Consider the following 56,466-nt stretch of genomic DNA (forward strand, 5'->3'; position numbering starts at 1 on the left):
CCGGATACGCGGCGGCGCCATGCGCGCGTGCCGCGTCGATGGCCTGCAATTGCGCCGTCAGGCCCGCCATGTCGTTGGGCGCATGCTCCATGTCGACGACCAGCCAGTCGAAGCCGCAATGCGCAATCGCCTCGGCCACGGCCGGGCTCGCCAGGGTCAGCCAGCACCCCTCGGAAGGCTCCAGGGCCAACAGCTTCTTGCGTATCGGATTCGGATCTTTCATGTCTGCTCCATAGTGTTCAAACGGGGAGCATTCATGACGTCGACGCCCCCTCCAGCAATCGAACAAAGATACCGGAGCGGAATCGCGAATATTTCCGAATTTTCAACGCGAATGTGTAATATTTTGGATTGAAATTAGCGAAACCTTCAATTTCTTGGAAAAATCGTGCAAAGCAAGAATTTCGATCCCACGGACCTGCAGATCCTGGCCGCCTTGCAGGTCGACGGACGGCTTTCCAGCGCCGATCTGGCCGAGCGCGTTTCGCTCACCCCCTCCCCCTGCTGGCGGCGCGTCAAGCGCCTGGAAGACGAGGGCGTGATCCGCGGCTACCGGGCCGAGGTCGACGTCAAGAAGCTCGGCTTCGGCGTAACCGCGTTCGTCTGGATTTCGCTGGACATGAAGGGCGCCGAACACGTCAAGGCGTTCGAGGACGCCATCAAGGACGTGCCGGAGGTGCTGACCTGCCATTGCGTGTCGGGCCGCTACGACCATCAGCTGACGGTCATCGCCCGCGACCTGGACGCGTTCGGCGACCTGGCGCGCTACGTGCTTGGCGCCCTGCCCGGCGTGAAGGAGGTCTACACCTCTTTCGTGCTGAAGGAGGTCAAGGGGCTGGGGGATGCGATTTCATTGCCGGCCGACTGACGCGCGGCATCCACGGCGGCCAGCCATCAGGCCGCGTTGAACCGCGCAAGCCACGGCAGCGCCGCTTCCAGCCGCGCGGATTCCAGCTCCGGCTGCGCCGCGCCTTCAGGCAGCGTCAGTCCCACCCGGTTATGCCAATACGTGCGCAGGCCCACCTTGCTGGTGCCGAACATGTCGTAGCCCGAGCCCGCGACGAACGCAGCCTCGGACGGCTGCACCTGCAATCGGGCCAAGGCCAGCTCATAGGGGCGCGGGTCGGGCTTGTAGTAGCCCGCCTCCTCCGACGTCACCACCACGTCCCAGTCCACGCCCAGCAAACCGGCGGCGCGCTGCCCCAGACGGGCGGAACAGTTGGTGACCACGGCCAGGCGGCAATGCGGCCGCAAGGCCTGCAGCAATTCACGGGCGCCATCCCAGGCGGGCAGCTCGTCCCAGCCCGCCTCCAACGCGGCGGGTGCGGATGCCGGCAGGCCGACCGCGGACGCGGCCTCCTGCACCAGGCGCTCATAGGGTTGATAGGCGCCGCAACCATAGGTGCGGCGCAGGTACTCCGCGCGCCAGGCGCGTCCGGCGGCCTCGGAGCCGGCGGCGCGGTTCCATAGGGTCCAGGAATCGAGCAAGGCCGTCAGCAGGTCGAACAACACGGCCCGGGGATAGGCGGGTACTGCGGCGGGACTGGACATGCGCGGCTCTCTCGGGTGGGTACGGACCCACTATAAAGAGCAACGCAGCCGCTGTGGTTCAACCTGCGTTTACCCAGAATTAAGCCTGAACTTAATCGTGCTACCAGCGATACGCCACCCGCGCCATGATGGTCCGCTCCAGACCGTAATAGCAGTTTGTCACGCTGTCGCACGCCGCCACATAGCGCTTGTCGAACAGGTTGCTGGCGTTCAGCGAGAACTGGTAGCTCCCCATGTCGTAGCGCAGCGCCGCGTCCACCAGCGTGTAGGCAGGCACATGCACCGCGTCCGGAATGTCATTGGTCGACCCCATGTAGCGCACGCCCGCGCCGAACCACAGGCCGGCCAGCGGCCCCGTCGCCGACAGGCGGTAATCGGCCCACAGCGACGCCATGTGATCAGGAATGTAGGGCGGACGCTTGCCCAGGTTGACCGCCGTCCGCGCCGCCTTGGTCACCTTGACGTCGTTGTAGGTGTAGGACGCCAGCACGTTCAACTGCGGCGTGACTTCCCAGGTGCCTTCCAGCTCGATGCCGCGCGAACGGATTTCGCCGGTCTGCACGCTGAAGCCGGGATGGGCCAGGTCCGCGGTCGACACATTGGTCTGCCGCAGGTCGAAGAGCGAGACCTGCGCGAAGCTGCGGGCGCCCGCCGGCTGATACTTCAGGCCGATCTCATACTGCTTGCCGCGCGTGGGCTCGAATGGCGTGCCGCCGTAGCCCGCGCCCGCCACCGGCTCGAAAGACTCGGTATACGACGCGTAAGGCGCCAGGCCGTTGTCGGCCAGGTAAACCAGCCCGACCTTGCCGCTGAATTGTTCGTCGTTGCTGCGGGTCGTGGTTTCCACGCCGGTGCGCAGGATCGTCTCGCCCGTGGTGGAACGCGCCCAATCGTAGCGGCCGGCCAGTTGCAGCACCCATTTGTCGTAGAACTTGATCTGGTCCTGCGCATACAGGCCGAACTGCCGGCGCGCCTGATTGGTATCGTTGGACGCCTGCGGCGTCGCGCCGGGGAACGGCCGCCCATACACCGGGTCCCACACATTGATCGGATCCACCGCGGCCGTGCGCAAGCCGTAGAGCCGGTCAAAGCGCGATTCCTGATAATCCGCGCCCAGCAACAGCGTGTGCGCCACCGGCCCATGCGCAAGATTGAACTGCGCCTGGTTGTCCAGCGTGAACAGGTGGAAGCCCTCTTTGCTGACCAGCGAAATGCGGCGCAGGTCGGTGTAGGGTTCACGCGTCTGCACCCAGCCTCCGTTCGCCCCCAGGCTGCGGTAATCGACGTCCAGCGTGGAATAGCGCAGGTTCTGGCGCAGCGTCAGCTGGTCGTTGACCCGATGCTCGGCCAGGTAGCCGACCTGCGCCTTGCGCCGGTCGGTCTGGTCGAAGGTCGGGTCACCCGTGAAAAAGTCCACCGGAATATGGCCGTTGGCGACCGGCCAGAGCGTGCCCGCAGCGGGCAGGAAGTTGGCCGTATTGCCCGTGCGATCGTGCTGGTACTGCGCGAGCAGCGTGATCGAGGTCGCCGCGCTGGGCTTCCAGGTCAGCGACGGCGCCAGCAGGACGCGGTCGTCATCGACGTGGTTGGTCTGCGTGCCGCCCTCGCGCCCCACCGCCGTCAGGCGGTAAAGCCACTGGCCCGCATCGTCCAAGGGACCGGTGAAGTCGCCGGAGAGCTGCTTGCGGTCGAAGCTGCCGTACTGCACCGCCAGTTCGCCGCTGCGCGTATCCAGCGGACGCTTGCTGACCTGGTTGACCAGCCCGCCCGGCACGGTCTGCCCGTACAGCACGGACGAAGGACCGCGCAGGACTTCCAGACGTTCCAGCGTGTAGGGGTCGACCTCCCAGCCGCCGTAACCGCCCGAGTAGGCCAGCTTCAGGCCGTCCAGATACTGACCGTTGTTGGCGACGTTGAAGCCGCGCACATAGTAGGTGCCGCGGCGCGTGTCGTAGATGGGTTCGGTGCGCACCCCTGCGCTATAGCGCAAGGCCTCGTCCACGCGGCTGACGCCCTGCGCCGCCATCTGCGCCTGGGTGATGACGCTGATCGACTGCGGTGTCTCGATCAGCGGCGTGTCGGTCTTGGTGGCGGTCGCGCTGTTACGCGCGACATAGCCGTCGACCGGTCCCCAGGCCTGCTCGCCGCTGCCGTGCACCGTGATCGGCTCCAGCGTGCTGGCGGCAGCGCCGGACGCGCGCCGGATCGTATAGCCTGCCTCGCCGCGCGCAATCGCCTCCAGCCCGGTGCCTGCCAACAAGCCGGCGAACGCCTCCCTGGGCGCCACCGTGCCTGACAGGCCCGGGCTTTGCAGCCCGGCAGTCAACGCCGGATCGAACGACAGGATCAGGCCGGCCTGCTCGGCGTAGCGATTCAGCGCGGGAGCCAGAGGACCGGGCGGCACGTTGACCGTGCGGGCAACTGCCGCAACGGACGCAGTCGACGACTGCCCCCAGACGGGATGAACCGCGGCCAGCGCGGCCGCGGCGGACAGCGCGCGCAAGATGCGCACTGTGAACTCGGAATGACTCATGAGCGGACGACCCTCTCCAGATTGATGGCTACTCATGAGTCATGACGAAGCAAACCGCGACAGGGACAGCGGAATGCAGATTTTTTTCAACGACGCTGCACCAGCACCAGCCAGGGCGTGTATCGGCTGACCGTGATGGGGAGGCTAGCCGCCAGCGATGCCAGGGCCTGATCGGGCGCTTCCAGCGGGAATACGCCCGACACGCGCAGGCCATCCAGTGAACCCGCGTCGTACTGCAGGCGCCCCTTGCGGTAGCGGCTCAGCTCCGCCAGCACATCGGCCAGTGGCTGGTTATCCACCACCAGGCTGTGCCGTGTCCAGGCTAGCGCCTGTTCTGCGTCTACTGGTTCAACCTCGCCGACTTGGCCCGCGCCCATGCGCACGCGCTGCCCCGCCGCCAGATCGGCGCACACCGGCGCGGGAGCCTGAGCGCAGGCCCGCACGCGGGATTCCTGCACGACCACATCCGTATGGCCGTCGCCGCGCCGCACCGCATAACGCGTGCCCAGCGCCTGCGCCGTGCCGTCCGGCGTCTGCACCACGAAGGGCCGTCCCGCGTCCTCGTGCGCCACGTCGACGAGGATCTCTCCTTGCCGCAAGGTGATCAGCCGTTGCCGGGCATCGAAGCGCACGTCGATCGCCGAATCGCTGTTCAAGGTAATGCGGCTGTGGTCGTCCAGTTCGATGACGCGCCACTCGCCGACTCCGCTGCGGTGATCGGCCAGCAGCCAGGCCGGCGGCGCCATGCGCCACAGGCCGGCCCCACACACCAGCAATGCCAGCGCGGCCGCTCCCAGTGCGCGGCGGCCGGTACGCGGCTTGCGGTCGGCCTGCTCCAGGATGCGGCGGGCTGCCGCAGGCGAATCGAAGGCCGCGGCCCGGTCGAAACTTCCCCAAAGATCCTCAAGCCGGCGATAGACCCGTTCGTGCTCGGGATCCGCGGCCCGCCACCGCAGACAGGCTTCGCGGTCGGCGTCGCTCGCGCACTCATCGCGCAAGGTGGCCATCCATTGGGCCGCGTCCGTCACGACGCAAGGAATAGCGTCTGCCTTCACGCCGCCTCCATCACCAAGTAGCAATGGGCAAGCGCGCGCGCGACATACTGCTTCACCATGCTGGAAGAGACGCCCAGTTCGACCGCGATCTCGCCGTAGTTCCATCCCTCCAGCCGATGCAGCAGAAAGGCGCTACGCGGCTTGGCGGGCAAGGCATCGAGCATGCGCGCCAGTTCCGCCAGGATCTCGACGGTTTCCAACAACTGTTCGGGAGCGGGCGATGTCTCGCCGCCATGCAGGATGGCCCAACTTTCCAGGCAAACCGCCTCAAGCTTGCGCCGCCGTGCGTCGTCGATCACCAGCCGGGTGGCGGTCGTCGTGAGGTAGGCGCGCGGCGTCCTGATCGCCGCCAGATCGTCGCGGCCGATCAACCGCACAAAGGTGTCCTGCGCGAAATCAGCCGCGTCGCAGGACGAGCCCAGCTTGCGGCGCAGCCACCCGACCAGCCAGCCATGATGATCGCTGTACCAGGTCAACAAGGCCGCGTGGCGGGCGGTATCGGGAGCGGACATGGTGCGCGCGAGGAAATACTGGAATAAGAATGATTAGCAATCATATCAAAGTCCATGCCCCGCCATCGCGCTTTTTCCACCGCTGCGCGGATGCGTTTTCCCTACACCCGGCGATTCACGCAGCCTGCCCTGACATCAGCTTGACGCGGCAAAAACAAAAGGCCGTTGACGATGACGTCAACGGCCTTTGAAATTCTGGTGGGCTGTGAGTGGCTCGAACACTCGACCTACGGATTAAGAGTCCGCTGCTCTACCAACTGAGCTAACAGCCCTGCAACTTCACTCAGTCTCGTCCGCTTTGCTGCGCGTTGTTTAGTCCGCTGCCGCTGCGTTTCGTTATGTGTGTAGTGCGAAGAAGCAAGATTATATGCAGCTTTTTTGGTTTGTGCAAGTCAGGTGGAAAAAACTTTTTCCAGACCGGCCTCAAGCCGCAAATCCGCCGTCCACCGCCAGGCTCGCACCCGTGACGTAGCGCCCTTCCGGCCCGGCCAGGAACGCCACCATGCCGGCGATGTCACGCGCTTCGCCGTAGTGCGGCAAGGACAGCACCGCCACCAGATCCGCCGCATGCGCGCCGTCGGCGGGATTCATGTCGGTGTCGATCGGGCCGGGGTGCACTACGTTGGCGGTGATGCCACGTGCGCCCAGGTCGCGCGCCAGGCCCTGGGTCAGGCCGACCAGCGCGGACTTGCTGGCGGCATACAGCGCGACACCGGCGCGGCCCGCGCGGCCTGCCAGGCAGCTGCCGATGTTGATGATGCGTCCGCCGTCCGGCATGGACGCCTGTGCCGCCTGGATGGCGACGAAGGGCGCGCGCACGTTGACGTCCATGGTGCGCTCGTAGTCGTCGAGGCTGGTCTCGCCGATCGCGCCGGTCAAGAAGATGCCGGCGTTGTTGACCAGCACGTCGATAGGGCCCAGCTCGGCGATGGCCCGGTCGACCGCGCCGCGGACTGCGGACGCGTCTGCCGCATCTGCCTGGATGGCGAGCCCGCGGCGCCCGTCCACCGACAGTTCACGCGCCAGCGCCTGCGCACCGGCGGCCGAGGAGGCGCTCACGTAAGTGAACGCCACGTCGGCGCCATCGGCTGCAAGGCGGCGCACGATGGCGGCCCCGATACCCCGGCTGCCGCCGGTGACGAAGGCAATTTTTCCAGTCAGATTCGGCATTGCGATACCCATATTTGTAGTGATCAGTACAAATATATTCGCCGAGCCCTCCATCGCCCGTCAACTATTTTTTTATCAATCACCACAAAAATCCCTGCCGGGTAAAATCACGCCTATGGCAGAACGTGGGCGCCCCAGGAACTTCGACCGTGCCCAGGCCTTGCGCAAGGCCATGGACGTCTTCTGGTCGAAGGGATATGACGGAGCATCGCTGACCGACCTCACGGCGGCGATGGGCATCAATTCGCCCAGCCTCTATGGCGCATTCGGCTCAAAGGAAGGACTATTCCGCGAAGCGGTGGAGCTCTACCGCGAGACCGAGGGTGGCTCGGCCCGGCGTGCGCTGCAAGAAGCGCCCACGGCGCGCGAAGCCATCCAGTCCATGCTGCTGGCGTCCGCCGAACGCTTCACCGCTCCCGGCACGCCCTCGGGCTGCATGATCGTGCTGAGCGCGCCGGCAGGCTGCGTAAATCCGGCCGGCGTGGGCGACTTCCTGGGCGACAACCGCCGCGACATGCAAAGCCGCATCCTGGCCCGCCTCAATGCCGGCGCCTCGCATGGCGAACTGCCGGCCGGCGCCGACCTCAAGAGCCTGGCCGCCTTCTACACCACCGTGCTGCACGGCATGTCGATCCAGGCGCGCGACGGCGCCAGCCGCAAGACCTTGCAAGCCGTGGCCAGACAGGCAATGAGAGCCTGGGACGCGCTGACCGAAAGCATACCCAACGGATAACGTCATGTTCCGGATCAATCTGCGGCATCTCATCCTGTGGATCAGCTTGCTGTCGGTTGTGCTCGCGCTGATGGGCAGCCTGCATGCCAGCTACCTGGTGCAGCGCGACCTTCTGCTGCGCACCGCGCTGGAACTCAATCAGGCCTACGCGTCCAAGCTGGCTTCCGTGACCGACGTGTTCCTGACCGACCTCAGAAACTATCTGTCGTATAGCGCGGAAATGCTGGCCGACATGGAAGTGCACCCCGAACACATGGTGGCCGAGACGCAGCGGCAGGAACGGCAACTCGGCCAATTCAACTCCACGTTTGTCGTGTCGCCGCAAGGCAAGGTACTGGCGGCATCGACATCGGACCGCGCGTTGCTGGGCCAGCAGCTGAACAGCGAGGCCGTCAGGCGCGCGCAGGCAACCTTGCTCCCCACGGTCAGCCCTCCGTTCATGGACCTCAAGAACCGCTGGCTGATCCTGTACACCCACCCTATTTTCTCGGCCGACCACCGCTATCTGGGGTTTCTCGGCGGCACTCTCTATCTGCATGAGCACAACATGCTGGATCACCTGCTGAGCCAGCACTTCTACCGCGGCGACTCCTCTCTTTACGTCATCGATCGCAACGGCACCCTGATCTATCACCCCGACCGCGGCCGGTTGGGACAAAGCGTCTCCAAATCCGACGCGTTCGCCCCCGCCTTGCGGGGCGAAACCGGTGAAATGCGCTTCACCGACGACGACGGCCACGCCTTGCTGACGGGCTATGCGCCAGTGCCCGGCATGGGCTGGAGCATCATCGCGCAACGCCACGTCGACGCCACGTTGCAGCCCCTGGGCGATCTGCTTCTGACCACGGCTCTCCATACCCTGCCCCTGCTGCTGCTTTCCGTGGCTTCCATCTGGCTGCTGTCGCGCTGGATCGCCCGGCCGCTAGGCGAACTGGCCGGCATCGCCAAGCACATGCAGAACGCGGATTCGGCGGATCGCATCCGCGACGTGCGCTCCTGGTACTTTGAAGCCGCGCAACTCAAGCGCGCGCTGCTGGCGGGCCTGTCCTCGATCCATCACAAGATCCGCGACCTGCGCCGTGAAACCACCACGGATACCTTGACGGGCCTCTTGAACCGGCGAGGAATGGACGAGGCGCTGGCGCTGCTGCAAGCCGAGAAGCAACCGGTGGCCGCCGTGGTCATCGACATTGACCACTTCAAGCACATCAATGACCGCTACGGCCACGCGGTGGGAGACCGCGCACTGCAGTCCCTGGCCAAGCTGATGGGCGAAGGTTCGCGCAGCGGCGACACCGTGGCGCGCGCCGGCGGCGAAGAATTCGTCATGCTGCTGCCCGGCGCACCCCTGGAAGCCGCCATCGCGCTGGTCGAGCGGCTGCGCCAGCGCATTGCCACGGAGCCGGGCGCCGTCGCCACGCCCCTCACCATTTCGGCAGGCGTGGCGGCCTACCCCGCACATGGCGCGACGCTCGACGCCGTACTACAGCGCGCCGACCAGGCGCTCTACTACGCCAAGAACCATGGCCGCAACGCCGTCTGCGTCGCGGACGACGATGCCCAGGCCGGAGCGCGCCGGGCCTCCCCGGCCTGAGTCCTATTTGCCTTTGGGCTGAGCGGGCGGCGGGGCCTTGGGCGGCACGCGCATCTCCTTCAGCAAGGGACCGCAGGCATTGTCGTCGGTGGTGCTGGGCGCAACCAGCGCCAACAGCCCGGCGGCCGGCGTCAGCAGTACGCCCAGGGCCACCATGCCCGCGCCACGCGCCGCCAGCGGCAACACATGCACGCCCACGTCCGGCGATCCGAACGTACCCCGCACATACAAGGGAGAGCGCAGCGAGAAGATGCGGAAGCCCTTGCTGTCCGGGGTGATGTCCAGGTCCATCTTCTCGTTCTTGAAGTCAGCCGTGCCGGTAATGCTGATCAGCGCGTTCTCGGTGTCGAACACGAACACGCGCGGCGTCATGACGCCGTTCTTCATTTCCAGATCGGCCGCGCCGCAATTGATCTTCACCTCGTCGTCGCCGAACAGCTTGGAGACGACGTAGTTGCCCACGTTGAGCCCCGCGATCTCCATCAGGCTGCGGCTGATGACGCCATCGTTGACCAGCATTTTCACATCGCCCGTCGCCGTGCCCAGCAAGGCGGCCACCGAATTTCCCGCGCCGCTCACCGCCATGTCGCCATTCAGCTCGCCCAGCGTTTTCTGCATGGCAGCTGTGGCGGGAAACAGCTGCTTGAGCCGCAGGCGGCGCGCGCTGATGTCCACGCGCCCGGTCAGGGTCGAGCCGGAGCCGTCCAGCCGTATGGTGGAATTGATGTTGCCGCCGGCCATGCCGAAGCGCAGGGGGTCGAGCGTCAGCTTGCCGTCCTGCAGCACCAGGTGCACGGACAGGTCCGACAGCGGCAGCTTGCTGTCGTGCACGATGCGGCCGGCGTCCAGCGCAACGTCCGCATCCATGTCACGCCAGCGGTCGGTGCGGAATGCCTGCGTGGGCAGCACCTTGCCGCCCTTGGGCTTGGCCGGCGCGTCCTTGGCCTTGTCCGTTGCGGCGCCCGCCACCTTGCCCGACGGCACGCCGATCAGCGGCCCCAGGTCCTCCATGCGCAATTGTTTGGAGGAAAGCTTGCCGGTCAGCTTGGGCCGGGGCATACCCAATGCGAAGCTGATGTCGCCATGCAGATCGCTGTTGCCTACCTTGCCGTTGAAATCCTTGTAGTCGAACACCGCCCCGCCGGGATTGCGCAGCTTGGCCACCAGATGGCCGTCAGTGGAATACGGCGGCGTGTCCGGCAGGGTGACACCCGTCAGCGGATACAGCTGCGCCATGGACGCGCCCGACAGCTTCAAACGCAGATCCAGCGAGCCAAGATTGACCGGATCGGTCAAGGTCCCCGCGACTGACGCCCGGGTACCGCCGATGGTCACGCCCGCCTGCACAGGAAAAGGCTGGCTGGCGTCCTGCAGGGCAAGCATGCCGCCAACCTTGCCTTCGCCCTTGGTGGCCAGGCCCTTGAACTTGCCGTCCAGCTTCCAGCCGAATACGTAGTCGCGCGGCGACGTCGCGGCGCCACCCTCCGGTGCCGCGAAGGCCGTCCCGGCTACGTCCGCGAACGGCACTGGCTTGCCCAGCGGATCCACCATCACGGTCAGGTCCGCCTTGAGGACTTCGTCCACCAGCGCCGCGCGGCCCTTGTCAAAGCCGATCTCGTTGATGTCCAGCACCCAGGGCGAAGGCTCGCCGGTTTCTGGCAACGTAAATTCCCAGTTGGCGCGGCCGTCGGCCAGGCGCTGCAAATCGGCGGCGGGTTCGGTCAGCTGGATGCGGCGGATGACCACGCGCTGGCGCAACAGCGGCAGGAGCGCCAGGCTGAACTCGCCGCGCTTGAGGGTTGCGAACTGGGGGGCCTTGGCCCAGGGCACATTGGCCACCGAGATATCGTTGGCAATCACATGCGGCCATGGCACCCAGGCCCGCCAGCTGCCTTCATCGGGCTCGCGAGTCCATTTGACGCTGAGATCGCCGTTGATGGCGAAGGGGCGTCCGATCGCGGCGCTGGCCCGTTCGTTGATGAAGGGCTTGGCGCGGTTCCAGTCGAAGGTGGCGATCACCGCCACCAAAATCGCCACGAGGAGCGCCGCTCCCCCTACAATCCCGATCGCTATTTTTCCTGAGCGCGTCATGGTTATTATCCTTGGCATTGCGGCCGGCGCACCGCTACCGGCCCTCGTTACCTTTAAGGGTATCGCGGCCCGCAGGGCCAGCCAGGCTTTCCGGCCCCATAATGTGTGCGGATTTTTCCTCGCCCGGCTCTCCAGGCGGCGGCGCCCGGCGCGTGCCAGCCGGGGTTTGCGCAGCATGGCGCGTGCCCAGCCCTGGGACGGCCGGTTACAAACCGAAATGGCTTCCTACGGCGAAATGTGACCCAGACGTCGGCGCCTACCGAATTTTCGACGCCGGTCACGCTCAAATGCCTGAACGACAGACCCCGGCCCCTCTGACCGGGCAGCAGAACAACCTGGAGGCCCGATGCGGCATTCGACCTTGATTTTCGTGGTAGCGGCATTTGCGCTGCTGACGCTCAGCCGCCTGGCGCTGGCCGCCTGGCAGTCCAAGCGCGTGCGCAATGCCGGGGGGCTCCTCCCCCTGCTGCTCGGCGGGCTGCGCATCGACGCGCACCAGATCGCCGTGCTGGCGGCGCTGCCGGCCGTGCTGTCGCCCTTGTTCGGACACATCCCGCTGGCCGCCACGCTGGCCGGCTACTGGTATTTGGTCGCCTTCATCCTGCTGGCCTTCCTGGAAGTGGCCACCCCGCCCTTCATCCTGGAATACGACTCCCGCCCCAACCGCCTGTTCGTCGAATACCTGAAGCATCCGCGCGAAGTCTCCGGCATGCTCTGGCGCGGCTACAAGGGCGCACTGGTGGGCGGTCTGGCCGTCGTGGCCCTCATTGGTTGGGGCGCCTACGGCCTGTTCGGCCACGCCCTGCCCGACGCGCAACTGAGCTGGTGGCAGATGCCGCTAGCCAGTCTGGCGATCCTGGTCATCGTCATCCTGGCCATCCGCGGCACGCTGGGCCACCGCCCGATCAACCCGTCCTCGGTCGCCTATAGCTCGGACGGCATGCTCAACACGCTGGCGTTGAACTCGCTCTATAACGTGTTCTATGCCGTCTACAGCATGAAAAACGAAAAGTCCGCCTCCGCCGTGTACGGCGGCATGGACGACGACAAGATGCACGCGAGGGTGCTGGCCCAGGCAGGCCTGCCCAACCCGCCCGCCAACCCCGACTACCCCAGCCTGCACCGCCAGGTGGCCACCCGCAAAACGGCGCGGCCGCTGAACCTGGTGATCATCCTGGAAGAAAGCCTGGGCGCGCAGTATTGCGCCGGCCTGGGCGGAGCCGACCTGACGCCGGAACTGGACGCCCTGGCGCGCGAAGCCTGGACCTTCACCCGCGCCTATGCCACCGGCACCCGCTCGGTGCGCGGGCTGGAAGCGGTGGTCACGGGCTTTCTGCCCACTCCGGCGCAGGCGGTGCTGAAGCTGCCGCGCTCGCAGCGCGGCTTCTTCTCGCTGGCCGACCTGCTCGGACGCCATGGCTACCATTCGCGCTTCATCTACGGCGGCGAATCGCACTTCGACAACATGAAGGGCTTCTTCCTGGGCAACGGTTTCAAGCAGATCGTGGACCGGCCCGATTTCGTGGACCCGGCCTTCGTCGGCACCTGGGGCGCGTCGGACGAAGACATGTTCAACCAGCTTGACCGGCTGCTGCGCGAAGACGGCGACCAGCCCACCTTCACGCTGGCCTTCAGCGTGTCCAACCATTCGCCCTGGGAGTACCCGGCAGGCCGCATCCAGACCGACGGCAACCCGGCCACCGTGGAAAACACCGTGCGCTACGCCGACTGGGCGCTGGGCCGCTTCTTTGAACGCGCCAAAGCCTCGCCGTACTGGGAAAACACCGTGTTCCTGATAGCGGCGGACCACGATTCCCGCGTCTTCGGCGCCAGCCTGGTGCCCGTGCGCCACTTCCATATTCCGGCCGTGATCCTGGGCGCCGGCATCGAGCCGCGCCGCGACGACCGCCTGATCAGCCAGATCGACCTGGCGCCGACCCTGCTGTCGCTGATAGGCGTGGACACCGAGCACCCGATGATCGGCCACGACCTTACCCGCAGCACGCCAGGCCGGGCGATCATGCAGTACGACAACACCTACGGCTATCTGAAGGAAGACGATCTGCTGGTGATGGCGCCCAACAAGACGCCGCTGCAATATCGCTACACGGCGCCCGAGGAATACGCACCCGTGCCGCTGGATCCCGAGTTGGCGGCCGAGGCGCTGGCGCATGCGCTGTGGCCCAGCTGGGCCTATCGCGAAGGCCGCTACAGCCTGCCGGAACAGGCTGGCGCAGCCTCCGCCTCCGGCGACAAGCCGGCCCTGTGAGTTCCCTGCCCCGCGGCCGCTACGCCGGCCGCTTGAACGCTTTGCGGGCTTTCTCGCTGGCGGCGTGGCAATGGCAATCGGGGCTGTGGTCATTCACCATGCCCACCGACTGCATGAAGGCGTAGACGGTGGTGGGCCCGACAAACTTCCAGCCCAGTTTCTTCAGCGCCTTGGACAAGGCCTCGGATTGCGCCGAGGTCGAAGCGCCGCGGGTCGACGGCGCCCCCTTCGGGGCTTCGAAACGCCACAGGTAGGCGCCCAGCGAGCCTTCGCGCTCGATCATTTCCAACGCGCGGGCGGCATTGTTGATCACGGCTTCGATCTTGCCGCGATGACGCACGATGCCGGCGTCGTCCAGCAGCCTCAACACCTCTTTTTCGCCGAAGCGCGCCACCTTGGCGGGCTCGAAGTTGGCGAAGCCGCGGCGGAAGGCGTCGCGCTTGGACAGGATGGTGCGCCAGCTCAACCCCGACTGGAATCCTTCCAGGCAAAGCTGCTCGAACAGCGCCCGGTCGTCGCCCTCGGGGTAGCCCCATTCAGTGTCGTGGTAGGCCATGTACTCGGCGGACGTGTCCACCCAGCCGCAACGGATCAGACCGTCGGGGGATTCGATGTTGGCGTTCAAGGCAGGCTCCTGGGCGCTATCGGGGCTACCGATGCTACCGCAGCAACGTCCCCGATAAAAGTCCGCCCATGCGCAAAAAAAGCATGGCGGCCGCCGATCATATCCCGCTACTATTTGCAGCCCTGATCCCGCGCCGGCCCTGTCCGCGCGCATCCCGGCGCTGCACGGGGGGTCTGCATCATGCAGCCCGTTTTGCGAGCCAGCCGGGGCCCGGACAGGTTTTCAGCCTTCCGCGCGCCATGTCCCTGCTAGAGTCCTCTCTTATTTCCTTCGTCTCTCCCGCCGTCCTGGCAGGCGACGACCCGGCCGCCAACCCCTGTCTGGACTGCGGGGCGTGCTGTGCGCATTTCAGGGTGTCGTTCTATTGCGGCGAACTGGCAGGCGAGAACGGCGGCCATGTGCCGGTGGAACTGGTCACCCAGATGAGCCCGCTGCGCGCGTGCATGAAGGGCACGGAAACCGGCGGCGGCCGCTGCATCTCGCTGCGCGGCGAACTCGGCCAGCCCGGCATCCATTGCGCCATCTACGAAAACCGCCCCACGCCGTGCCGGGAATTCGACATCTGGATGCCGGACGGCTCGCCCAATCCGGATTGCCAGCGCCTGCGCCTGGCGCTGGGATTGGCCCCGGTGCCGCCCCGGCCGGACGCCGAGAACGACCCGCAAGGCCCGCTGCACCCCAACCAGCCCGCCGCGGCCTGAGTCGGGTTTCAGCCGGCGCAGGAATGGCCGGCCTGCGCCAGCATCGCCTGCCTGGAGCAGACATCGGCCGCGGGGGCCCGAACCCGCTTGCGCATTCGGACGATGTCGGGGTCCTTGCCCAGGAAGCCCAGCACATTGCGCATCACGCGTTCGCGCTCCTGGTCCACGCAGATCATGTGATAGCTGTCCTCCAGCATCACCACCGTCGACTGGGATATGCGCCGCTCCAGGAAGCGGGCTGAGCGCGGACTGGTCAGCTCGTCCTCTTCCGCATGCATGATCAAAGTCGGGCAGCGCATGCGCTCCAGCCCGCGCCGCACCATGCCGCGCAACCGGTCCACCTGGCGCACGCAAGCCAGCGGCACCCACTGGTAATGGAAACCGTCGCCGCGCGCGAACCCCGCCTTGATGAAGGCGCGCACCAGTTCGCTCTTGACTCCATATGGATCTTCCTCGCGCACGCGAATCCGCCGCCGCAGGCCCGGCAGGCGATACACCAGGTAGCGCACGGCCCGGTACCAGGGCGTGCTCCATCCATCCAGGAACACCGGCGCGGACAGCGACACCAACGCGCCGCGCGTGTGCGATTCGCGCTTGCATAGCTCCACCGCCAGCAGCGCCCCCAGGCACATGCCGATGACATGCAGTACCTCGTATTGCGCACAAAGTTCGCGATAGCGCTGCGTGACCACCGCCATCCAGTCCTCGACCGTCACATCAAGCAGGTCTTCCGGACAACCGGCATGGCCGGGCAAGGTCACGCCGTGGGGTTCGACCCCGGCGCGCGCCAGCACCTTGTGCATGGCGCCCATGTCGAATTCGGTGCCGCCCAAGCCGTGGATAAGCAGCGCGCCGACGCGTTGCTGGCTCACGGCGCACTCCCGGCCGGCGGCAACGCCAATAAAAACAAGTCATTCATGAAACACCCCTGAAGCATGGCGGGCAGGACGAAAAGGCCTGTCCGACCCTGGCGTCATACTAGGCAGGGGGTGTCCGGGAAGATCGGCAAAACTGTCGGAGAACCGTGAAAATCCGTAAAGCCCACGGCCGGGGGGCTGAACTACTCGCGTTCGGCCAGGTAGCGCGTAGGCGTCACGCCGAAAGCGGCGCGGAAGCTGCCGATGAAGGCGCTGGTGCTCTCGTAACCCACCGAGAGGCCGGCCTCGGTGACCGAGCCGCCGCGGCAAAGCAGCTCCAGGGCGCGCAACAGGCGCGCCTGCTGGCGCCATTGCCCCAGCGTGACGCCCGTTTCCTGGCGGAAGCGGCGCATCAGCGTGCGCGAGGACATGCTCAGGCGCTGCGCCCACTCATCGATGCCGGCGGTGTCGTCTGGCCGGTCCAGCAGCGTATTGGCCAGATCCTGCAAACGCGGATCGACAGGCATGGGCAACAGCACGGGTTCATGCTCGCGCTGCTTGAGCTCTTCCAGCAGCACGTCGAACAACTGTTCCTGGTAGGCGGGAGACAAGGTCGTGTTCGGCTGGACCGACGTGAAGCGGTCCATCAGGGCTTCGATCAGCCTGGACGCGGGCCAGGAGCGGCAGCGGTCCGGCAGGCGCCCGCAGGCGTCGCGGCGCACGTACAGGAAGGACCCGCGTGCCTCGCCGAACCAGCGCGCGCCGTGCTGCACGCCGGGCGGAATCCAGCCCAAACTGCCCGGCATCACCGTCCAAACCTGGGCGCCCGCCTGCACCAGCACCAGCCCCTCGTGCACGAGCACCAGCATGCCCTCGTCATGGACATGAGAGGGTACGGCAATGCCTTTGGATTCACGCCGTCCCTGGACGCTGAACGGCGTCAGCAATACGTCCGGCAGGGGAGGCGCAACGGCCACGTGAAGCATGGTTGGCAGGTTTGAGCTACAGGTTGACGGTTTCCGGTGAGCGGATCCAGTTGGAAATGTACATCATTCTCACCTGGATATCAGCCACGCAAGGAAAACCTCCCATGGACCACTCAAGACTGCGCCATGCCGGCATCAAGGCCACCTTCCCGCGCATGAAGATCCTGGATCTCTTCTATCAGCACGCCGGCCTGCACATGAGCCCGGCCGACATCTACCGCAACCTGCTCTCGGACAGCAGCAACATCGGACTGGCCACCGTTTATCGCGTCATCACGCAACTTGAAGGCGCCGGCCTGCTCAAACGAACTCAGCTCGACGCCCACACCACCGTGTACGAGCTCAACGACAAAGGACACCACGACCATCTGGTCTGCACCGATTGCGGACGGATCCTTGAGTCCAGCGACCCGGCCATGGGCCAGCTGGTCAGGAAGATCGCCAAGCGCAGCGGCTTCCTGCTGGACTCCTACAGCCTGGTGCTTTACGGCCACTGCGGCTGCGGCAAGAACGCCGCCGCCCTTCCTCACGGAGAATTCGAATGAACCACGAACAGTTTTTCTTCCACGATCTGTCCCAGTTTCCCATCGTCACGTCCAGGCATGGCGGCGCGCCCGACGGCTATTCCGCCAGCTGGATACGCGAAATGGAAATGCTGGTAAACAACCCCCAGAGCTTCGTCATGGTCGTGCCCGACATGCGGCAGGAAGCCGGCCAGGCCGACCGCAAGGCCATGATCGAATGGCAGACCGCCAACATGCCGCGCCTGAAGGCCCGCTGCCGGGCATTCATCGCCGTGGAGGGCGATGCCGAAGCGTTGGACAAGATCCGCAAGCGCGGCGAAAAGATGACCCGCGCCTTCGGCGTGCCATTCCTGGCCGTGGCCACCGTCGGCCAGGCGGCGCAATGCGCCCGCGAACTGCTGGGCCAGTCGGGCCCGGGGGGCTTTATCGTCGACTAGAAGGGCCCGTCGATTTAAGAGTTGGCCGCCAGCGCCGTTGTCCATTGATGTCAGGGCGCTGGTACCCGCCGGGTTGCGCGCCCCTTCAACCCCAGGACCGGCCGCCCAGCATGAATCGCGCACTCGCCTGCATTTTTTGCCAATCGACGCTTGCGCAAGGCGCCCCGCTGCTCGAACAGAACGGTGCAGCCATCTGCAAGGCCTGTGCCGACAGCTTCTCGGCCCGGTTCTCCGAACGCGCCTGGACCATGGCGGCCAGCCTGCAGGAACAGCTCGACGTGCTGCTGGACGAAAGCCGGCGCGCCCTGGCCCATAGCGAATTGATGGCGGAGCGCGCCCGCAGCTGCGGCCTGAACCTGCACGATCTGTCGGCCATGCCGGCGCGCACCCTGTCCTGAAATCCCCGCGGTCAGCGCCCTCCTCCTGCGATTTGCACACGTTGGTCGATGGCGCCGAACGGCGCATCGCCATCCGGTCCGCGCGCCAGGATGCGCACGCGATCGCCATGCCGCAGGTAGGGCGGCAGCCGCGCTTCCGGCACTCCGTCGAGCTGCGCGCGAACCCGCGCTTCGGTAATGCAGGCGCTGCCCGCGCCCGGATCCGCATTGCTGATGGTCCCCGCGCCGATGATGCTGCCTGCCGCCAGGCTGCGCGTCCTGGCAAGGTGCGCGATGATCTGTGCGAAGTTGAAGACGATCTCGCTATTGGCGTGAGGCTCGCCAAAGCGTTCGCCGTTGATCTCGATGCGCACGGGCAGGTCCAGCATGCAATCCTTCCAGGCGGCGCCCAGCGCGTCCGGCGTCACCGCGATGGGCGCAAAGCTGGTCGCCGGCTTGCTCTGGTAGAACCCAAAGCCCTTGGAGAGCTCACCCGGAATCAGCCCGCGCAGTGACACGTCGTTGAGCAGGACCACCAGCGCGATCAAATCGGCGGCCCGGGCGGCATCGGTGCCCATGGGCACATCCTTGGTGATCACGGCGACCTCGGCTTCCAGGTCGACCTGATGGGCCTCGTCGATCGCCACGATGGCGTCCTGCGGCCCGATCATCACGTCCGACCCGCCCTGGTACACCAGCGGCTCCTCTTCGTAGCGCGGCGGGATAGGCTCCCGGCGCCACTGGTAGATCAAGCGCGCATGATTGCGGTAGACGGAAGCATCCGCCCACTGATAGGCCCGTGGCAACGGGGCCATGCACTGGCTGGCGTCGAACGCGCCCGCTCCCGCCCACTCGGCGGCGTCGAGCTCCTGCGCGCGGCGGGCGAGCTGCGGCGCCAGCGCATCCCAATCATCCAGCAGGGTTTGCAGCGTAGCGGCGCAGCTCCCCGCGGATATCCATCGCAGGCCCGACGGGCTCACCAGCATCAGCTCGCCGTCACGCGCGCCGTTCCTGCGCGTCGCCACGCGCAATGGCAAGGCAGGCTTGGTCATGCCAGTCTCCCCGGCGCCGCCGCGGCGCCTCGCTTGTCCTCGGTCCAGCGGTCCAGCGCCGCGCGGGCCTCCCGCACATAGCCCTCGACGACTTCGGGCGCGGCCACTTCGACCGTCAGCTCCAGCCGCAGACCGTTGGGATCGAAGAAATAGATCGATTCGATGTAGCTGTCGTGGTCCGTAACGCCGACCACTTCCACGCCATGGGCCTCCAGCCGCGCCTTCATGGCAAGCAGATCGTCGCGCTGCGGCACCCGCAGGGCTATGTGATTGACCCACCCGGGCGTGTTCGGCGATGGCAGCGCCGCGGTCTGGTCACCCAGGTCGAAAAACGCGATGCAGGAGCCGTCCCGCATGCGGAAAAAAATATGCACATAGGGGCAGAATTCACCGGTGCTGGGCACGGAGTCCTTCTTGATGACATGCACCAGCGGCAAGCCCAACAGGTCTTCGTAGAAGCGTCGGGTCTCCTCGGCATCCCGGCAGCGCCAGGCGAAGTGATGCAGTCCCTGCACGGGACGAGCGGCGGTATGGTCCATGCGATTCCTCAATCGAGCGAGATCTTGTTGGCGCGGATGACTTCGCCCCAGCGCGCCGATTCGGCGCGCGCCAGAGTCCTGAATTCATCAGGCGTTCCGGGCAGCGGCTCGAAGCCGAACTCGGCAAAGCGTTTCACCACGGCGGGATTGGCCAGCGCCGCATTCAGCTCCTGGTTCAGGCGCGCGACCGCTGGCGCCGGCATGCCCTTGGGGCCGAGCATGCCCTGGAACGCGAACACCTCGGCGTCCGGCACGCCCAGTTCGGCCAGCGTCGGCACATCCGGCAGCAGCGGAGAACGGGCCTGCGAGCCGATGGCCAGCGGCCGCACCTTGCCGGCCTTGATGATGGACGCGCCCGAAGCCAGGTCCAGGAACATTACCGGCACCTGCCCGCCCATCACGTCCTGCATGGCGGGCGCAGCGCCGCGGTAAGGCACGTGGGTCAGACGGGCGCCGGTCCGGCTCTGGAACAGCTCCATGGCCAGATGATGCGGCGAGCCGTTGCCGACCGAAGCGTAGTCCACCTTGCCCGGCTCGGCCTGCACGCGCGCCATGAACGTCTTGAAGTCCGCAGCCGGAAACGCCGGATTCACCACCAGCACCAGCGGAAACTTGCCGATGGCCCCGATATAGGTGAAGTCCTTTTCCGGACTGAAGGCCAGCTTGCGGAAGAGGTGCTCGTTAAAGGCCAGCACGCCGTTGTCCGCCGACATGACGGTGTAGCCGTCGGGCTTGGCGTTGGCGACCTGCTCCGCGCCGATATTGGTCGCGGCCCCCGGCCGGTTGTCGATGATGATCTGCTGGCCCAGCGCGGCGCGCATGGACTCGGCCAGCGTGCGCGCGAGGTTGTCGGTGCCTCCGCCCGCGGGATACGGCACCACCCACTTGATCAGCTGGTCGGGGTATTTGCCCTGGGCGCGGGCCAGCGGCGTGGCTGCGGCCAGGGCCGAGGCCCCCAGCGCCGCGAGGAAATGGCGTCGGTTCAAGTCTGTCTCCTTTGGAATGGTCGTCGCCGGTCAGTCGGCTGAAAGCGAGGGATTGGGCAGGTCAAGCAAGGCGTGCTCAATGGCGTCCAGGCAACGCTGCTCGTCCTGGACCTGCTCGAACAACAGCAGGGCCAGGCGCGCCAGAAACAAGGACTCACGCCCGCGCCCGGCGGTCGCGATGGCGTTGCTGCAGCGGGCATAGATACGGTCCTGGACCGCGGCGTCGACAATCATTGAATGGCTCCTTGCGCCCCGCAGGCGCGTTCGATGGCGGACAGCACGGTATCCAGCGATGGCGAACGCCACCGGCCGCAGACATGGCCGTCGGGCCGCAACAGATAGGCCATGCCGGCCTGCGGCGACTCCGCGTGCGCCGCAGGCGCGGCACAACGGCAAGGCAGAAACCGCCACGCAGGCGAAGCCGTCAGCGCTTCCAGCGCCTCCTGTTCCGGCCAGCCGCCGAACGCCAACAAAGTGAAACGGCCAGGCGTCAGCAGATCGGTCAGGTGCCCGCCGCCCGCCGTCCCGCCATCCGCCAGCGGCGCGCCTGGCGCCCAATCGCCCCCGCCCTCGTCATCCGTCGACAAGGGCGATCCCGCATAGGCGATGGCTCGCGTCTGCCGCGGATTGACCAGGCGCGCGATGCCCGGATGCCGGCCCGCCAGCGACAGGCAGGCCTCGCGCATCAGATCGAAGCCGCGATGCGGCGGCGACATGAACTCGGTACTGCGCATGGCGTTCTCGGCATTGACGTGGAACGCCTGCCGCCGTTCGCTGCAATAGCTGTCCAGCAGAGCATCCGCGCCCTTGCCTTGCAGCACGGCCGCCAGCTTCCAGACCAGGTTGTCGGCATCGTCAAAACCTGAATTCAAGCCGCGCACGCCGAAAATCGGCATGGCATGCGCGGCGTTGCCAGCGAACAGGATGCGGCCATGCCGATAGGCATCCAGCGTCATCGCGCCGGCGCGGTACACCGAAGTCCACACCGGCGTCCAGGGCAGATGTCCTTCGCCGATGGCGTCCAGATGCGTCTGCACGAATGCCTGCACCTGATCCGGCTGCAAGGCTTGTGCGGCATCCGCGCCGGCCGCCAGTTGATAGTCCACCCGCCAGATGTTGTCCGGCTGGCGATGCATCAGGATGGTGGTCCCGCGCGCCCAGGGCGGGTCGAACCAGGCGCGGCGCTCCGCAGGATGGTCGCTGGCGAGCTCGATATCGACGATCGCGTAGCGGCCTTGATAGCCCGTACCCTTCAGCTCCAGACCCAGGCTGGAGCGTATGAAGCTCTGGCCACCATCGCAGGCCAGCAGCCAGTCGGCGCGCGTCTCGTAGCTGCCCAGCGGATTTTCGACCCGCACGCTCACGCCCCCGGCGTCGGGACGGCATTCGGCCACCTTGCTGGCCCAGCGAATATCCACCCGCCCCGGGAAGCGGCCATTGATGTCGTCGATGGCGTCCAGCAGGAACTGCTCGATGTAGTACTGCTGCAGATTGATCATCGGCGGGTACTTGTCGCCCGGCGTCGACGGCATGTCGAACACCAGCACCTCCTCGGTGCCGTAAAAGCTGCGGCCCCGGGTCCAGGCCAGGCCTTTTTCCATGAAGGCCGGCGCCACGCCCAGGCGGTCCAGGATTTCCAGGCTGCGGCGCGAAATACAGGCCGCGCGGCTGCCCTCGCAGACCGAGTCGTCGGCCTCGATCACCACGCTGTCCAGGCCCAGTCGGGCCAGACCCAGCGCGGCCGCCAGCCCCACCGGACCGCCGCCCGCAATCAGCACGCGATGATGCCGGGCCTCACCGCCTTCCGCGTTGAGCCGGGGCAGCGACGGCGGGTAGCGCCGGTACTCGAAGGGTCCGATTCTTTCCAAGGGCATGCGCAAGTCCTGAACGTGTCATCAAAAAAAGGCCGTATTGGCTTGCGTCATATTCTGCGGGGCCGGACTGGTTAATATGTCCTAATTAATCAGGACAGACTAACCCGCTATGAAATTGCTGCCGCTGCCGCCGCGGCCCCTTCCTCCCGGCCAGGCGCTGAGCATTGCACTGATGAATGCAATCGGCGCCGAAAACTTCGCCGCCGGGGTGCTGGACGCGCTGGGCACCACCTTGCCCGCCAGTCATTGCACGGTGTTTGCGCTGCGCAGCAGCGGGCGTGTGGAAGCCGTTTCGAGCGCCAGCGCCATCGGTGAAGTCGCAACGCTGACCGCCATCGAATACATGCGCCTGGGCTTCGACAAGCAGGACTCCAACATGATCTGGCTGTCCCGGCGCAAACCCGCCAAAGCGCGCCAACTCTGGATCGGGCATCAATTCGCCGAAGAGGTCGCCGATGCCCACTACCGCCGCGTCTGCTATGACGAGCCCGGCATACGCGAACGCATGTCGCTGCTGGCCGTGTTCCCTGACGGCTACCGGGTGGCGGTCAGTCTGCACCGGAACTTTTCGTATCCGGACTACGGTCCCAAGGACTTCGAGCGCATGTCGCAACACGCGTCGCTGATCGCGGCGGCAGTCATGCGCCATGTCCAGGTGACCCGGCGCGCGCCCGCGGACCAGCCGCTGCAGGTACAACTCTTGACCAAGCTATCGGGCCGCGAACGGCAACTGATCACGCATGTGCTCGACGGACTGACCACCAAGGAAGCAGCCCTGGAAATGGGCGTGTCCGAGACCACTGCCCTGACCTATCGCTACCGGGCCTTCCAGCATCTGGGCGTGCGCAACCATCGGGAGCTCATGGCGCTGCTGGGCGCGAGCCTTCCCAAGCGCGGCAGGCCGGCGCGCTGACCCAAATTCCGGGCGACAGCCGGCATCACGGCAGGGCCAGTCCCGCGGAGTCCATGAGACCGGATTTTTGCGCGCTGGACCGCCCTTCCTTGGAGGCAGCGAACATGGAGTCCCGTGTGGCGATCAGGCAATCGATGAAGCACTCGGCGGCCGGCGTGGGCGGCGACTCCTTTTTTGCCAGGATCGAAATGCGGGCAGAAGGCAACTCATGCGCCAACGGCATCATGCGCATGTTCGCCGGCAGGAGGTCATGCTCGAACAAAGGGCGTACGAAAATGCCCAGCGCATCGCTTTTTGCCATGATGGCCAACGCCACTGCCACCGAATGGCAGGAAATGGTGTCGCGCGGCAAAGACAGGCCGTGCGCGGCGAAAGCCAGCCTCAGCAGGTTTGTGGGGGCTTCCGGGTTGCCCGGCACGAGCCAGGGCGCGTCATGCAACTCAGCCAGGCTGCGCGCCTTGCGCAGCGGATGCCCCAGACGCGCGCCGACCGCGAGCGGCAGCGTGAACAGCGGACGATGCGCGAAACCGTCGATGATCTCGCCGTCGTACTCGGTTTGCACCAGAAAATCGTAGCGTCCGGACTCCAGCTGCTCATGGCTGTAAGGCGGCGCCACTTCATTGAACGAAACCGCCACGCGCGGCATGCGCGCGCGGAATGCAACCAGCGCGTCCGGCACGACGACCAGCGCCGCCGAACTCACGGCCAGGTTCAACGTACCGCCTTCACCATCGCGCATCTGACCGATTTCCTCACGCGCGCGGCGGGTCTCCTGCAGGATGACGATGGCCCGCTTGTACAGCGCCTCGCCGTAGGTAGTCAGCTCCACACCCTTGACGCTGCGGCGCACGAGATCGACCCCCACGGTCTGTTCGAGTTCGCGCAAGCTGCGGGTCGCGGCGGGCTGCGTCACGGAGAGCGCTCGCGCCGCGGCGCGGATGCTGCCGTGCTCGGCGATCAACGCGAAGGCGCGCAATTGGCGTAGGTTCATGCGTTCGGCTCCGGCGGACTTTTGCGGAATACAAAAGGACAGATCACTGCGCGCAACTTCGGTTTTTCATTCTATGGCAACCATATAGCAGCGGCGCACCGATGTGCTCGCGCGGAATTCACCGGCAGCCTGCGGCAGGAACGCCGCGACCGGCGCGGCCACCATTCATGCAAGCCACGATTCGCCCCCGGGGTATATGCGCAGGACTTTCCAGGTCACCCGCCCTATAAGGAAAAGTATTCATTAGAACGCAAATCCTGTCTTTTTCTTATTTCAAGGCGTCCTTATAGTGCCTCTCAAAGAAGGGGGGCCGAGACCCGGATGCACAGACCGCGCCCCCCCCGAGAGACACCAGGGAAAACCATGCCTGCCGATCGGCATGGCCGCCCCATGACGACACTGACGCGCCTGTGGCGTCACACCCGAATCTGAATCGCCATTCCATGTTGGCGACCAGATCAAAACACTGGGGGAAAGGGAGGCTGCTCTATATAAAAAAGTGTTCACCAAATCGAATTTTCTTTCTTTTTCTTATCCAAGGGCATCCGTATAGTGCCCTTCGAGAGGCGAGCCCAAGGCCCGGGACCACGGATCGGCGCACCTCTCACCAGACACCAGGGGAAACCATGTCTATCGCAATCGCAGCGACCGCGTCCAACGCGCTCCACACGCCGTCCATGCGCCGGCGCGTCATCGCTGGCACCACCATCGGCAACGCACTTGAATTCTTCGATTTCACCGTTTTCACCTTTCTGATGCTGGTGCTCGGCCCGCTGTTCTTCCCGGCCGCCTCGGGCTACGGCCAATTGCTCTTGACCACCGCCACCTTCGGCGTCGGATTCCTGATGCGCCCCGTGGGCGGCATGCTCATCGGTTCCTATGCCGACCGCCACGGCCGCCGTGCGGCCATGACGCTGACGCTGTGGATGATGGGCCTGGGCTGTGCCTTGATCGCCGTGGCCCCCACGTATGCGCAAATGGGCATGGTCGGCCCGGTCATGATGGTGCTGGCCCGACTGATCCAGGGCTTCGCCGCGGGCGGCGAGGTCGGCGCCTCCACCACCCTGCTGGTTGAACATGCGCCACGAGGCAAGCGCGCCTTCTATTCCAGTTGGCAGTTCGGCAGCCAGTCGCTGGGCGTAATGCTTGGCGCACTGGTCGTGACGCTGCTGACCATGGGGCTGACAACGGAACAGATGCAGGCCTGGGGCTGGCGCGTGCCATTCGTGATCGGCATCCTGACCGTGCCCGTGGGCGCCTACATCCGCCGGAACCTCGAAGAAACGCTGACCAGCTCGCCTCAAAACACCGGCAAACCGCAACGCGCGACCGCGCACCGCGCCACCACTCACCAACCTTTGCGCCGCGTCTTCGCTGACTACAAGGTCACCATACTCAAGGGCATCCTGTTGCTCATCGGCGGCATGGTCAGCACGCAGATCCTCAGCTTCTACATGCCAGCCTATGCCAACCGGGAATTGGGCTTGCCGGCGACGTCCACGCTGTCGGCAAGCGTCGTGTTCGGCGCTGTCGGCTTCCTGATTGCGCCATTTGTCGGCATGCTTGCGGACCGCTATGGCCGCAAGCGCGTGATCTTCTGGTCGCGTCTGGCGACCCTGATCGTCCTGCTGCCCTGCTTCCAGTGGCTGATGACCGCACCCAGTACCGAACGGCTGATGTTGCTCGTCGCCCTGTTTGCGGTACTGGTGGCGCTGCAGTCGGCGCCGGCATTCACGATGCTTCCCGAACTCTTCCCCAAGGCCGTACGCACGACGGGCATGTCGGTCGTGTACGGACTGGGCATCTCCGTGTTCGGCGGCTTCGCGCAGTTCTTCGTGACCTGGCTGCTGCACGTGACCGGCAACTCCATGGCGCCGGCGTGGTTCCTGATGGTGGCGATAGCTCTTTCAACAGTGGTGCTGTTCTGGATCGACGACCGCACCCACGACGACATCGACGCTCAGGAGGCCTGATGCAGCTCGGTTCCAGCTACTTCTCGCGCAGCTACGAAGAGGCTCGCCACCGTTTCGTGCTCGCGGCCAAACCACTGGCCACGCACTTTCACTCCTACGTCATCGAACCCGCGGGCCGCGCAGGCGAAGCGTTGGCAACCGATGTCGCGTTGATCGGTCCGCCGGACGCGGAACGGCTGTTGATCATGACCTCCGCCACGCATGGCGTGGAAGGCTTTTGCGGCTCGGGCTGCCAACTGGCCCTGCTGGACGACGCCGCCATGCTGGAACGCGCCCGCAGGGCCGGCGTGGCTTTGCTGCTCGTGCACGCAATCAACCCTTACGGGTTTTCCTGGCTGGCGCGTACGAACGAAGACAATGTCGACCTGAATCGCAATGACCAGATCTTCGACGGACGTCCCCTGCCGCAGAACCCTGGATATGCCGAAGTACACGATCTGCTGCTGCCCAAGGAATGGCCGCCCGCCCCGTCGAACATCGCGCGAATCGAAGCCTACATCGCCGAGCACGGCCGGGCGGCTTTTGCCCAGGTCGTGACCCGCGGGCAGTACACGCACGCCGACGGCCTGTTCTACGGCGGCAACCACACCACTGCGTCGCTACTGAATCTGCGCCATATCCTGCAACAGCACGGCAGTCGCAGCAAGCATATCGGCTGGATCGACGTACATACAGGATTGGGGCCTCGCGGTCACGGCGAAAAAATCTACGCGGGCCGCCGCGACGCTGCCGCGGTCGCCAGGGCCCGCCAATGGTGGGGCAGCGATATCGCGGTTCCCTACGAAGGCAGTTCCGCATCGGTGGACATTACCGGCCAGTTGGCGGGCCTGATCTACCAGACTTGTCCGAACGCCTTGCACACGCCGATGGCGCTGGAATTCGGCACCGTTCCCCTTGACGCCATGATCGAAGCGCTGCGCGGCCGCAACTGGTTGCTCGCTCATCCAGAGGCCGACGACGCCAAGCGCGACGCCATCCTGAACGCCACGCTGGATGCGTTCTACTGCAACGCCGCCGATTGGCACGGCATGATCCTGGGCCAAAGCCGCGTGGCCGTTCTGCAAGCCCTGTCCGGCTTACAGGAGGCCTGATGCGAACCAGCGCGAGCTACTTTTCCCGCAGCTACGCCCAGGCGCGCGAGCGTTTTGCGCAGGCGGCCAGGCCGCTCGCCGATTCGTTCCACTCCTATGGCATCGACCAGACCGGCAGCGAAGGCGAGGCATTGAGCACCGATGTCGCCTACATCGGCGACCCCGACGCCGATCGGATTCTCATCATGACATCCGCCGTGCTGGGAGTGGAAGGATTCTGCGGCTCCGGGTGCCAGCTCGCGCTGCTCGACGATACCGTCATGCTGGCCCGTGCACGAGAGGCCGGCGTGGCCTTGCTGCTGGTGCATGCGGTCAATCCTTACGGCTATTCCTGGATCGCCCGGACGGACGAGTACAACATCGACCTGAACCGCAACGGACTGCCCTTCGACGGACGACCGCTACCGGCAAACCCCGAATACGCAAGGCTGCACGACCTGCTGCTGCCCGAGGAATGGCCCCCCACGGAATCCAACCAGCAACTGATCGCCCAGTACATCGCCGAACACGGGCAGTCCACATTCGCGCAAGCGGTCTCGCGGGGCCAGTATTCGCACGCCAACGGCCTGTTCTATGGCGGTGACCGTCCGGCGGCATCGCTGCAAAACCTGCGCCGTATCCTGCACGAGCATGCGCGTACGCGTACCCATATCGGCTGGATCGACGTGCACACCGGTTGGGGACCGCGCGGCCACGGCGAAAAACTCTACGCCGGCCGCCACGACGACGCCGAAGTGGCGCGCGCACGCCAGTGGTGGGGAAGCGACATCACCGTTCCCTATCAAGGCAACTCGGTGTCGGTAGATATCTCCGGCCAGCTTGCCGATCTGATTTATCAGGCCTGTCCTTTGTCGCTGCCGACGTCGATGGCCATTGTTTTCGGGGCTGTCCGTTTCGACGCCATGGTGCATGCGTTGTGCGGCAGGAACTGGCTGCACGCGCACCCCGAAGCGCCGGACGAATTGCGGCGGACCATCCTGCAGACCACGCTGGACGCGTTCTATTGCAACGAGGCGAATTGGCACGGCATGGTGCTGGGACAAACCCGGGTTGCAGTGCTACAGGCGCTACGCGGCTTGCAGGTAGCTTGACGCAATGAGTCAAAGCGATTGCGCGGGGTGTACGCGCTCATGGTTTGAAAGGAATTGACTTCGTCTCAGGATACGGGGGGTGCATAACATGGATCGATTGGGCTTTACGGAAGAACAGATCAGGCATGCGTTGAGACAGGCGACGCTTGGCACGCCGATGTCTGACATCTGCAAGCGCATGGGCGTGAGCGTAGCGATTTTCCACGAGTGGAAGACGCATTACGACGGGCTTGCGTCCTCTGAACTGAAGTTGCTGAACAAGCTGGAAAGCGAGTGCAACCGGCTTGAACGCCTTATCGCCATCCTGGCGCTCAACAAAGTGATACTGCAGGACACGCTCGGAGCCAAGGAGTGAATCGCGCGCGACGCGGCAAGTCTGCCGCTACCCCTCCCGCCTGTTGAAATCTCTTCGTCCGCACCGTTCTTTTGAAATCCCTGAACCGCTACACGGTGGCCTATGTCATCGGCGTGCTCATCCCGGTCAGCGCGCTGATAGGCATTCAACTTACGCATAGCTGGCGGGCCCACGCGGCGGCGCGCGATGCCATGTCGAGCCTGGGCGTCGTCCAGGGCACGCTGGAGGCGATGGCTACCGTCCTGATGGAACGCGGTTCGATGAATGCGGCGCTGATTGAAGGCCAGCCGGTTTCCGAGGCCAGACAGCAAGAACTACAACTCGCGCGCAACGCCAGCGACAACAGAATTGCCGAGCTGCTGGAACTGCACCGAACCCGCAGCTGCGACAGTTGCAGGGATGTCCGAGCCACCATCCAGCACATCGCGCGGACCCTGGTCCAACACCGCGCCGCCGCAGATCGGCTCATCGCCAGGCCGCGTGCGCTGATCAGCGCGCAAGAGCTGAATGACGTGGTGGTCATCATGGCCGGGCTCATTCCCGCTCTCGAGGAAACCGCGCTCGACAACTCGGCCGTCGTGATCCGACATGAAGTCGAAAGCCCCGGCCTCATGACCATTGCCATGCTTGCTGCAGGCCTGCGCGAACAAGCCGGCCTGCTGGGATCCTCCTTCATGCCCGCACAGGTTCAGCGTCGCCCTCTCAGTGACTTGGAAACGCAACGCATCGAACAGCAGCTTGGACGCGTTTCGCAATTGCGTGCGTTGCTTGAAGTACAGCTTTCCACCCATGCGGACCTCGAGACGCGCGCTTATCCCCGAGTTCAGTTTGAGTACTTTGGCGCAGGCCTGGAGTACATCGAAACCTTGCGCCACACGCCGCCTTCAAGCGCTGACTCGCCCAGTCCGCAGGCGGGCACGCAGGAGCGTTATGTTCCGCTGATGCAATCCATCGTCGACTTCCGCGATGAAGTGCTGAGCGTATTGGAAAAGCTCCTGGAACGGCAACGCGTCAACGCGGTGACGGAACTGGTCACGACCACAGCGGTCGCCATCGTGCTGTTGCTGGCCGCCACCTGGGGATTCACCAAGTTCCGCTGGCGTCTGATACGACCATTCGTCGTGGCCACCGAAATCATCAACTCCATCAATGACAACGCCCCCGCGCCAATCTCCGGCGCCGGCTATCGGAAGGAAGTCCGCGGCCTGTTCGACGCCATTCAGAGATTGAAGGAGGACGCCATCGCCAAGTCCCGGACAGAGCATGAACGCGAGCGGCTCATCGCCGATCTGGCGACCTTGGCGGAGACAGACTTCCTCACGGGGCTGCTCAACCGTCGCGCATTTCACGTCCGCGCCGTAGCCTTGTGCGCAAGCCTGCATGAGCTGGAACAGATGCTGACTTTGATCGTCTTCGACATCGATCATTTCAAGCGGATCAACGATTCCTACGGCCACGCCGGCGGCGACAACGTGCTGGTGGCGGTGGCCCAGGCATGCCATCAGACATGGCGGCGCACCGACATCGTTGCGCGCATCGGCGGCGAAGAATTCGCGGTGCTATGCACGGTTCCCAGCATGGCGCAAGCAAGCGCAATGGCGCAGAGCATGCGCCGCCGCATCGAACGCCTGACGGTCCCTGCCGACGGCAGGACCATAACGTCGATCACCAGCAGCTTTGGCGTGGTCTGCGCGCGGGCAGATGAAATCAGCGATATCGACGCGTTGCTGAAGCAAGCGGACGCACTGCTCTATCGCGCCAAGGCCTCTGGCCGCAACTGCGTCATCACGCAGTCCGACAACCCGGCGCGATAAATCGATGGATGGCTTTCACCTGCGCCGCGCGGGCTTGCGCGGCGTGATCTACGGTCGCCTACAAAATAGGAAAAAGTGCTTGGCGGAACAAAATTTCTGTCTTTTGTCGCGCGCAGCGCGTCCGTATAGTCCGGACAGCGTGAACCGAATACAGAGATTCCATTTTTGAAAGCGAAACTGAAATGAAGCCATCAAAGCTGAAGATGCGTACTCGCCTTGCCATGGGTTTTGCGATGATCATGGTGGCGCTGCTGGTGTCCGGCGTTCTCGGCGCGTTTGGCATCCGGGCGTTGGAGCAGGATGTCTATCAGATCACCTCGATCAACAACGAACAGCGGCGCCTGGCAATCGACATGCGCTACCAAGTCCAGGAACAGGCCATCGCGATCCGCAACATTCTGCTCCTCACGGATCCGTCGGTGCTGAAGGCCGAATTACTGCGGGCAAATGAAGCGGAGAAACTCTACAACGAATCTCGAGACAAGCTGGGCGGCATGTTCTCCAGCCGCTCTGGCACCACCAACGAGGAAAGGCGTCTGTTCGCCGCCGCCGGCGTTGCACAACAAGACATGCGTTCGCAGTTCGTGCGTGTCATGGAAGAAGGATTGAACGGCGACCGCCAGAACGCGCAACATCTGCTGGAAGAGGAACTGCGGCCCAAGCAACGCGTGCTCCAGGAAACGCTTTCCACACTCGCGGCGCTCGAAACGCAGATCAACGACGCACGCGCGGCGGATACCCGAACGTTCGCGAACCAGTTGCAATGGGCTGTAGGAACGACCGTCATGATCGCGCTGCTACTTGGGGTGCTTGCTGGCTGTCTCACGGCGCGCAGCATCCTGCGCCAGCTGGGTGGCGATCCCGGCGATGCACAAGTCCTGGCGGTAAGCATCGCGGATGGCGATCTGACCAGCCGACTGCAGCTCGATTCCCGCTATGACCACAGCTTGATGCATGGTCTGGAATCCATGCGATCACGTCTATCCAGAATCGTCGATGCAATCAAATCGTCGGCTTCGTCGATTTCGACGGCTGCTGGTCAGATTGCCCAAGGCAATGCAGACCTGTCGCACCGTACCGAGGAGCAGGCCGCCTCTCTGGAAGAGACAGCCGCCAGCATCGAACAGCTGACGTCCACCGTGCGACTGAATCAAGACAACGCGGCAAGCGGAGACGAAGTAGCCATTGAAGGAGCCAAGGCAGCCGAGAAAGCTGGCAGCGTGGTGTCCGAGATGCTCGCAGCCATGACAGAGATTTCCGCCAACTCCGAAAAGGTCGCTCAGATCGTGTCGCTGATCGAGAGCATTGCATTTCAGACGAACATACTTGCGTTGAACGCTGCGGTGGAAGCCGCCAGGGCCGGGGATCAAGGCCGCGGCTTCGCCGTGGTCGCCGGCGAGGTCCGGGCGCTGGCTCAACGCAGCGCCACATCCGCAAGGGAAATCAAAGACCTGATCGAGACCTCCACTTCCGTGGTCCAGGCCGGACGGGATCTCGCCGCGCGGGCTGGCCGGGACATGGAGAACGTCGTGACCTCGGTGATGCGCATGAAGACAATAACAGGAGAGATCGCCACCGCGTCGCGCGAACAAGCCATCGGTATTGAACAGGTCAACGTCGCCATCGCCCAACTGGACTCCGTGACGCAGCAGAACGCGGCATTGGTCGAGGAATCCGCTGCCGCGGCGCATTCCATGGCGGAACAGGCGCGCGACCTGCTACATGCGGTCGAAGTGTTCAAGACGGCATCGTCCCAGCCCCCGCGGCATGTGCCGATGGCGGAGCCGACCCTCATCGCGTTTGCGGCCTCTACGTAAGAGAGCAACACGAATGGACCGGCTGCAACGCGCGCCGGTCCAGCAGCGGCTTCAACCCGGCCACAAGCCGAGTCCATAGCCAGGTCATGAACCACAATGATCAAGAAGCAAAAAAAAAACGCCGCTAGAAATAGCGGCGTTTTTCTTGAGTACAGCAATGCTTGGACAGCCATTGCTTTGTACGAGAATTGGGGTGGTGGGTTGTGCGAGACTCGAACTCGCGACCAACGGATTAAAAGTCCGCTGCTCTACCGACTGAGCTAACAACCCGACCGAAGCCAGAAATTATGGCCGATTTGGCGCCGTTTGTCAAAATTCGGTGCAAGGCTCCAGCCCAAAACTTCCACCGAGCAACAAAAACGGCCGCTCGCGGCGGCCGTTCCTGGAGCTGGCGGTGCTGGGCTTACCAGGCGGCCACCACCGCGCCCTTGTACTTGGTCTCGATGAACTGCTTCACGGCCGGGCTGTGATAGATGGCGATCAGCTTGGCGAACTCGGGACGGTCCTTGTCCTTTTCACGTACGACCAACACGTTGGCGTACGGCGAGTCGGGCGATTCCTGGGCGATGGCGTCCTTGGCGGGATTCAGGCCGGCTTCCAGCGCAAAGTTGGTATTCACGGCCGACGCATCGGTGTCATCCAGCGAGCGCGGCAACTGAGCAGCGTCGAGTTCGATGAAGCGCAGTTTCTTGGGGTTCTCGACCACGTCGATCGGGGTCGCCTTCAGGCCGACATCGGGACGCAGCTTGATCAAGCCGTTGGCCTGCAGCAACAGCAGGGCGCGGCCGCCATTGGTCGGATCGTTCGGCAGCGCAATGCGGGCGCCTTCCTTCAGCTCGGACAGCGACTTGATCTTCTTGCTGTAGATGCCGATGGGGAAAATCACCGTCTTGGCGATGCTGACCAGCTTGTAGCCGCGGTCGGCGTTGGCGTTGTCCAGATAGGGCTGGTGCTGGTAGCTGTTGGCGTCGAGGTCGCCCGAGGACAGCGCGACGTTGGGCTGCACGTAGTCGGTGAATTCGATGACCTGGATGTTCAGGCCCTGCTTGGCGGCTTCCTGCTTCACCACATCAAAGATCTGGGCGTGCGGGCCGGCGGTCACGCCGATCTTCAGCGGCTTGTCCTGGGCCAGCGCGGGCTGGGCGAAAACGGCGGCGCCGAGTGCGAACGCGGCCAGCGACTTCAAAACCTTGATGCTCATGTTGCAGTATCCCGAATGTCGGAAGTGAGGAGAAATGGATGCGGCGCCGGCAGGATCAGCGATGCGAGATGCGGCGCACGTAACGGTCGCCCAGGCTCTGGATCACCTGGACCAGGACGATCAGCACGATGACGACTGCGGCCATCACGTCGGACTGGAAGCGCTGGTAGCCGTAGCGGATGGCCAGGTCGCCCAGGCCGCCTCCGCCGATGGCGCCGGCCATGGCCGAATAACCGATCAGGCTGACGACAGTGACGACCGTGGCTGCGATGAGGCCGGGCAAGGATTCGGGCAGCAGCACCTTCATGATGATCTGCATGGGCGACGCGCCCATGGCGCGCGCCGCGGTAATCAGCCCCGGGTCGACTTCGCGCATGGCGTTTTCGGCGATGCGGGCCATGAACGGAATCGCGGCGACCGACAAGGGCACGATGGCGGCGGTGGTGCCGATGGAGGTCTGGGCCACCAGGCGCGTGAACGGGATGATCGCTACCATCAGGATGACGAACGGCACCGAACGCGTGGCGTTGATCACCGCGCCCAGCACATGGTTGACGGACTGGTTCTCGAGCATGTTGCCGCGGGCCGTCACCGTCAGGATCACGCCCAGCGGAATGCCGATCACCACCGCGATGGCGCTGGCCACGCCCACCATCAGCAGGGTGTCAAGCAGCGACGTAATAAGCAGGTCGATCAGTTGCGGACTCATGAGCTATTTCTTCAACGGTAATGTCACGGGCGGCCAGCGCGGCAATCGCGTCCTTGACCGATGCGGGCGCGCCTTGGGCCAGCACGAACATCGTGCCCACGGCCACGCCCTGGATGTCTTCCACGCGCGCCTGGATCAGGCCCACGTCCAGCGAATACTGCTTGTACAGGTCGGACAGGAAGGAGCCCGACGCGTCGGTGCCGGTCAGCGACAGGCGCAGCAGACGCACGGCCTGGCCCGGCTTGGCGGCGGCAAGCGCCTGGATGCGCTCCTTGACCGCGGCCAGCGTGGCGTCGGTCAGGTCGGACGCGGTGGCGGCCGACACCATGGCGCGGGTCACTTCGTGGCGCGGCTGCGCGAACACTTCGCGCGTGCTGCCCATTTCGACGACTTCGCCCTGCGACAGCACGGCGACGCGATCGCAGACCTCGCGCACGACTTCCATCTGGTGCGTGATCATGACCACGGTCACGCCGGTCTTGCGGTTGATGTCGCGCAGCAAGGCCAGGATGTTGTGGGTGGTTTCCGGATCCAGCGCGGACGTGGCTTCGTCGCTGAGCAGCACGTCCGGATTGTTGGCCAGGGCGCGGGCAATGCCGACGCGCTGCTTCTGGCCGCCGCTGATCTGGCTGGGATAGCGGTCGCGCAGATGCTCCAGGCCCACCAGCGCCAGCAGGCGCTCGACGCGGGCCGGAATCTCGGCCTTGGCCACGCCGGCAATTTCCAGCGGCAGCGCAACATTGCCGTACACCGTGCGGCGCGACAGCAGGTTGAACCCCTGGAACACCATGCCGATGCGGCGGCGTTGCTCGCGCAACTGCGCCTCGTTCAAGCCGGTCAGGGACTGGCCGCCGATGGCGATCGATCCTTCATTGGGCCGCTCCAGCAAGTTGATGCACTGGACCAGCGTGCTTTTGCCGGCCCCGCTGGGGCCGATGATGCCGAAGACCTCGCCCTGCTTGATATGCAGGTTGATGCCGCGCAGCGCCTGGAATTGTCCGTGCGGCGTGGCGTAGGTCTTGGAGAGGTTCTCGATCTGAATCATGGCAAGCGATTTTGTATCTTTTCTCTTCTACAGAGAACGACTGTTTCTTTCATTTTTTATAACTACAAGTAATATAAGAGCCCGTACCCGCGCCCGGTTGCGTCCCTAAGGAGCACACGCCATAACGCGGAAAGGGCAGTCAGGAAGGAAAGCCTTCCTGACTGCCCATTTTGTGCCGGACCGGCCGCAGCCGGCTTTTTCAGCGTGCGCGCGAGATGCGGACTTCCGCGCCGCGGCGCTTGACTTCCAGGCCCTCGGACGGAGAGATGCGCAGGCCTTCCAGCCCCTTGATGTAGCTGGAGCCTTGCATCTGCATCACGCGGATCTTGTTGCGCATGACGACCGGGTTATGCACCGGCATGCCGAACATCCAGACCTCGTCCAGGATGCGGGCCGAGTTGAACTCGCCGGTATGCTGCGCCGCCGGTCCAAGACAGAGCATGTGCCCTTCGCGGCCGAAAACCGGGAACTGGCCCAGTTCGCAATCGATGGTCCAGGTGGTGCCGCCTTCGTAGCGGTGCCCGGTGTTCAGGTCCCACCAGGCCTCGCCCTTGGGCAGGTACACGCGCACCTGCTTGCCGGGTTCGGTCACCGGCGCCACCAGCAGGGCCGGACCCAGCAGGTATTGCAGGTCCCAGTCATGCGCGTGCGGATCGTTCGGGAACGACATCGCCATCGAACGCTGCACCGGCAAGCCGGTGCGCGCCGAGTCCTCGATGGCGCCAAGCACGTAAGGCACCAGGCGGTAACGCCACTGCATCCAGGTCTTGGCATGCGCCAGGGTTTCTTCGCCGAAGTCCCATGGCATCAGGCCTTCCACGCCCTGGAAAGCGAAGTTCGACGAGAACACGCCGGCGGTCAGCCAGCGCAGGTACAGCTCGGGCGTCATGCCGGCGCGGTCGCGCGCGGCCGAGCCGATGCCATGCACCTGGACGGGCAAGCCGCTGGCGCCGATCGACAACGCGGTGCGCAGGGTGTGACGCAGCCCTTCCCAGGTGTTTTCAACCTGCGGCCCCACTTGCCACGGCAGACGCTGGGCGGCGGGGAACAGATCGGAGCTGGGCACCACGCCTTCCGGCGGCACCTTCAGGCCGGCGACCGCATCGAACAGCGCGCGGCGCACCAGCAGCGGATACATGCTGCGCAGCGCAGGACCGGTTTCGCCGTTGCGGGCCGTGACGCCGTCGGGGATGGCGATCTGGGCGTCGCACGCGGGCGCGTCCAGGCCGTCTTCGACCAATTGGCGATGGCGCTCCACCCACAGGTTGTAGATGTCGCGGTAGGTCAGGTCCAGCAGGCCGTACGGCTGTCCCGAGGTGGCGGCGGTGCCGTCGAACACCTGGGCCGAACCGTCGTCCTTGGCCAACAGCCAGCCGCGGTCTTCAAGTTCCTCGAACAGCGGGCTGGTCTTCAGCACGCCCGGGAAGCCGGAAGCGGCGACATGCACATGGTGCTTGTGGAACAGCGCCAGCATCTGCTTGGCGTCCGGGAAACGCTGGGCGTCCCATTCGAAAACCGTCTTGTCCGACTGGAAGCCCCAGGCCGCAGGCTGCGCCAGCGTCACGGCATCCACCGGAATCTGGTTTTCGCGCATGCGAGCGACCAAGGCCACGGTGTCCGTGGGCATTTCGCCCGGAGCCTGCTGCAGCCACGCGCCCATCGCCCACAGCGAAGGCTGGCCCGCGCGGCCGGTCAAGGCGGTGTACTGATTGAGGATCTCGCCCGGTTCGCCAGCGAACAGGAACATGTCCAGCACGACGTCGTCCACGGTCAGCACATAGGCGGAGTCCGCAGGCGCCACGCCCACCGAGTGTTCGACGCGGCGCATGGTGTTGACGTAGACCCCCCAGCCGCGCGGGCTCCATGCCAAAGGCAGGGCGCGGTGCTCGGGGTCGTCGGACACCACGGATTCTTCGCGGCGGTTCAGATCGCCCGGCGTTTCGCCCAGGCCATAGATGCGCTCGTCGGACTGCAGCGTGAAACCCGCCGTCCAGACGGCGTCGTCGGCCTGGTCCAGCGCGTTGTGCCCGAATGCGGGCGTATGCGCGGATACCTCGGACTCGAACACCCGTTCGTCGTTGCGGTAGATCGCGACGCGCACGGGGTTGGACAGGATTTCCAGGGAGACGTCACCCTGGGTGATCCGCCAGCCCTCCCCGTCGTCGCGCGGAGCGATAACGGCTTCGCCCACGGCCTCCTGGCGCGCGAGCAGCATTTCCGCCACGGCGCGAGCACGCGCGCCGGGCTTGTCATCGGTAAGGTGATTAGCCTCGCCGCAGCGCAGGCGAAAGACGCCAGGCGCATGCGCCTCGACTACCAGATGCAACCCATCGCCCGCGTCGAAATCGATGCGACTGGGGCGGGACGTCAGCAGCTCGACGTTTTCGAGCTGGGTAGTATGGGCAAAGTCGAACTTGGGCGGCACAGAGCATCCCCCGGCTTAAGCCAAAAACCATCAAAAGACGCTATTTTGACGGATTTGGGCTTTGAAATAAACTCGGTCCCTCATTTGGACTGCGATCTCATCCATAAAAGGGGTCTAAAGCCTTCGGCCAGCGCCCCCCAAGAGGAGCGGCCGTCGAGCCGCCAAAATGCCAGGTTCGCGGCCAACTCAGGCCAATTTGGCGCCAAATCCCGGCAATTCCTGCCATTCTACGCCACCCGGGACAAGCTCCCGGCGCCCCTTTCGGCTTTTTTTCATCGTGGCGAAATAAGTTGGGCCAGATCGGTTTCCAAAGGCGACGGCTCCCCAGCCAGACGCGCGGCGATCAGGTCTCCCATGAGCGCCGACCAAGACAGCCCCCGCGATGCATAGCCGATGGCCAACCACAGGCCCGGCGCGTGGGGTAGTTCTCCAACGGCGGGCAAGCGTCCGGGCAGCACGGCCCGCCATCCGGCCCAGCCCGGCAGACTGCCGGGCTCCAGGGATTCGAATTCGGGGAAGCCTCCGCCCAGCAGGCCCGCAGCCTTGTCCAGGGTGACACGCTGGCCCTCGGCGCCGATCCGCGCTTCGGCCGCGCCATGCACATAGGTGCTGCCGGCCACGCAGCCAGAGCCCACGTCGGGCAGCAGATAGCCCTCGCCGCCCACGATGCAGCGAGGACCGCCACGCAGCGTCTGCGCAGGCAGCAGCGTCACTTCTCCCGCAAGCGCGTGCATCTGGCCCACGCGCGGCAAGGGATCCAGCAAGCCGCTGTCTGCCAGCACGGCGCGCGCGCCGAACGCGTTGGCCAGAACGACGGTATCGGCTCGCGCCAGTTCAGCGCCCTCCGCATCGCGCACGCGCCAGCCGGCGCCGGCGCGTTCGACCCTGGCCGCCGTGCCGGGCAGCACCGTGACGCCCTCGGTCGCCAGCAGGGCCTCTATCAACAAGTCTGGCCGCAGCAGCATGCCCTGTCCGAAATACACGCCGCCGCGCGCCAGCGGCAGGCCGGCCAAGGCGCTGGCTTCGTCGCGGCTGACCTGGCGCACCCAGTGTTCGGGAAAGGCCAGGGTCTCCAGGGTGCCGGCCAAGGCCGCGGACCGGCCTTCGTCGCGCTCAAGCTGGACCGTGCCGCAGACCAGGGGCGCCGCGCCTGCCGGCAAACCCTGCCAGCGCGCCAGCGCGCGCAGGCTGCCGGCGCGCGACAGGCGCGCCCGCGCGTTGTCGTCTCGCGCCACCACCGGCGTCAAGGCCGCCGCGACATGCCCTGCGTGCGCCGCCGCGCCCTGCACCCGGCCCGCGTCGATCACGGTCACACGCCATCCGCGCGCGGCCAGCGCCTGGGCGATGCCGGCTCCCGCCAGCCCCGCTCCCACCACCACGGCGTAGCGGGACTCCGCGTGCGGGACGTCCGCGGCCGCACCTCCAGGGGCAATCGCAGTGGCCACGGTCATATGCCATTTGCCGCCGTAGCCGGGCGCGCGCCGCGCCTCGAAACCCGCCGTCCGCAAGACCTGGCGCAATTCGCCGGTGCAGGCCCAGGTGGCCAGCGTGGCGCCGGGCGCCGCAAGCTTGGCAAGGTCGCGCAGCAAGGGCAATTCCCACATCCGCGGATTGCGTTCAGGCGCGAAGCCGTCCAGGAAGAACGCGTCCACGCCGACGCGCAGACGGGACGCCAGGACCTGCGCATCGCCAAAGCCCAGCGTCAGCGTGACGGCGCCGCCCTCGAATTCGAGGCGATGCAGTCCGGGCAACAAGACCGGCCATGCTGCCGCCAGTTGTCGCCCCAGACCGGCCAAGGGCTCGGGCGCATAACGCGTCAAGAGAGCCGCCAAGTCCTCGCGTTCAAAGGGATGCCCTTCCAGCGACACCACGTGCAGCGCGGCGCTGCGCTGCGGATCGTCGCGCCATGCCTTCCAGAGAGCCAGGAAGTTCAGTCCCAGTCCGAAACCCGTTTCGCAGACGGTGAATGCGCGGCGTCCGCGCCAACGCTCAGGCAGGCCATTGCCCCGCAGGAACACGTGTTCCGCCTGTCCCAGCGCGCCCGACGGCGAATGGTAGACATCGCCATAAGCGGGGCTGTAGAGCCGGCCATCGGCGTCGAATTCAGCCTTGGCGGGGATCAGGGGGGCATAGGAGAAGGACATGGAAACGGCGGCGGCAGACGAAATAGAGAATGAAAATCAGCGCGGATTATCGGATGCGGCCGCGTTGGGCGGAAGCCACGCGGCATGGCGGTTTCGGGGCTTCACCACGGATTTGACGCATACATGGGCTTACACTGGTTTCATGGATACCTATGATCAGCCCCGCTCGCAGACCTCGCCCATCGACCTGTGCGCCGCGATCGACGCGGCAGTCACGGCAGCCCATGCCGGCGCGGCCATCCTGCAATCCTACGCGCATCACCGCGCCGATCTCGTGATCGACCGCAAGGCGCGCAACGATCTCGTATCCCAGGCGGACCGCGAGGCGGAGGCCGCCATTATCCAGGAGCTGCAAACGCGCACGCCCAAGTTCGGCATCGTCGCCGAAGAAACGGGCGGCAAGCCCCAAGGCAGCGCCACCTGGTATATCGACCCGCTGGACGGCACCACCAACTTCCTGCACGACATCCCGCATTACGCCGTGTCGATCGCGCTGATCGCACACGCAGGCACCGCCATATCGGCGTCCGACACGCTGGCCGAGGACACGCCCGTGGTCGGCGTGGTCTACGACCCCAGCCGCGAGGAACTCTTTACCGCGGTCCACGGCCTGGGCGCCTGGCTCAACGGACGGCGCATCAAGTGCTCGCGCACGGCGACCATCGAAGATGCGGTGCTGGCTACTGGCTTCCCGTTCCGCGACTTTTCATTCGCTGCGCAGTACATGCCCATGCTGCATGACGCCATCAACCGCGCGCGCGGCGTGCGCCGTATGGGTGCGGCGGCACTGGACCTGGCGTGGACCGCTTGCGGCCGCTACGACGGCTATTGGGAAATGGGCCTGGCGCCCTGGGACGTGGCCGCCGGCACGCTGATCCTGCGCGAAGCGGGCGGCGCATGTTCCGACATGCACCGCCAGGATCCCTGGCCCATCGGCGGGCGCGTCGTGGCCGGCAACAAGGCCATCGAACGCGCCCTGCACGAGATGATCGCGCCGCACCTCGACAAGAAGGACTGACGGCCCTACGCCGCCTTGCCTGCGGGTACGCCCGCCACTGCGTCGGGACGCAGTTCCCGGCGCAATATCTTGCCCACGTTGCTCTTGGGCAGCTCATCGCGGAACTCCACATAGCGCGGACGCTTGTAGCCCGTGAGCTTTTCCCGGCACCAATCCTGGATCTGCGCCTCGGTCAGCGTCGGATCCCGCCGCACCACGAACACCTTGACGGCTTCGCCCGAATGCTCGTCCGGCACCCCGATCGCCGCGCACTCCAGCACGCCGGGATGCTGGGCCACGGCCGCCTCGACTTCGTTCGGATAGACCTTGAAGCCCGACACCGCAATCATGTCCTTCTTGCGGTCGACGATGCGTGTATAGCCCTGCTCGTCCATGATGCCGATATCGCCCGTGCGGAAATAGCCGTCGGCGGTCATGGAGTGGCGGGTTTCCTCGGGCTTCTGCCAGTATCCCAGCATGACCTGCGGTCCGCGGATGCCCACCTCGCCGCGTTCGCCCAGCGGCACTTCGCGGCCTTCGTCATCGAGGATGGCCACGTCGGTGGATGGCAGCGGCAGGCCGATGGAACCCGAATACGCGGTGGCGTTGGTGGGATTCACGGTCGCCACCGGCGAGGTCTCCGACAGGCCATAGCCTTCGATCAGCGGCCTGCCGGTGATCTTCAGCCAGCGTTCGGCAACCTGCTGCTGGACCGCCATGCCCCCGCCCAAGGTCAGCCGCAAGCCGGAGAAATCCAGGCGCGCGAAGTCTTCGTTGTGGGCCAGCGCGTTAAACAGCGTATTGACGCCGGGGAACACATTGATCGGCACCTTGCGCCATGCGTTGATGAGCGAAGGCTGGTCGCGCGGATTGATGATGAGCACATTGCGCATGCCCGCATGCAGGCCGTACAGCCCGCAAACGGTCATCGCGAACACGTGGTAGAGCGGCAGCGCGCTGATGATGGTGAGCTGCTGGTCCGCGAGGTCGTGCACCACCGGCTGCGCCACCGCTTCCGTCTGCAGCACGTTGGCCACCAGGTTGCGATGGGACAGCATCGCGCCCTTGGGCACGCCGGTGGTGCCGCCGGTGTATTGCAGCACCGCCACGTCGTCCATCGACAGCGCGGGCGGCGCAAAGCGCTGGCGCGCGCCGTCGCGCAGCACATCCGGCAGCATGCGGGCGCCATCGATCTGCCACGCGGGCACGATCTTCTTGACATAGCGCGCGGCCAGGTTGACCAGCGGCGCCTTCAGGCCGCCGAGCAGATCGCCCGGACCGGTCACGACGATATGCTTGAGCTGCCCGCGATCCGTGACGCGCTGCAAGGTGTGCGCAAAATTCTCCAGGATGACGATGGCCGACGCGCCGCTGTCCAGCAATTGGCGCTGCAGCTCTTCGGCGGTGTAGAGCGGATTCACGTTCACCACCACCAGCCCCGCGCGCAGCGTGCCCAGCATGCTGACCAGATAGGCGGGCACGTTGGGCATCATCAGTGCCACGCGCTCGCCCTTGGACAGGCCGACGCTTTGCAGCCAGCTGGCGAACGCCTGCGCGTGCGCATCGAGTTGCGCATAAGTAATGTTGCTGCCCATCGCGGTGCACGCGATGCGCGAGGCGTACTGCTTGCAGGCCCGGTCCAGCAAGTCAGTCAGGGAGGCATAACCGTCTGTCGATATCTCCGCCGGAACCCCCTGCGGATAATGGGCAAGCCACGGACGCGTCATGGTATTTGTCTCCATTAAATTGGTTTTTGATTGATGATACCCTTGTTGCGTTCCCTTTTTTCGCCCGAGAGCCCCATGAAACTGCTCGAACCCATCGTCGCGTGGCATCACGACATTTCCAAGATCCGACGCGACATCCACGCGCATCCCGAACTGGCGTTCGAGGAGTTCCGCACCGCCGATGTGGTGGCGGCGAAGCTTGAAGAATGGGGCATCGAAATCGACCGCGGCCTGGGCGGCACCGGCGTGGTCGGCATCATCCGCGGCAATCTGCCGGGCGACCGCGCCGTCGGCCTGCGCGCCGACATGGACGCGCTGCCCATGCAAGAAGCCAATACCTTCGAGCATGCCAGCACTAACGCCGGCAAGATGCACGCCTGCGGCCACGACGGCCACACGGCCATGCTGCTGGCCGCTGCGCAATATCTGTCGCAGCACCGCGATTTCGCCGGCACGGTCTACGTGATCTTCCAGCCCGCGGAAGAAGGCGGCGGCGGCGCCAAGCGCATGATCGACGACGGCCTGTTCAAGCGCTTCCCCATGGAAGCGGTATTCGGCATGCACAACTGGCCCGGCATGAAAGCCGGCCAGTTCGGCCTGACCGCCGGCCCCATCATGGCTTCCAGCAACGAGTTCTCCATCATCGTGAAGGGCAAGGGCACCCACGCCGGCATGCCCAACCTGGGCATCGATCCCGTCATGGCGGCCGTGCAGCTGGCGCAATCGCTGCAGACCATCATCACGCGCAACCGCAATCCGCTGGACGCGGCAGTGCTCAGCATCACGCAGATCCACGCCGGCAGCGCCGACAACGTCGTGCCCAACCACGCCGAATTGCGCGGCACGGTGCGCACCTTCACGCTGGATGTGCTGGACCTGATCGAACGCCGTATGGAAGAGATCGCGCGCCACACCTGCGCAGCGATGGACTGCGAAGTGCAGTTCACGTTCCAGCGCAACTATCCGCCGACCATCAACCACGCCGAGGAAGCCGCGTTCTGCGCCGACGTGCTGCGCGACATCGTGGGCGAGGCCAACGTCAACGATCACGTGCAGCCCACCATGGGCGCGGAAGACTTCGCCTTCATGCTGCAGGAACTGCCGGGCTGTTATGTGTGGATCGGCAACGGCACCGGCGAACATCGCGACAGCGGCCACGGCCTGGGCCCCTGCATGCTGCACAACGGCAGCTACGACTTCAACGACGAACTGCTGCCGCTGGGCGGCACATACTGGGTCCAGCTGGCGCTCAAGCGCCTGGCCAAGGACTGACCCTCAAACGCCGTCCGCCGCCCCGACCGCCAGGCACATCGCCAGGAAGCGTTCGGCGGCGCGGGCGGCCGCGTCCGCGTGCGGCACCAGGATGCTCAGGGTCCGCGTCAGCGGCTTGGGCAACAGGCGCAAGGCCGCCAGCGCGCCATCCTCATGGCGCATCGACATGACGGACACGAAGCCCACGCCCAGCCCGGCACGCACTGCCTGCTTCACGCCCTCCACGCCGGCCAGCTCCAGCCCCACGGACGGCGCCAGGCCCGCATCCGCAAACGCACGCTCCACCAGCCGGCGCACGCCCGAACCGGGCTCGCGCATGACCAGCGCTGAAGCCGCCAGATCGCGCAGCGTGACCGCCCCCTTGCCGGCCAGCGCGTGGTCCGCACGCACCACCGCCACCACTTCGTCCTGCCGCCAGGCATGCACGGCCGTGTCGGCGGGCAGTCCTGCGGGCACGTCGCCCTCGATGAACGCCAGGTCCAGGGCCGGCAGGCGCTCGACGATTTCGCGCGTGTTGCCGTCCGACAGATGCAGGCTGACCGCCGGGAAGGCCAGGCGGAAATCCGCCACCAGGCTGGGCAGCAGGTAGCTGGCGGGGGTGGTGCTGGCGCCCAGGCGCAGATCGCCGGTTTCCAGCCCGCGCCAGGATTCGCGCACCGCCTGGGCCTGCCGGTACACCTGGCGCAGCTGGCGCGCCTGCTCGGCCAGGCGCTCGCCGGCTTCGGTCAGCGCGATACCGTGCCCGCTGCGGCGGTACAGGGGTTCGCCGAACCATTCCTGCAGCATCCGTAGCTGGCCGGAAACGGCAGGCTGGGACAGGTTCAGCAACTGCGCTGCGCGGCTGATATTGCCGGCGTCGGCCACGGCGGCGAAGGTAAGCAGCTGGTCAGGAGTCATGGTCGCTAAATTATCAGAATTCCTGATATTACATATCTGAAATAAAGATTTTTCAAATAGTAGGCGGGAAATTAATATTTCGTGAAGTTATTTAGATATGCCTCCGCCAAAAGGCCAGCCATGAGTACCTCTTCCAGCACCGCCGTTCCCCTGCCCGCCACCCCGGCTTCGCCCGCCGCCACTCCCGCCGCTACGCCGTGGCGGGACAAACTCAACGGCGTACTGTTCGTCGGCCTGATGGCCGCCGCGGTGATGCAGCTGGCGGACCTGCCCGCGATCCGCCAGTTGGGTTTCTCGCCGCTGGTCGTGGGCATCGTCTGCGGCATGCTCTACGGCAACTTCCTGCGCGGCACCATGCCCGCCGACTGGGGCGCGGGCGTGAACTTCACCGCGCGGCGCCTGCTGCGCATCGCCGTGGCCTTCTACGGCCTGAACATCAGCATCCAGCAGATCGCCGCCGTGGGCCTGCCCGGGCTGGCGGTTTCGGTGGCGGTCGTGGTGGGCACCCTGCTGCTGGGCACCGTGGTGGGCCAGCGCCTGCTGGGCCTGGACCGCGACACCGCCATGCTCACCGCCGCTGGCAGTGCCATCTGCGGCGCCGCCGCCGTGCTGGCCTTCGAGCCCACGCTGCGGGCCGCGCCGCACAAGAGCGCGGTGGCCGTGGCGACCGTAGTGCTGTTCGGCACCTTGTCCATGTTCCTGTACCCGGTGCTCTATCACGCGGGCTGGCTGAACCTCGACACCCAGGCCCTGGGCATCTATATCGGCGGCACCATCCATGAAGTGGCCCAGGTCGTCGGCGCAGCCAGCAATGTCGATCCCGCCACCACCGAAGTCGCCACCATCGTGAAGATGACCCGCGTGGCCCTGCTGGTGCCGGTCCTGCTGATCCTGGGCATGTATCTGCGCAGCGCGGCCTCGCATGCCGGCGGCCAGGGCAAAGGCGCCAAGCTGCCCATTCCCTGGTTCGCGGTGGGATTCCTGGTGCTGGCCATCATCAATTCGCTGAACATCATCCCCGCCGATGCCGTCGCCGCCATCCGCCGCCTGGACGTCTTCGCCCTGACCATGGCCATGACCGCCCTGGGCATCGAAACCCGCTTCGCCCAGATCCGCAAGGCCGGTCCCCGGGTGATGGCGCTGGGCCTGATCCTGTACCTCTGGCTGCTGGTCGGCGGCTACGGCATCGTCAAGCTGGCAGCCTGATCCCCGGCCCGCCGCGCCCAAGGCAGCGGCGGGCTTTGCGCATGCACGCCGCTGTCTCGTTTTTCCTGCATAATCGGCTGGTTCCCTAGCAGTGGAGTCGGCCGCATGACCTCCAGCACCAAAACCCCGTTTACGACTTTGCCCGCCGATCGCGACGCGGTATTGCGCGTCATGCCGATGCCGGCGGACGCGAATATCCACGGGGACGTCTTTGGCGGCTGGATCATGTCCCAGGTCGACATCGCCGGATCCATCCCCGCCGCGCGCCGCGCCGCCGGACGCGTGGCCACCGTGGCGGTCAATGCGTTCCAGTTCAAAGAACCGGTGTTCGTGGGCGACCTGCTCAGTTTCTACGCAGCCATCATCAAGACCGGCACGACGTCGGTCACGGTGTCCGTCGAGGTCTACGCGGAGCGCCAGCGGCTGGACGCCGAGATCGTCAAGGTCACCGAGGCCACGCTGACCTACGTCGCCACCGACGAAGCCCGCCGCCGCCGTCCCCTCCCCACTCTTTGAGCCGTAACGCATGACGCAGTCCGCCGCCGCGCAGAAACCGCCCGCGACGCCCCGCCGCCTCGACCCGGAAGACGCCCAACACGCCCTGGCGGAAGTGCAGGAACGCCTGCGCCGCCAGCAACTGGTTGCCGACCTGGTGCATCGCCAGGAGGAAGGCGACTCCAAGGCCTCGCTGGTCGAGGACCTGGTGCACCGCCAGCACGAGGCCGAACTCAAGACCCTGCTGGACGGATTGCATCCGGCCGACATCGCTTTCATCCTGGAGTCGCTGCCCAAGGACGAACGGCAAGCCATCTGGAAGCTGGTCAGCCCCGAGCACGACGCGGACGTGCTGCTGGAAGTCGAAGACTGGGTGCGGGAATCGCTGATCGAGGCGATGGACCGCCAGGACCTGGTTGCCGCCACCGGCAACATGGACGCCGACGAGCTGGCCGACCTGGCGCCCGACCTGCCGCCCGACGTGGTGGCCGAAGTCCAGAAGGGCCTGACCGAAGAGGAACGCGCACAGCTGCTGGAAGCCATGGGCTATCCGGAAGACAGCGTGGGCGCGATCATGGACTTCGAGATGGTCCGGGTGCGCGAGGACGTCACCCTGGAAGTGGTGCTGCGCTACCTGCGCCGGCTGCACGAACTGCCCGACCACACCGACCAGATCTTCGTGGTGGACCGCCAGGACAAGCTGCAGGGCATCCTGCCGCTGTCCAAGCTGCTGGTCAGCGAGCCCGAAACCGAAGTGCGCGCCGTCATGAACTCGGACTTCCTGACGCTCAACCCCCTGGACTCCGATGCTGACGCCGCCGGCGCCTTCGAACGCTACGACCTGGTCTCCGCGCCCGTCATGGACGACCAGGGCCGCCTGATCGGCCGCGTGACCATCGCCGACGTGGTGGACGTGATGCGCGAAGACTCGCAGGAGCAGGCGCTGTCGCGCGCCGGTCTGCAGGAAGAGGATATCTTCGCGCCGGTGTCCACCGCCCTGCGCAACCGCGCCCCCTGGCTGCTGTTCAACCTCTGTACCGCCGCCACGGCATCCTTCGTGGCCTCCCAGTTCGAAGGCACGGTCAGCCAGATCGTCATTCTGGCGTTCCTGATGTCCATCGTGGCCGGCATCGGCGGCAACTCTGGCAACCAGACCATGACTCTGATCATCCGGGCCCTGGCCATGGGGCGCATCACGGGCCGCAACCTGTGGCAGCTGGTCAAGCGCGAACTCTTCGTCACCCTGATGGTGGGCCTGTGCGGCAGCCTGGTGGCGGCCCTGTTCGCCTGGGTCATCTCGCACTCGGTGTCGATCGCGCTGGTGATGATGGCCGCCATGGTCTGCAACATGCTGGTCGGCGCGTCGGTCGGCGTGCTGGTGCCGATGGTGCGCGCCCGCTTCGGCAAGGATCCTGCGATGGGTTCTTCCGTGCTCCTGACCTTCGCCACCGATTCGCTGGGCTTCTTCATCTTTCTGGGCCTGGCCACGATTTTCCTGCTGTAGTTCGCATACAACAGCAGGAAAAATCCGCTTCCCTCTGGCGACGCCCGCTTGACAGCTAGCTGACAGGGTGAAAGACGACTGTTCCATTACAGTAATGGGATTGTCATCTCCCCCTTTTCAGCGCCCACAATGACCGCAAGATTCCGGGCGGCAATCCTTTGCCTGCTGCTCGCCACCTTCGCCGCCACCGCCCAAGCCTGTGACAGCATGCCCTCATGGGCCAAGTCCGCCTGCAACCGCCTGGACCAGATCTGGACCGAAGGCGGCAATGACCTGTACTTCACCGGTTATTCCTGGCACAACCGGGCCACCTACAGCAAAGAGAAGATCGACAGCTTCAACGAACTGGCCTGGGGCGGCGGCTACGGCCGCAGCATCTACGACGAAGATGGCGACTGGCAAGGCCTGTACGCCATGGCCTTCCTGGATTCGCACAGCAAGATCGAGCCCATCGCGGGCTACGGCTTCCTGAAGATCGGACGCGTCAGCGAAAACGTCCGTCTGGGCGCGGGCTACACCGTCTTCCTGACGGCGCGCCACGACATCATGAGCTATGTGCCGTTTCCCGGCATCCTGCCGCTGGTGAGCGCCAGCTATAAGGACACGATGCTCTACGCGACCTACATCCCGGGGTCAGCTGGCGCGGGCAACGTGTTGTTCATGTTCGGCCGCTGGCACTTCTGACGCACCCCAGGCCTCAGAAGACCTGCCCCAGCCTGCGCACCAGATCGCCCAGGCGCCAATCGTCGATGCCATGCGCGCGCAAGGCTCTCTCGGTTTCCACGACATAGTCCAGGCACGGCCCCGAATGCCCCACGGCATTGCGCACCGACGCCAGCAGACGGTCGTCGCTCAGGCCGGCCGCGTATTCCTGGCAGGCCCGGTTCAGCAGGAACACCAGCCCGCGCACCGGCGCGGCTTCGGTATGGCAGGTGAGCCAGCGCGGCGTGTAGGCGCCAGTGACCATTTCCCGGCGCCACAGCGCCTGGAACACCGCAGGCACGTCGCAGGCGGCAATCTGGAAGGCGACGCCGCGGCAGCAGCCGCCGCGGTCCAGGCCAAACACCAGGCCAGGATTGTCGGGCGAGCCGCGATGGTCGTGCGACCACAGGCACAGGGACCGGTGGTAGCCGCGCACAGTCGCCAGCCGCCGTTCGCGCCAGGTGAAACCGGGATGCCATATCAGGGAGCCGTAGGCGAACACCCACAGGTCGTCGACGCCGTTCCAGCCGCCCAGCAGGTCATCCACCGAAAGCGCGCGCCGCGAATTTTCCGTACCGGCGCAGCCGGCGGGTACTGCCAACGACATAGGGTCCTCTGATATCCCGATTTGTCCCATGATGGGAGTGGGGAATATCCTACGCCGTAGCCCGCGCAAAAGAATTGCGTGATGGGGGCCGGCCGGCAGGCCGAATGGAATTTGCATCCCCGCCGCCCCCTGCCATGGAAAAAAAATTGCGCGCGGCCGCCTACACCGCGTCCAGCGGCAATTCCGTGGTGCTTTTGATGACTTCCATCGAGAAGCTGGCGCTGACGTCCAGCAGGTCCACGGCGGCGATCAGACGCCGGTAGAAGCGGTCATAGGCCGCCATGTCCTCGACCACGACTTTGAGCAGGTAATCGACGTCGCCCGCCATGCGGTGGAACTCCACCACGTTGGGCAAGGCCATCACGGCATTGATCAGGCTCTGCGTCCATTTCTCGTTGTGCTGGCTGGTCTTGATGGAGACGAAGACCGTCAGGTTCAGGCCCAGCGCGCAGGGATCCAGCAAGATGGCGTTGCGGGCGATGACGCCGTCATCCTTCAGCTTCTGGATGCGGCGCCAGCAAGGGGTGACGGACAGATGCACCTGCTCGGCAATCTCGGCGACCGAACAGGTGGCGTCCTTCTGCAGCAAGGCCAGTATCTTGATGTCCGTCTGGTCCATGGGTTTCCTTGGCTGGATCGGCCCCAATGTTGCCTGTTCCGCCTGCCCGCGTCCAGCCTGCGCCCTCCCGGGGCGCCGGACTTCAGTAGGTCCCGGGGTAGCCGCCGCCGTCGATCAGGATGTTCTGGGCGGTCATGTAGCCGGCCTGCGCGGAACAGACATAGGCGCACAGGGCGCCCAGCTCCTCGGGCTGGCCATAGCGGCCAGCCGGGTTGGCGCGTCCGCGCTCGTCCCAGAGCTGTTCGAAGCTCTTCCCGCCGGATTGCTCCAGCATGCCTTGTATGTGCCTGACCTGCGCATCCGTGGCGAAGGCGCCAGGCAGCAGGTTGTTGATGGTGACGTTGTGGCGCACGGTCTGCCGCGCCAGACCGCTGACGAAGCCGATCAGGCCCGAACGCGCGCCGTTGGACAGGCCCAGCTCGGCGTGCGGCGCCTTCACGCTGCGCGAGACGATGTTCACGATGCGCCCGAAGCGCCGTTCGATCATCCCGTCCACGACCCGCCGGATCATGTCGATGGGCCCCAGCATCATGCTGTCCAGCGCGGCGATCCAGTCGTCGTGGCTCCAGTTGCGGAAATCGCCCGGCAGCGGGCCGTCCGCATTGTTGACCAGGATGTCCGGATGGGGACAGGCGGCCATGGCCGCATCCCGCCCCTGCGCCTGCGTCAGGTCGGCCGACACCCAGCCGACTCCTATCCCGGTCTCATGCGATATCTCGGCCGCGGCCTGCTCCAGCGTGGCCGGGTTACGTGCGGCGATCGTCACCGCCACGCCCTCGCGCGCCAGTTGCAAGGCGCAGGCCCGGCCCATGCCGCGGCTGCCGCCGAATACCAGTGCCGTCTTGCCGCTGATCCCCAGATCCATGCCTGACTCCCCTGTCATTGTGCTGCCCGGCGCAGCTTTGCGCCAACGCGGACCAGTATAGGAGCGCGCAGCTGCCGGGCGGAATGGAATTTTTTTCCAATCTGCGGCCCTGGCGCGCCGAATTTGGCAAAGGCATTCCAGCGCAAGCTCCTACCATGGAAGCTCTGCCCGGAGGCCTGCCATGTCTTCCATCCAACTCGCCGGCGGCGACCTGCAATCGCTCTGCGCATCGGTGCAGTCCGCCCAATTGAACGCCGCGCGCGCCCTGCTGCGCGACCTGGCCGCCAGCGTCGCCAACGCCGGCGACATGCTGCAGAACCTGCCCGCGGAACTCCGCGGTGGACGGGCCGAGTCCTACACCCGCCATATCGCCTACGCCGACCCGCATGGCGCCTTTACGATGGCCTACCTTATCTGGCGTCCGGGACAGTTCAGCCCGGTGCATGGCCACAAGACCTGGTGCACCTACCAGGTGCTACAGGGCGAACTCACCGAAACCCACTACCGCTGGGATCAGGAATCCGCCATCGCCCAGGCCTGCGGCACGGTGATCCGCCGCCCTGGCGACATCGTCACCGCGACGCAAGGCCTGCGCCAGATCCACCGTCTGGGCAATGCCGGCCCGGACATCGCCGTATCGCTGCACATCTACGGCGTGGCCCGGGACGACCTCTGCACCGGCGTCAACCACCTGGTCGACAGCGTCAACCCATCCACTGGCTGACCGGCGCGGCCGCGTCCTGCAAGGGCTGCGCCACCACGTCGATCAGCGCCGGGCCGTCATGCTCCATCGCAGCCTTGATGGCGGCATCCAGCTTGGACGGATCCTCGACTCGCCAGGCCTTCACGCCATAAGCCTCGGCGATGCGGGCATGGTCGGTGCGGTTGAAGTCCACGCTGTAGTAGCGCTTGTCGTAGCCCGCCTTCTGGCTGGCCTTGATCCAGCCATAGACGGAGTTCGAGAACACCACCATCAGCAGCGGCGCCTTGTGCCGCACGATGGTTTCCAGTTCGCCCACCGTGAAGCCGAAGCTGCCGTCGCCCATCACCGACACGCATTTGGACTGCGGCCGGCCCACCCAGGCGCCCAGGGCGGCCGACATGGAGAAGCCCAGCGCACCGTGGGCGCGGTTGGTGATGAAGTGCCGGCCGGGGCGCGACACGTCGTAATAGGCGGAAAAATACGGGCAAGGCGTGCCGGGGTCGGCGCAGACCACCGCGTCGTCGGGCAGCAGGCGGTTCAAGGACTGCACCACGCGCTCGGGGCGGATGGGCGCGTCCAGGCCGTGGGCCAGCGGCTCCAGCTGCGCGCGGCGCGCCTCCTTGGCGCGGCCGGCCAGCACCGCGCCGTCGGCGGCGTCGGACGGACGGTGCGCCAGGCGCGCAGCCACCTCCACGCCCAGGGCTTCCAGCGCCAGCTTGGCGTCGCCCACCATGCCGACCTCGGTCAGGTAATTGGCGCCGATCACCATGGGATCGATGTCGATGTGCAGGATGGGCACGTCGCGGTTGGGGAAGCGCCAGTGCTCGGTCGAGGTGGAGCCCGCGCGACAGCCGACGAACAGCACCACGTCGGCCGCGGCCACCACGTCGCGCGTCGCCATCACGCCGCCGTTGGAGCCGACCACGCCCGCATTCAGGGGATGGGTGTCGGCCAGGCTACCCTGCCCGCTCACGGTCACGCAGACCGCGGCCTTGAGCGATTCAGCCAGCTCCTGCAAGGCGCCGCTGGCGCCGGCGATGACCACGCCGCCGCCGCAGATGATCACCGGCGCCCGCGCGCTGACCAGCCGCTGCGCGGCGCGCGCGACGTCCAGGGGATCCGGCGCGTAGCGCATGGACGGGAAACGCCCGTGCTCGGGCTGGGCCCAGACATCGGACGCGTCCACCTGCTGCTTCATCACGTCGTACGGAAAGCACAGATGGGCCGCGCCAGGCTTGCCGGTGGTCATGGCGCGGAAGGCCGCGCGCACCATGCCGGGAATCTGGTCCGCGCGGTCGATGGTACGGTTCCACTTGGTCAGTGGACGGTACAAGGCTTCCTGGTCCAGCTCGGTCAGCGGGTACTTGCCGCGCGAGCCCACCGCCACGTCCGAGGTGATGCCAAGGACCGGAATGGACGATTCGTTGGCCTCCACCAGCCCGGGCAGCAGATAGGTCGCGCCGCCGCCGCTGGGGCCTTCGCACACGCCGACCTTGCCGGTCACGCGGGCATAGGCATCCGCCATGTAGCCGGCGCTGCGCTCGTCGCGCGTCAGGATGTGCTGCATGCCGTGGTCCAGACGGTACAGCGCGTCGTAGAACGGCAGGCTGGTGTCGCCGCACAGGCCGAATATGTGCTTGACGCCGTTGTGCTGCAGCATGCGCACCATGGCTTCGGCGCCGGTCATGTTTTCCATGTCATCTCCACTTGTGTTGCACGCGTCGCGGCCGGGCGCCTCAGCGCCAGGCCGCGAGCCGTTCAGTTGTCCAGATTGATGTTGCTGCTCTTGATGAAGGCGCTCCACCGGTCGTATTCCGACTTCACATAGGCATCCAGCGCCGGGCCGTCGGAGGCCACGATCTCAAAGCCCGCGTCGGTCACTTTCTTGCGGATTTCCGGGTCGGCCAGTACGGCCTTGAAGTCGGCCGTCAGCTTTTTGACGGTCGCTTCCGGCGTGCCCTTGGGCGCGAACATGCCGCTCCAGGAATAGGCGACAAAGCCGGGGAAGCCGGATTCCGCCACGGTCGGCACGTTGGGCAGATCCGGCAGGCGCTTGTCGCCCGCCACCGCCAGCGGCTTGATCTTGCCGGCCTGGATCTGGCCGCGCAGGGCCGCGAAGCTCAGCCAGGTCATGCTGGCCTGGCCTCCCACCACCGCCTGGATGGCCGGTCCGCCGCCGCCGTACGGCACGTGCAGCAACTCCACCTTCGACAGGCGCTTGAGCTCTTCGGGCGCCAGATGGTTCAGCGAACCCACGCCGGTGGATGCGTAGTTGAACTTGTTGGGCGGCTGCTTGGCGGCCGCGGCCAGGAACTCCTTTAGGTTGTCCCCCGGCACGCTGGGATTGGCGCCCAGCACCAGCGGGAAACGCACCGTCTGCGAAATGGCGACGAAGTCCTTGAACGTGTCGTAGGGCAGCTTGGGTTTCACGGCGGGGTTGATGCCGTGGTTGTCGAAGCTGACCAGCAGCGTGTTGCCGTCGGGTTCAGCGCGCGCCACAAAAGCCGTGGCGATCTGGCTGGCCGCCCCCGGCCGGTTCTCGACCACGACCGCGCGGCCGCCCAATTGCTGAGACAGGCGCGGCTGCAGGATGCGCGCCAGGATGTCGGTGCTGCCTCCGGGCGGATACGGCACAACCAGCACCAGCGGCCGTTCTTCGGCGGCGGCCGGCGCGGCAACGAAGGCTCCCGCCGTGGCGGACAGCATGCATAGCGCAGCCAGTCCGCGCTTTATCCCGTGATTCATAGCTTTTCCCCTGCTTGTATGGTGTTGGCCGGCGCTGCCGTGGCGGGTTCGGCCTGGTCCCGCATGTAAATCGTGGAAAAACCCGTACGTATGACGTCGGTGATCTGGTCCAGGCGGCGGCCGATATGCGCGCTCATCAGTGCCGGCAAAGCGTCGATGTCACGCCGCTCCAGCGCCTCGACGATGCGCAGATGCTCGCCCTGGGTATGACTGCGGCGCCCTTGCAGCATGTCGATCCAGCGCACGAAATGGATGCGGGCGTTGACGCTTTCCAGCGCGCGCACGAACTCCTCGTTGCGCGAATAGCGCGCCAGCGTCAGGTGAAAGGCCTCATCGAGTTCCAGCAGGCGGGTGGCGTCGCTGTCCTCGGGCACGTCGCGCGAACGCTCGACGAATTCCCGCAGGCTTGCCAGTTCCTGGTCGGTGGCGCGCTCGCAGGCCGCGCGCACGATGCCCGCCTCCAACACTGCGCGGTATTCGTAAAGGCTGTGGATCTGCTTGGCGTCGAGCAGGCGGGCGATGAAGCCCCGGTTGACCGAGCGGGTCAGGAAACCTTCGACCATCAGCTGGTTCAGCACCTCGCGCAGCGGCGTGCGGCTGACGTTCAGCCTGCGGGCCAGCTCGACCTCGTTGATGCGCTCACCTGGCTTGAATTCGAAGCGCACGGCCATCGCCTTGACCGCGCCATACAGCTCGGCCTGTGCTTCCTTGGTGCGCGCTGCAGGCCGGATTGCGACTGAGGGTTGCGTCATGCCGGATCACCTGGTCGGTTGGATCGTCGGGAATGAACTGCATACTAAAGTGCATACACTTTACCCAACAACCCCGGGTTTCCCCGGAAGCGGGCTCTTGCCAGCCGCGCTCACCATGCCTTTCGGGACAAAAAAAAGCCCGCAACGCGGACGTTGCGGGCGATTTTGTCCTTGTCAGCGGCATCTGCCGCCTGGCGCTTACAGGCCGGTATCCAGCGTGTAATGCGCGCCGTCCTTGTTTTCCAGAGTCAGCGTCGACAGCGTAGGCCCCGCCGCTGCGGCATCCTGGCTCACATGGATGCGCAGGTTGGCCAGCGGCACATCCCAGCCGCCGCTGGCGGCTTCGGCCTGCACGCCGGCCACCAGCGCCAGGCGCTCGGCAACCGCGCGGGCATCGGGCGCGCGGGCATCGATGCGCAGCAAGCTGCGCGCGCCGTTGGGGTGCGCCATGAGTTCGGGCGACCACACGCATTCGGGCGTCAGATGGCGACAGAAATACATGCGGATGCCGGGCAAGGGCTGCTCGGCGAAACGCACGGTGTGGAAACGGGCCTGGACTTCCTGGCCGTCCAGCATGGCGGGACGGCTCAGTTCCTGGACGGGATTGACGGCAAAACCTGCCGCCAGCAGGCGCTCGCGGGTGGCTTCGGCGTCATGGGTGCGGAACACCAGCGCCTCCAGCCCGAACGGGGAATCAGCGATTTCCTTGCGCGCGGGCGGCGCGCCGGGCGGCCAGCCCAGCAATTCGACGTACGTGCCTTCCAGCACGATCAGGCGGTTGCACGACCCCAGGTTGTGCACCGCCTTGTCGCTCAGATGAAAACCCTGGCGTTCGAAATGCGGGGCCAGCGCATCCAGCCGGTCGCGCACCATAACCACGGCATGGTCGAATTCTGTGCGGCCGACGGAATGCAGCATCATGACTCCTGGATCAGACGAGCTTGCCGTGGCACTGCTTGTACTTCTTGCCGCTGCCGCAAGGGCACGGGTCGTTGCGGCCGACCTTGGGCAAGGCATTGCGCACGGGCTGCGCACCGCTTTCCGGTTCAGACTGGGCCAGCGCTTCGTCGTAGTCGGAATGGTGGTATTGCACGTTCTGCACGTGCGGCTGCGCCGCTTCGGCTTCGGCCTGTTCGACCTGCTCCTGCGACTGCACGCGCACCGTCATCAGCACCCGGACCACGTCGTCGCGGATGCGATCCAGCATGCCCGAGAACAGCTCGAAGGCTTCGCGCTTGTATTCCTGCTTGGGGTTCTTCTGCGCATAACCGCGCAGATGGATGCCCTGGCGCAGGTAGTCCAGCGCCGACAGGTGTTCGCGCCAGTGCGTGTCGATCGCC

At 65.6% G+C, this 56,466-nt stretch carries 53 protein-coding genes and 2 tRNA genes (2 of these 55 only partly in view); 22 read left to right on the forward strand and 33 right to left on the reverse strand.

The features are described 5' to 3' along the window. Window positions 1-223, reverse strand: partial view of an HpcH/HpaI aldolase/citrate lyase family protein gene (locus tag IB257_RS18835; protein WP_175213803.1) — the beginning only. It extends 572 nt beyond the left edge of the window; the window shows 223 of its 795 coding nt (coding positions 1-223); it begins with the start codon at window positions 221-223; its stop codon lies beyond the left edge, outside the window. A gap of 165 nt (window positions 224-388) precedes the next feature. Here IB257_RS18835 and IB257_RS18840 point away from each other — a divergent pair, with 165 nt between their 5' ends. Beyond that, window positions 389-868, forward strand: a complete 480-nt coding sequence (locus tag IB257_RS18840; protein WP_054457549.1) for an Lrp/AsnC family transcriptional regulator — start codon at window positions 389-391, stop codon at window positions 866-868. A gap of 26 nt (window positions 869-894) precedes the next feature. On the opposite strand, the gene IB257_RS18845 is transcribed toward IB257_RS18840, so the two are convergent. The 6 genes from IB257_RS18845 to IB257_RS18870 all read right to left on the reverse strand — a co-directional run bounded on the left by IB257_RS18845 (window position 895) and on the right by IB257_RS18870 (window position 6,821). Continuing rightward, window positions 895-1,551, reverse strand: a complete 657-nt coding sequence (locus IB257_RS18845; protein WP_192492669.1) for an HAD family hydrolase — start codon at window positions 1,549-1,551, stop codon at window positions 895-897. A gap of 100 nt (window positions 1,552-1,651) precedes the next feature. Further along, window positions 1,652-4,084, reverse strand: a complete 2,433-nt coding sequence (locus IB257_RS18850; protein ID WP_192492670.1) for a TonB-dependent siderophore receptor — start codon at window positions 4,082-4,084, stop codon at window positions 1,652-1,654. Between the two features lie 86 nt (window positions 4,085-4,170). Then, a complete protein-coding gene (locus IB257_RS18855; RefSeq protein ID WP_192492671.1) occupies window positions 4,171-5,139 on the reverse strand; it encodes a FecR family protein in 969 nt (322 codons plus the stop codon). Further along, a complete protein-coding gene (locus IB257_RS18860; protein ID WP_054457552.1) occupies window positions 5,136-5,651 on the reverse strand; it encodes a sigma-70 family RNA polymerase sigma factor in 516 nt (171 codons plus the stop codon). The genes IB257_RS18855 and IB257_RS18860 overlap by 4 nt, the downstream gene beginning before the upstream one ends. 196 nt (window positions 5,652-5,847) lie before the next feature. Next, a tRNA-Lys gene (locus tag IB257_RS18865) sits at window positions 5,848-5,923 on the reverse strand. Window positions 5,924-6,074: 151 nt separating this feature from the next. Beyond that, a complete protein-coding gene (locus IB257_RS18870) occupies window positions 6,075-6,821 on the reverse strand; it encodes an SDR family oxidoreductase (RefSeq protein WP_192492672.1) in 747 nt (248 codons plus the stop codon). A gap of 115 nt (window positions 6,822-6,936) precedes the next feature. Between IB257_RS18870 and IB257_RS18875 the strand changes: the two genes are divergently transcribed. Further along, window positions 6,937-7,554: a TetR/AcrR family transcriptional regulator gene (locus tag IB257_RS18875; RefSeq protein ID WP_054457553.1), complete on the forward strand. Its 618-nt coding sequence runs from the start codon at window positions 6,937-6,939 to the stop codon at window positions 7,552-7,554. A 4-nt stretch (window positions 7,555-7,558) separates the two neighbouring features. Beyond that, a complete protein-coding gene (locus tag IB257_RS18880; RefSeq protein WP_175213798.1) occupies window positions 7,559-9,148 on the forward strand; it encodes a sensor domain-containing diguanylate cyclase in 1,590 nt (529 codons plus the stop codon). A gap of 3 nt (window positions 9,149-9,151) precedes the next feature. On the opposite strand, the gene IB257_RS18885 is transcribed toward IB257_RS18880, so the two are convergent. Next, on the reverse strand, window positions 9,152-11,239 hold the full coding sequence (locus IB257_RS18885) for an AsmA family protein (protein ID WP_192492673.1): 2,088 nt from the start codon (window positions 11,237-11,239) through the stop codon (window positions 9,152-9,154). A 346-nt stretch (window positions 11,240-11,585) separates the two neighbouring features. Between IB257_RS18885 and IB257_RS18890 the strand changes: the two genes are divergently transcribed. Then, a complete protein-coding gene (locus IB257_RS18890; RefSeq protein WP_192492674.1) occupies window positions 11,586-13,508 on the forward strand; it encodes an LTA synthase family protein in 1,923 nt (640 codons plus the stop codon). 19 nt (window positions 13,509-13,527) lie between these two features. Here the strand turns inward: IB257_RS18890 and IB257_RS18895 are convergent, their stop codons facing one another. Then, window positions 13,528-14,133, reverse strand: coding sequence for a DNA-3-methyladenine glycosylase I (locus tag IB257_RS18895; RefSeq protein WP_119451423.1), 606 nt, complete (start codon window positions 14,131-14,133; stop codon window positions 13,528-13,530). A 239-nt stretch (window positions 14,134-14,372) separates the two neighbouring features. Between IB257_RS18895 and IB257_RS18900 the strand changes: the two genes are divergently transcribed. Beyond that, entirely contained in the window at window positions 14,373-14,834 is a 462-nt protein-coding gene (locus IB257_RS18900) for a YkgJ family cysteine cluster protein (protein WP_059373686.1), read from the forward strand. 8 nt (window positions 14,835-14,842) lie between these two features. On the opposite strand, the gene IB257_RS18905 is transcribed toward IB257_RS18900, so the two are convergent. Beyond that, on the reverse strand, window positions 14,843-15,706 hold the full coding sequence (locus tag IB257_RS18905; RefSeq protein WP_119451422.1) for a carboxylesterase: 864 nt from the start codon (window positions 15,704-15,706) through the stop codon (window positions 14,843-14,845). A gap of 188 nt (window positions 15,707-15,894) precedes the next feature. Further along, window positions 15,895-16,677, reverse strand: a complete 783-nt coding sequence (locus IB257_RS18910) for an AraC family transcriptional regulator (RefSeq protein WP_119451421.1) — start codon at window positions 16,675-16,677, stop codon at window positions 15,895-15,897. A 104-nt stretch (window positions 16,678-16,781) separates the two neighbouring features. Between IB257_RS18910 and IB257_RS18915 the strand changes: the two genes are divergently transcribed. From IB257_RS18915 to IB257_RS18925, 3 genes are all read left to right on the forward strand, one after another. Continuing rightward, window positions 16,782-17,222: a Fur family transcriptional regulator gene (locus IB257_RS18915; protein WP_054457561.1), complete on the forward strand. Its 441-nt coding sequence runs from the start codon at window positions 16,782-16,784 to the stop codon at window positions 17,220-17,222. Continuing rightward, entirely contained in the window at window positions 17,219-17,638 is a 420-nt protein-coding gene (locus IB257_RS18920; RefSeq protein WP_192492675.1) for a hypothetical protein, read from the forward strand. Before IB257_RS18915 ends, IB257_RS18920 begins: the two co-directional genes overlap by 4 nt. Window positions 17,639-17,748: 110 nt before the next feature. After that, complete coding sequence (locus tag IB257_RS18925) at window positions 17,749-18,036, forward strand: hypothetical protein (RefSeq protein WP_054457563.1); 288 nt, start codon at window positions 17,749-17,751, stop codon at window positions 18,034-18,036. Between the two features lie 11 nt (window positions 18,037-18,047). On the opposite strand, the gene IB257_RS18930 is transcribed toward IB257_RS18925, so the two are convergent. The 5 genes from IB257_RS18930 to IB257_RS18950 are packed head-to-tail and all read right to left on the reverse strand — an operon-like array spanning window position 18,048 to window position 22,466. Then, entirely contained in the window at window positions 18,048-19,067 is a 1,020-nt protein-coding gene (locus tag IB257_RS18930; RefSeq protein WP_054457564.1) for a fumarylacetoacetate hydrolase family protein, read from the reverse strand. Beyond that, window positions 19,064-19,606 (reverse strand): VOC family protein, encoded by a 543-nt coding sequence (locus IB257_RS18935; RefSeq protein WP_054457565.1) that lies wholly within the window; start codon window positions 19,604-19,606, stop codon window positions 19,064-19,066. The genes IB257_RS18930 and IB257_RS18935 overlap by 4 nt, the downstream gene beginning before the upstream one ends. Before the next feature lie 8 nt (window positions 19,607-19,614). Further along, window positions 19,615-20,592, reverse strand: a complete 978-nt coding sequence (locus IB257_RS18940) for a tripartite tricarboxylate transporter substrate binding protein (RefSeq protein ID WP_054457566.1) — start codon at window positions 20,590-20,592, stop codon at window positions 19,615-19,617. Window positions 20,593-20,622: 30 nt separating this feature from the next. Beyond that, window positions 20,623-20,826 (reverse strand): hypothetical protein, encoded by a 204-nt coding sequence (locus IB257_RS18945; protein WP_054457567.1) that lies wholly within the window; start codon window positions 20,824-20,826, stop codon window positions 20,623-20,625. Beyond that, on the reverse strand, window positions 20,823-22,466 hold the full coding sequence (locus IB257_RS18950; RefSeq protein ID WP_192492676.1) for an FAD-dependent monooxygenase: 1,644 nt from the start codon (window positions 22,464-22,466) through the stop codon (window positions 20,823-20,825). The genes IB257_RS18945 and IB257_RS18950 overlap by 4 nt, the downstream gene beginning before the upstream one ends. A 172-nt stretch (window positions 22,467-22,638) precedes the next feature. Here IB257_RS18950 and IB257_RS18955 point away from each other — a divergent pair, with 172 nt between their 5' ends. Then, the gene (locus IB257_RS18955; protein ID WP_225589009.1) at window positions 22,639-23,379 is read left to right on the forward strand and encodes a helix-turn-helix transcriptional regulator; all 741 of its coding nucleotides are present in this window, start codon (window positions 22,639-22,641) and stop codon (window positions 23,377-23,379) included. Window positions 23,380-23,404: 25 nt separating this feature from the next. On the opposite strand, the gene IB257_RS18960 is transcribed toward IB257_RS18955, so the two are convergent. After that, on the reverse strand, window positions 23,405-24,370 hold the full coding sequence (locus IB257_RS18960; RefSeq protein ID WP_054457570.1) for a LysR substrate-binding domain-containing protein: 966 nt from the start codon (window positions 24,368-24,370) through the stop codon (window positions 23,405-23,407). 626 nt (window positions 24,371-24,996) lie between these two features. Here IB257_RS18960 and IB257_RS18965 point away from each other — a divergent pair. From IB257_RS18965 to IB257_RS18990, 6 genes are all read left to right on the forward strand, one after another. Next, entirely contained in the window at window positions 24,997-26,343 is a 1,347-nt protein-coding gene (locus IB257_RS18965; RefSeq protein WP_125472049.1) for an MFS transporter, read from the forward strand. Beyond that, entirely contained in the window at window positions 26,343-27,434 is a 1,092-nt protein-coding gene (locus tag IB257_RS18970) for a M14 family metallopeptidase (RefSeq protein ID WP_192492677.1), read from the forward strand. Before IB257_RS18965 ends, IB257_RS18970 begins: the two co-directional genes overlap by 1 nt. After that, window positions 27,434-28,525: a M14 family metallopeptidase gene (locus IB257_RS18975; protein ID WP_125472047.1), complete on the forward strand. Its 1,092-nt coding sequence runs from the start codon at window positions 27,434-27,436 to the stop codon at window positions 28,523-28,525. The genes IB257_RS18970 and IB257_RS18975 overlap by 1 nt, the downstream gene beginning before the upstream one ends. An 88-nt stretch (window positions 28,526-28,613) precedes the next feature. Then, the gene (locus tag IB257_RS18980; protein ID WP_175163501.1) at window positions 28,614-28,880 is read left to right on the forward strand and encodes a transposase; all 267 of its coding nucleotides are present in this window, start codon (window positions 28,614-28,616) and stop codon (window positions 28,878-28,880) included. A 71-nt stretch (window positions 28,881-28,951) separates the two neighbouring features. Next, window positions 28,952-30,694, forward strand: coding sequence for a diguanylate cyclase (locus IB257_RS18985; RefSeq protein WP_125472045.1), 1,743 nt, complete (start codon window positions 28,952-28,954; stop codon window positions 30,692-30,694). 182 nt (window positions 30,695-30,876) lie between these two features. Further along, a complete protein-coding gene (locus IB257_RS18990; protein ID WP_192353533.1) occupies window positions 30,877-32,511 on the forward strand; it encodes a methyl-accepting chemotaxis protein in 1,635 nt (544 codons plus the stop codon). A 194-nt stretch (window positions 32,512-32,705) separates the two neighbouring features. Here the strand turns inward: IB257_RS18990 and IB257_RS18995 are convergent. The 6 genes from IB257_RS18995 to mnmD all read right to left on the reverse strand — a co-directional run bounded on the left by IB257_RS18995 (window position 32,706) and on the right by mnmD (window position 40,035). Beyond that, window positions 32,706-32,781 (reverse strand) — tRNA-Lys (locus IB257_RS18995). A 133-nt stretch (window positions 32,782-32,914) separates the two neighbouring features. Continuing rightward, window positions 32,915-33,712 (reverse strand): MetQ/NlpA family ABC transporter substrate-binding protein, encoded by a 798-nt coding sequence (locus IB257_RS19000; RefSeq protein WP_054457577.1) that lies wholly within the window; start codon window positions 33,710-33,712, stop codon window positions 32,915-32,917. A gap of 55 nt (window positions 33,713-33,767) precedes the next feature. Next, window positions 33,768-34,421, reverse strand: a complete 654-nt coding sequence (locus IB257_RS19005) for a methionine ABC transporter permease (protein ID WP_042796433.1) — start codon at window positions 34,419-34,421, stop codon at window positions 33,768-33,770. Next, on the reverse strand, window positions 34,378-35,466 hold the full coding sequence (locus IB257_RS19010) for a methionine ABC transporter ATP-binding protein (RefSeq protein WP_054457578.1): 1,089 nt from the start codon (window positions 35,464-35,466) through the stop codon (window positions 34,378-34,380). Before IB257_RS19010 ends, IB257_RS19005 begins: the two co-directional genes overlap by 44 nt. A 199-nt stretch (window positions 35,467-35,665) precedes the next feature. Further along, window positions 35,666-37,891, reverse strand: coding sequence for a TIM-barrel domain-containing protein (locus IB257_RS19015; protein WP_054457579.1), 2,226 nt, complete (start codon window positions 37,889-37,891; stop codon window positions 35,666-35,668). Window positions 37,892-38,163: 272 nt separating this feature from the next. Further along, a complete protein-coding gene (gene mnmD / locus IB257_RS19020; RefSeq protein ID WP_192354712.1) occupies window positions 38,164-40,035 on the reverse strand; it encodes a tRNA (5-methylaminomethyl-2-thiouridine)(34)-methyltransferase MnmD in 1,872 nt (623 codons plus the stop codon). A 142-nt stretch (window positions 40,036-40,177) separates the two neighbouring features. On the opposite strand from mnmD, the gene IB257_RS19025 reads away from it, so the two are divergent. After that, the gene (locus IB257_RS19025) at window positions 40,178-41,053 is read left to right on the forward strand and encodes an inositol monophosphatase family protein (RefSeq protein ID WP_054457624.1); all 876 of its coding nucleotides are present in this window, start codon (window positions 40,178-40,180) and stop codon (window positions 41,051-41,053) included. Window positions 41,054-41,058: 5 nt separating this feature from the next. Here IB257_RS19025 and IB257_RS19030 read toward each other — a convergent pair whose 3' ends face one another. After that, window positions 41,059-42,759, reverse strand: a complete 1,701-nt coding sequence (locus IB257_RS19030) for an AMP-binding protein (protein WP_054457581.1) — start codon at window positions 42,757-42,759, stop codon at window positions 41,059-41,061. A 75-nt stretch (window positions 42,760-42,834) separates the two neighbouring features. On the opposite strand from IB257_RS19030, the gene IB257_RS19035 reads away from it, so the two are divergent. Beyond that, window positions 42,835-44,031, forward strand: coding sequence for a M20 aminoacylase family protein (locus IB257_RS19035; RefSeq protein WP_054457582.1), 1,197 nt, complete (start codon window positions 42,835-42,837; stop codon window positions 44,029-44,031). A gap of 3 nt (window positions 44,032-44,034) precedes the next feature. Here IB257_RS19035 and IB257_RS19040 read toward each other — a convergent pair whose 3' ends face one another. Further along, window positions 44,035-44,928, reverse strand: coding sequence for a LysR family transcriptional regulator (locus IB257_RS19040; protein WP_054457583.1), 894 nt, complete (start codon window positions 44,926-44,928; stop codon window positions 44,035-44,037). A 120-nt stretch (window positions 44,929-45,048) separates the two neighbouring features. On the opposite strand from IB257_RS19040, the gene IB257_RS19045 reads away from it, so the two are divergent. From IB257_RS19045 to pagP, 4 genes are all read left to right on the forward strand, one after another. Further along, window positions 45,049-46,134: a YeiH family protein gene (locus tag IB257_RS19045; protein WP_054457584.1), complete on the forward strand. Its 1,086-nt coding sequence runs from the start codon at window positions 45,049-45,051 to the stop codon at window positions 46,132-46,134. A 105-nt stretch (window positions 46,135-46,239) separates the two neighbouring features. Further along, complete coding sequence (locus tag IB257_RS19050; protein ID WP_054457585.1) at window positions 46,240-46,650, forward strand: acyl-CoA thioesterase; 411 nt, start codon at window positions 46,240-46,242, stop codon at window positions 46,648-46,650. A 10-nt stretch (window positions 46,651-46,660) separates the two neighbouring features. Beyond that, on the forward strand, window positions 46,661-48,133 hold the full coding sequence (mgtE, locus tag IB257_RS19055; RefSeq protein ID WP_054457586.1) for a magnesium transporter: 1,473 nt from the start codon (window positions 46,661-46,663) through the stop codon (window positions 48,131-48,133). 129 nt (window positions 48,134-48,262) lie between these two features. Then, a complete protein-coding gene (gene pagP / locus IB257_RS19060) occupies window positions 48,263-48,817 on the forward strand; it encodes a lipid IV(A) palmitoyltransferase PagP (protein ID WP_054457587.1) in 555 nt (184 codons plus the stop codon). A 13-nt stretch (window positions 48,818-48,830) separates the two neighbouring features. Here the strand turns inward: pagP and IB257_RS19065 are convergent, their stop codons facing one another. From IB257_RS19065 to IB257_RS19075, 3 genes are all read right to left on the reverse strand, one after another. Continuing rightward, window positions 48,831-49,442 (reverse strand): gamma-glutamylcyclotransferase, encoded by a 612-nt coding sequence (locus IB257_RS19065; protein ID WP_054457588.1) that lies wholly within the window; start codon window positions 49,440-49,442, stop codon window positions 48,831-48,833. A 160-nt stretch (window positions 49,443-49,602) separates the two neighbouring features. After that, window positions 49,603-50,061, reverse strand: coding sequence for an Lrp/AsnC family transcriptional regulator (locus tag IB257_RS19070; RefSeq protein ID WP_042796425.1), 459 nt, complete (start codon window positions 50,059-50,061; stop codon window positions 49,603-49,605). An 82-nt stretch (window positions 50,062-50,143) separates the two neighbouring features. Continuing rightward, a complete protein-coding gene (locus IB257_RS19075; RefSeq protein WP_119449375.1) occupies window positions 50,144-50,926 on the reverse strand; it encodes an SDR family oxidoreductase in 783 nt (260 codons plus the stop codon). Between the two features lie 181 nt (window positions 50,927-51,107). On the opposite strand from IB257_RS19075, the gene IB257_RS19080 reads away from it, so the two are divergent. Beyond that, the gene (locus IB257_RS19080) at window positions 51,108-51,650 is read left to right on the forward strand and encodes a cysteine dioxygenase family protein (RefSeq protein WP_192492678.1); all 543 of its coding nucleotides are present in this window, start codon (window positions 51,108-51,110) and stop codon (window positions 51,648-51,650) included. On the opposite strand, the gene IB257_RS19085 is transcribed toward IB257_RS19080, so the two are convergent. From IB257_RS19085 to secA, 5 genes are all read right to left on the reverse strand, one after another. Beyond that, window positions 51,631-53,325, reverse strand: coding sequence for a thiamine pyrophosphate-binding protein (locus tag IB257_RS19085; protein ID WP_192492679.1), 1,695 nt, complete (start codon window positions 53,323-53,325; stop codon window positions 51,631-51,633). The genes IB257_RS19080 and IB257_RS19085 overlap by 20 nt on opposite strands. Before the next feature lie 62 nt (window positions 53,326-53,387). Then, the gene (locus IB257_RS19090) at window positions 53,388-54,374 is read right to left on the reverse strand and encodes a tripartite tricarboxylate transporter substrate binding protein (protein WP_175163960.1); all 987 of its coding nucleotides are present in this window, start codon (window positions 54,372-54,374) and stop codon (window positions 53,388-53,390) included. After that, on the reverse strand, window positions 54,371-55,126 hold the full coding sequence (locus tag IB257_RS19095) for a GntR family transcriptional regulator (RefSeq protein WP_054457593.1): 756 nt from the start codon (window positions 55,124-55,126) through the stop codon (window positions 54,371-54,373). Before IB257_RS19095 ends, IB257_RS19090 begins: the two co-directional genes overlap by 4 nt. A 198-nt stretch (window positions 55,127-55,324) precedes the next feature. After that, complete coding sequence (locus tag IB257_RS19100; protein ID WP_054457594.1) at window positions 55,325-56,044, reverse strand: VOC family protein; 720 nt, start codon at window positions 56,042-56,044, stop codon at window positions 55,325-55,327. 13 nt (window positions 56,045-56,057) lie between these two features. Further along, on the reverse strand, window positions 56,058-56,466 hold the 3' portion of the coding sequence (gene secA / locus IB257_RS19105; RefSeq protein ID WP_175163958.1) for a preprotein translocase subunit SecA. Its footprint extends 2,327 nt past the window's final position; 409 of the gene's 2,736 nt are visible here — the last part of the coding sequence; its start codon lies beyond the right edge, outside the window — the gene reads right to left on this strand; the stop codon is at window positions 56,058-56,060.

The sequence above is a fragment of the Achromobacter sp. ACM03 genome (assembly GCF_014851665.1).
Taxonomy (GTDB): Bacteria; Pseudomonadota; Gammaproteobacteria; order Burkholderiales; family Burkholderiaceae_B; genus Achromobacter; species Achromobacter aegrifaciens.

What these genes read in the sequence shown, in the direction of transcription:
- IB257_RS18845 (WP_192492669.1), bottom strand. Translation starts at nt 1,551, where the DNA reads ATGTCCAGTCCCGCCGCAGTACCCGCCTATCCCCGGGCCGTGTTGTTC.
- IB257_RS18850 (WP_192492670.1), bottom strand. Translation starts at nt 4,084, where the DNA reads ATGAGTCATTCCGAGTTCACAGTGCGCATCTTGCGCGCGCTGTCCGCC.
- IB257_RS18860 (WP_054457552.1), bottom strand. Translation starts at nt 5,651, where the DNA reads ATGTCCGCTCCCGATACCGCCCGCCACGCGGCCTTGTTGACCTGGTAC.
- IB257_RS18870 (WP_192492672.1), bottom strand. Translation starts at nt 6,821, where the DNA reads ATGCCGAATCTGACTGGAAAAATTGCCTTCGTCACCGGCGGCAGCCGG.
- IB257_RS18875 (WP_054457553.1), top strand. Translation starts at nt 6,937, where the DNA reads ATGGCAGAACGTGGGCGCCCCAGGAACTTCGACCGTGCCCAGGCCTTG.
- IB257_RS18880 (WP_175213798.1), top strand. Translation starts at nt 7,559, where the DNA reads ATGTTCCGGATCAATCTGCGGCATCTCATCCTGTGGATCAGCTTGCTG.
- IB257_RS18885 (WP_192492673.1), bottom strand. Translation starts at nt 11,239, where the DNA reads ATGACGCGCTCAGGAAAAATAGCGATCGGGATTGTAGGGGGAGCGGCG.
- IB257_RS18890 (WP_192492674.1), top strand. Translation starts at nt 11,586, where the DNA reads ATGCGGCATTCGACCTTGATTTTCGTGGTAGCGGCATTTGCGCTGCTG.
- IB257_RS18900 (WP_059373686.1), top strand. Translation starts at nt 14,373, where the DNA reads ATGTCCCTGCTAGAGTCCTCTCTTATTTCCTTCGTCTCTCCCGCCGTC.
- IB257_RS18910 (WP_119451421.1), bottom strand. Translation starts at nt 16,677, where the DNA reads ATGCTTCACGTGGCCGTTGCGCCTCCCCTGCCGGACGTATTGCTGACG.
- IB257_RS18915 (WP_054457561.1), top strand. Translation starts at nt 16,782, where the DNA reads ATGGACCACTCAAGACTGCGCCATGCCGGCATCAAGGCCACCTTCCCG.
- IB257_RS18920 (WP_192492675.1), top strand. Translation starts at nt 17,219, where the DNA reads ATGAACCACGAACAGTTTTTCTTCCACGATCTGTCCCAGTTTCCCATC.
- IB257_RS18925 (WP_054457563.1), top strand. Translation starts at nt 17,749, where the DNA reads ATGAATCGCGCACTCGCCTGCATTTTTTGCCAATCGACGCTTGCGCAA.
- IB257_RS18930 (WP_054457564.1), bottom strand. Translation starts at nt 19,067, where the DNA reads ATGACCAAGCCTGCCTTGCCATTGCGCGTGGCGACGCGCAGGAACGGC.
- IB257_RS18935 (WP_054457565.1), bottom strand. Translation starts at nt 19,606, where the DNA reads ATGGACCATACCGCCGCTCGTCCCGTGCAGGGACTGCATCACTTCGCC.
- IB257_RS18945 (WP_054457567.1), bottom strand. Translation starts at nt 20,826, where the DNA reads ATGATTGTCGACGCCGCGGTCCAGGACCGTATCTATGCCCGCTGCAGC.
- IB257_RS18950 (WP_192492676.1), bottom strand. Translation starts at nt 22,466, where the DNA reads ATGCCCTTGGAAAGAATCGGACCCTTCGAGTACCGGCGCTACCCGCCG.
- IB257_RS18955 (WP_225589009.1), top strand. Translation starts at nt 22,639, where the DNA reads ATGAATGCAATCGGCGCCGAAAACTTCGCCGCCGGGGTGCTGGACGCG.
- IB257_RS18960 (WP_054457570.1), bottom strand. Translation starts at nt 24,370, where the DNA reads ATGAACCTACGCCAATTGCGCGCCTTCGCGTTGATCGCCGAGCACGGC.
- IB257_RS18965 (WP_125472049.1), top strand. Translation starts at nt 24,997, where the DNA reads ATGTCTATCGCAATCGCAGCGACCGCGTCCAACGCGCTCCACACGCCG.
- IB257_RS18970 (WP_192492677.1), top strand. Translation starts at nt 26,343, where the DNA reads ATGCAGCTCGGTTCCAGCTACTTCTCGCGCAGCTACGAAGAGGCTCGC.
- IB257_RS18975 (WP_125472047.1), top strand. Translation starts at nt 27,434, where the DNA reads ATGCGAACCAGCGCGAGCTACTTTTCCCGCAGCTACGCCCAGGCGCGC.
- IB257_RS18980 (WP_175163501.1), top strand. Translation starts at nt 28,614, where the DNA reads ATGGATCGATTGGGCTTTACGGAAGAACAGATCAGGCATGCGTTGAGA.
- IB257_RS18990 (WP_192353533.1), top strand. Translation starts at nt 30,877, where the DNA reads ATGAAGCCATCAAAGCTGAAGATGCGTACTCGCCTTGCCATGGGTTTT.
- IB257_RS19000 (WP_054457577.1), bottom strand. Translation starts at nt 33,712, where the DNA reads ATGAGCATCAAGGTTTTGAAGTCGCTGGCCGCGTTCGCACTCGGCGCC.
- IB257_RS19005 (WP_042796433.1), bottom strand. Translation starts at nt 34,421, where the DNA reads ATGAGTCCGCAACTGATCGACCTGCTTATTACGTCGCTGCTTGACACC.
- IB257_RS19010 (WP_054457578.1), bottom strand. Translation starts at nt 35,466, where the DNA reads ATGATTCAGATCGAGAACCTCTCCAAGACCTACGCCACGCCGCACGGA.
- mnmD (WP_192354712.1), bottom strand. Translation starts at nt 40,035, where the DNA reads ATGTCCTTCTCCTATGCCCCCCTGATCCCCGCCAAGGCTGAATTCGAC.
- IB257_RS19025 (WP_054457624.1), top strand. Translation starts at nt 40,178, where the DNA reads ATGGATACCTATGATCAGCCCCGCTCGCAGACCTCGCCCATCGACCTG.
- IB257_RS19030 (WP_054457581.1), bottom strand. Translation starts at nt 42,759, where the DNA reads ATGACGCGTCCGTGGCTTGCCCATTATCCGCAGGGGGTTCCGGCGGAG.
- IB257_RS19035 (WP_054457582.1), top strand. Translation starts at nt 42,835, where the DNA reads ATGAAACTGCTCGAACCCATCGTCGCGTGGCATCACGACATTTCCAAG.
- IB257_RS19040 (WP_054457583.1), bottom strand. Translation starts at nt 44,928, where the DNA reads ATGACTCCTGACCAGCTGCTTACCTTCGCCGCCGTGGCCGACGCCGGC.
- IB257_RS19045 (WP_054457584.1), top strand. Translation starts at nt 45,049, where the DNA reads ATGAGTACCTCTTCCAGCACCGCCGTTCCCCTGCCCGCCACCCCGGCT.
- IB257_RS19050 (WP_054457585.1), top strand. Translation starts at nt 46,240, where the DNA reads ATGACCTCCAGCACCAAAACCCCGTTTACGACTTTGCCCGCCGATCGC.
- mgtE (WP_054457586.1), top strand. Translation starts at nt 46,661, where the DNA reads ATGACGCAGTCCGCCGCCGCGCAGAAACCGCCCGCGACGCCCCGCCGC.
- pagP (WP_054457587.1), top strand. Translation starts at nt 48,263, where the DNA reads ATGACCGCAAGATTCCGGGCGGCAATCCTTTGCCTGCTGCTCGCCACC.
- IB257_RS19065 (WP_054457588.1), bottom strand. Translation starts at nt 49,442, where the DNA reads ATGTCGTTGGCAGTACCCGCCGGCTGCGCCGGTACGGAAAATTCGCGG.
- IB257_RS19070 (WP_042796425.1), bottom strand. Translation starts at nt 50,061, where the DNA reads ATGGACCAGACGGACATCAAGATACTGGCCTTGCTGCAGAAGGACGCC.
- IB257_RS19075 (WP_119449375.1), bottom strand. Translation starts at nt 50,926, where the DNA reads ATGGATCTGGGGATCAGCGGCAAGACGGCACTGGTATTCGGCGGCAGC.
- IB257_RS19080 (WP_192492678.1), top strand. Translation starts at nt 51,108, where the DNA reads ATGTCTTCCATCCAACTCGCCGGCGGCGACCTGCAATCGCTCTGCGCA.
- IB257_RS19085 (WP_192492679.1), bottom strand. Translation starts at nt 53,325, where the DNA reads ATGGAAAACATGACCGGCGCCGAAGCCATGGTGCGCATGCTGCAGCAC.
- IB257_RS19090 (WP_175163960.1), bottom strand. Translation starts at nt 54,374, where the DNA reads ATGAATCACGGGATAAAGCGCGGACTGGCTGCGCTATGCATGCTGTCC.
- IB257_RS19095 (WP_054457593.1), bottom strand. Translation starts at nt 55,126, where the DNA reads ATGACGCAACCCTCAGTCGCAATCCGGCCTGCAGCGCGCACCAAGGAA.
- IB257_RS19100 (WP_054457594.1), bottom strand. Translation starts at nt 56,044, where the DNA reads ATGCTGCATTCCGTCGGCCGCACAGAATTCGACCATGCCGTGGTTATG.